Source organism: Aquimarina sp., assembly GCF_977115655.1.
In genome coordinates this window covers 57,672-115,342 of the sequence record NZ_CDSBKO010000003.1, presented here as the reverse complement: position 1 = coordinate 115,342, position 57,671 = coordinate 57,672, and the positions used below count along the sequence as shown (strand labels likewise).

The 57,671-nt window shown below is 33.3% G+C and carries 59 protein-coding genes (2 of these 59 cut by a window edge); 24 read left to right on the top strand and 35 right to left on the bottom strand.

Features of this window, described 5'->3' with window-relative positions; translation table 11 throughout:
- The 5 genes from ACZIYX_RS02565 to ACZIYX_RS02545 all read right to left on the bottom strand — a co-directional run.
- Positions 1-1,135, bottom strand: the 5' portion of a protein-coding gene (locus ACZIYX_RS02565) for a SusC/RagA family TonB-linked outer membrane protein (protein ID WP_462680631.1). 2,450 nt of this gene lie to the left of the window's left edge; 1,135 of the gene's 3,585 nt are visible here — the first part of the coding sequence; its start codon is at positions 1,133-1,135; the stop codon falls past the left edge of the window.
- A gap of 153 nt (positions 1,136-1,288) precedes the next feature.
- Positions 1,289-2,419 carry a FecR family protein gene (locus ACZIYX_RS02560; RefSeq protein ID WP_462680630.1) on the bottom strand — a complete coding sequence of 377 codons (1,131 nt, stop codon included), beginning with the start codon at positions 2,417-2,419 and terminating at the stop codon, positions 1,289-1,291.
- Between the two features lie 130 nt (positions 2,420-2,549).
- Positions 2,550-3,113 (bottom strand): RNA polymerase sigma factor, encoded by a 564-nt coding sequence (locus ACZIYX_RS02555; protein WP_462680629.1) that lies wholly within the window; start codon positions 3,111-3,113, stop codon positions 2,550-2,552.
- 380 nt (positions 3,114-3,493) lie between these two features.
- Positions 3,494-3,928 carry a DUF6438 domain-containing protein gene (locus ACZIYX_RS02550; protein ID WP_462680628.1) on the bottom strand — a complete coding sequence of 145 codons (435 nt, stop codon included), beginning with the start codon at positions 3,926-3,928 and terminating at the stop codon, positions 3,494-3,496.
- 66 nt (positions 3,929-3,994) lie between these two features.
- Entirely contained in the window at positions 3,995-4,969 is a 975-nt protein-coding gene (locus tag ACZIYX_RS02545) for a hypothetical protein (protein WP_462680627.1), read from the bottom strand.
- Between the two features lie 260 nt (positions 4,970-5,229).
- Here ACZIYX_RS02545 and ACZIYX_RS02540 point away from each other — a divergent pair, with 260 nt between their 5' ends.
- From ACZIYX_RS02540 to ACZIYX_RS02525, 4 genes are all read left to right on the top strand, one after another.
- Positions 5,230-5,751 (top strand): RNA polymerase sigma factor, encoded by a 522-nt coding sequence (locus ACZIYX_RS02540; protein WP_462680626.1) that lies wholly within the window; start codon positions 5,230-5,232, stop codon positions 5,749-5,751.
- A gap of 16 nt (positions 5,752-5,767) precedes the next feature.
- Positions 5,768-6,679 (top strand): FecR family protein, encoded by a 912-nt coding sequence (locus ACZIYX_RS02535; protein ID WP_462680625.1) that lies wholly within the window; start codon positions 5,768-5,770, stop codon positions 6,677-6,679.
- Complete coding sequence (locus ACZIYX_RS02530) at positions 6,680-9,235, top strand: TonB-dependent receptor (protein WP_462680624.1); 2,556 nt, start codon at positions 6,680-6,682, stop codon at positions 9,233-9,235.
- 195 nt (positions 9,236-9,430) lie between these two features.
- The gene (locus ACZIYX_RS02525) at positions 9,431-9,934 is read left to right on the top strand and encodes a ferritin-like domain-containing protein (protein ID WP_462680623.1); all 504 of its coding nucleotides are present in this window, start codon (positions 9,431-9,433) and stop codon (positions 9,932-9,934) included.
- Positions 9,935-10,287: 353 nt separating this feature from the next.
- Here the strand turns inward: ACZIYX_RS02525 and ACZIYX_RS02520 are convergent, their stop codons facing one another.
- The 8 genes from ACZIYX_RS02520 to ACZIYX_RS02485 all read right to left on the bottom strand — a co-directional run bounded on the left by ACZIYX_RS02520 (position 10,288) and on the right by ACZIYX_RS02485 (position 21,955).
- On the bottom strand, positions 10,288-11,262 hold the full coding sequence (locus ACZIYX_RS02520; protein ID WP_462680622.1) for a hypothetical protein: 975 nt from the start codon (positions 11,260-11,262) through the stop codon (positions 10,288-10,290).
- Entirely contained in the window at positions 11,256-11,894 is a 639-nt protein-coding gene (locus tag ACZIYX_RS02515; RefSeq protein ID WP_462680621.1) for a hypothetical protein, read from the bottom strand. Before ACZIYX_RS02515 ends, ACZIYX_RS02520 begins: the two co-directional genes overlap by 7 nt.
- A gap of 4 nt (positions 11,895-11,898) precedes the next feature.
- Complete coding sequence (locus tag ACZIYX_RS02510) at positions 11,899-12,765, bottom strand: arylamine N-acetyltransferase (protein ID WP_462680620.1); 867 nt, start codon at positions 12,763-12,765, stop codon at positions 11,899-11,901.
- A gap of 14 nt (positions 12,766-12,779) precedes the next feature.
- Positions 12,780-16,829 carry a TOMM system kinase/cyclase fusion protein gene (locus ACZIYX_RS02505; protein ID WP_462680619.1) on the bottom strand — a complete coding sequence of 1,350 codons (4,050 nt, stop codon included), beginning with the start codon at positions 16,827-16,829 and terminating at the stop codon, positions 12,780-12,782.
- A 44-nt stretch (positions 16,830-16,873) separates the two neighbouring features.
- Complete coding sequence (locus tag ACZIYX_RS02500) at positions 16,874-17,842, bottom strand: FHA domain-containing protein (RefSeq protein ID WP_462680618.1); 969 nt, start codon at positions 17,840-17,842, stop codon at positions 16,874-16,876.
- A 1,222-nt stretch (positions 17,843-19,064) separates the two neighbouring features.
- Entirely contained in the window at positions 19,065-19,733 is a 669-nt protein-coding gene (locus tag ACZIYX_RS02495; RefSeq protein WP_462680617.1) for a response regulator, read from the bottom strand.
- Positions 19,734-19,748: 15 nt separating this feature from the next.
- Positions 19,749-21,707 (bottom strand): tetratricopeptide repeat-containing sensor histidine kinase, encoded by a 1,959-nt coding sequence (locus tag ACZIYX_RS02490; protein WP_462680616.1) that lies wholly within the window; start codon positions 21,705-21,707, stop codon positions 19,749-19,751.
- A gap of 89 nt (positions 21,708-21,796) precedes the next feature.
- The gene (locus ACZIYX_RS02485; RefSeq protein WP_462680615.1) at positions 21,797-21,955 is read right to left on the bottom strand and encodes a hypothetical protein; all 159 of its coding nucleotides are present in this window, start codon (positions 21,953-21,955) and stop codon (positions 21,797-21,799) included.
- A 338-nt stretch (positions 21,956-22,293) separates the two neighbouring features.
- Here ACZIYX_RS02485 and ACZIYX_RS02480 point away from each other — a divergent pair, with 338 nt between their 5' ends.
- The 17 genes from ACZIYX_RS02480 (at position 22,294) to ACZIYX_RS02400 (ending at position 37,335) form a co-directional block, all read left to right on the top strand.
- On the top strand, positions 22,294-22,836 hold the full coding sequence (locus ACZIYX_RS02480) for a hypothetical protein (RefSeq protein ID WP_462680614.1): 543 nt from the start codon (positions 22,294-22,296) through the stop codon (positions 22,834-22,836).
- 294 nt (positions 22,837-23,130) lie between these two features.
- Positions 23,131-24,306 (top strand): molybdopterin molybdotransferase MoeA, encoded by a 1,176-nt coding sequence (locus ACZIYX_RS02475; RefSeq protein WP_462680613.1) that lies wholly within the window; start codon positions 23,131-23,133, stop codon positions 24,304-24,306.
- Positions 24,307-24,422: 116 nt separating this feature from the next.
- Positions 24,423-24,758, top strand: coding sequence for a winged helix-turn-helix domain-containing protein (locus tag ACZIYX_RS02470; RefSeq protein WP_462680612.1), 336 nt, complete (start codon positions 24,423-24,425; stop codon positions 24,756-24,758).
- 32 nt (positions 24,759-24,790) lie between these two features.
- Positions 24,791-25,372, top strand: coding sequence for a molybdenum cofactor guanylyltransferase (mobA, locus tag ACZIYX_RS02465; RefSeq protein ID WP_462680611.1), 582 nt, complete (start codon positions 24,791-24,793; stop codon positions 25,370-25,372).
- Complete coding sequence (locus ACZIYX_RS02460) at positions 25,356-25,592, top strand: MoaD/ThiS family protein (RefSeq protein WP_462680610.1); 237 nt, start codon at positions 25,356-25,358, stop codon at positions 25,590-25,592. Before mobA ends, ACZIYX_RS02460 begins: the two co-directional genes overlap by 17 nt.
- A 20-nt stretch (positions 25,593-25,612) precedes the next feature.
- Entirely contained in the window at positions 25,613-26,719 is a 1,107-nt protein-coding gene (moeB, locus tag ACZIYX_RS02455; protein WP_462680609.1) for a molybdopterin-synthase adenylyltransferase MoeB, read from the top strand.
- 36 nt (positions 26,720-26,755) lie between these two features.
- Positions 26,756-27,199, top strand: coding sequence for a molybdenum cofactor biosynthesis protein MoaE (locus tag ACZIYX_RS02450; RefSeq protein ID WP_462680608.1), 444 nt, complete (start codon positions 26,756-26,758; stop codon positions 27,197-27,199).
- A gap of 133 nt (positions 27,200-27,332) precedes the next feature.
- A complete protein-coding gene (gene moaCB / locus ACZIYX_RS02445) occupies positions 27,333-28,244 on the top strand; it encodes a bifunctional molybdenum cofactor biosynthesis protein MoaC/MoaB (protein WP_462680607.1) in 912 nt (303 codons plus the stop codon).
- A 34-nt stretch (positions 28,245-28,278) separates the two neighbouring features.
- On the top strand, positions 28,279-29,286 hold the full coding sequence (gene moaA / locus ACZIYX_RS02440) for a GTP 3',8-cyclase MoaA (RefSeq protein ID WP_462680650.1): 1,008 nt from the start codon (positions 28,279-28,281) through the stop codon (positions 29,284-29,286).
- 142 nt (positions 29,287-29,428) lie between these two features.
- Positions 29,429-30,265, top strand: a complete 837-nt coding sequence (locus tag ACZIYX_RS02435; RefSeq protein ID WP_462680606.1) for a universal stress protein — start codon at positions 29,429-29,431, stop codon at positions 30,263-30,265.
- Between the two features lie 25 nt (positions 30,266-30,290).
- The gene (gene cls, locus ACZIYX_RS02430; protein ID WP_462680605.1) at positions 30,291-31,712 is read left to right on the top strand and encodes a cardiolipin synthase; all 1,422 of its coding nucleotides are present in this window, start codon (positions 30,291-30,293) and stop codon (positions 31,710-31,712) included.
- Positions 31,713-31,725: 13 nt separating this feature from the next.
- On the top strand, positions 31,726-32,523 hold the full coding sequence (locus ACZIYX_RS02425; protein WP_462680604.1) for a patatin-like phospholipase family protein: 798 nt from the start codon (positions 31,726-31,728) through the stop codon (positions 32,521-32,523).
- Positions 32,501-33,133: a Crp/Fnr family transcriptional regulator gene (locus ACZIYX_RS02420; protein ID WP_462680603.1), complete on the top strand. Its 633-nt coding sequence runs from the start codon at positions 32,501-32,503 to the stop codon at positions 33,131-33,133. The genes ACZIYX_RS02425 and ACZIYX_RS02420 overlap by 23 nt, the downstream gene beginning before the upstream one ends.
- Before the next feature lie 66 nt (positions 33,134-33,199).
- Complete coding sequence (locus tag ACZIYX_RS02415) at positions 33,200-33,997, top strand: sulfite exporter TauE/SafE family protein (RefSeq protein WP_462680602.1); 798 nt, start codon at positions 33,200-33,202, stop codon at positions 33,995-33,997.
- 172 nt (positions 33,998-34,169) lie between these two features.
- The gene (locus ACZIYX_RS02410; RefSeq protein WP_462680601.1) at positions 34,170-35,582 is read left to right on the top strand and encodes an MBL fold metallo-hydrolase; all 1,413 of its coding nucleotides are present in this window, start codon (positions 34,170-34,172) and stop codon (positions 35,580-35,582) included.
- Between the two features lie 777 nt (positions 35,583-36,359).
- A complete protein-coding gene (locus tag ACZIYX_RS02405) occupies positions 36,360-36,917 on the top strand; it encodes a YeeE/YedE family protein (RefSeq protein ID WP_462680600.1) in 558 nt (185 codons plus the stop codon).
- A 4-nt stretch (positions 36,918-36,921) separates the two neighbouring features.
- Positions 36,922-37,335, top strand: a complete 414-nt coding sequence (locus ACZIYX_RS02400) for a DUF6691 family protein (protein WP_462680599.1) — start codon at positions 36,922-36,924, stop codon at positions 37,333-37,335.
- Here the strand turns inward: ACZIYX_RS02400 and ACZIYX_RS02395 are convergent.
- From ACZIYX_RS02395 to ccoS, 13 genes are all read right to left on the bottom strand, one after another.
- Positions 37,324-38,328: a 2-hydroxyacid dehydrogenase gene (locus tag ACZIYX_RS02395; protein ID WP_462680598.1), complete on the bottom strand. Its 1,005-nt coding sequence runs from the start codon at positions 38,326-38,328 to the stop codon at positions 37,324-37,326. The two genes, ACZIYX_RS02400 and ACZIYX_RS02395, sit on opposite strands and share 12 nt — an antisense overlap.
- Complete coding sequence (locus ACZIYX_RS02390) at positions 38,309-38,974, bottom strand: hypothetical protein (RefSeq protein ID WP_462680597.1); 666 nt, start codon at positions 38,972-38,974, stop codon at positions 38,309-38,311. Before ACZIYX_RS02390 ends, ACZIYX_RS02395 begins: the two co-directional genes overlap by 20 nt.
- A gap of 79 nt (positions 38,975-39,053) precedes the next feature.
- Entirely contained in the window at positions 39,054-39,554 is a 501-nt protein-coding gene (locus tag ACZIYX_RS02385; RefSeq protein WP_462680596.1) for a hypothetical protein, read from the bottom strand.
- A 32-nt stretch (positions 39,555-39,586) separates the two neighbouring features.
- On the bottom strand, positions 39,587-40,030 hold the full coding sequence (locus ACZIYX_RS02380) for a hypothetical protein (RefSeq protein ID WP_462680595.1): 444 nt from the start codon (positions 40,028-40,030) through the stop codon (positions 39,587-39,589).
- A gap of 71 nt (positions 40,031-40,101) precedes the next feature.
- A complete protein-coding gene (locus tag ACZIYX_RS02375) occupies positions 40,102-40,545 on the bottom strand; it encodes an Hsp20/alpha crystallin family protein (RefSeq protein WP_462680594.1) in 444 nt (147 codons plus the stop codon).
- A 95-nt stretch (positions 40,546-40,640) separates the two neighbouring features.
- Positions 40,641-41,057 (bottom strand): hypothetical protein, encoded by a 417-nt coding sequence (locus ACZIYX_RS02370; RefSeq protein WP_462680593.1) that lies wholly within the window; start codon positions 41,055-41,057, stop codon positions 40,641-40,643.
- 650 nt (positions 41,058-41,707) lie between these two features.
- Positions 41,708-42,409, bottom strand: coding sequence for a sulfite exporter TauE/SafE family protein (locus ACZIYX_RS02365; protein WP_462680592.1), 702 nt, complete (start codon positions 42,407-42,409; stop codon positions 41,708-41,710).
- Complete coding sequence (locus tag ACZIYX_RS02360; RefSeq protein WP_462680591.1) at positions 42,410-42,856, bottom strand: FixH family protein; 447 nt, start codon at positions 42,854-42,856, stop codon at positions 42,410-42,412.
- A 77-nt stretch (positions 42,857-42,933) separates the two neighbouring features.
- Entirely contained in the window at positions 42,934-44,355 is a 1,422-nt protein-coding gene (gene ccoG / locus ACZIYX_RS02355; RefSeq protein WP_462680590.1) for a cytochrome c oxidase accessory protein CcoG, read from the bottom strand.
- Positions 44,356-44,518: 163 nt separating this feature from the next.
- Complete coding sequence (locus ACZIYX_RS02350; protein WP_462680589.1) at positions 44,519-45,475, bottom strand: cbb3-type cytochrome c oxidase N-terminal domain-containing protein; 957 nt, start codon at positions 45,473-45,475, stop codon at positions 44,519-44,521.
- On the bottom strand, positions 45,472-45,657 hold the full coding sequence (locus ACZIYX_RS02345; RefSeq protein ID WP_462680588.1) for a CcoQ/FixQ family Cbb3-type cytochrome c oxidase assembly chaperone: 186 nt from the start codon (positions 45,655-45,657) through the stop codon (positions 45,472-45,474). Before ACZIYX_RS02345 ends, ACZIYX_RS02350 begins: the two co-directional genes overlap by 4 nt.
- A 5-nt stretch (positions 45,658-45,662) precedes the next feature.
- Positions 45,663-47,864, bottom strand: coding sequence for a cytochrome-c oxidase, cbb3-type subunit I (gene ccoN, locus ACZIYX_RS02340; protein WP_462680587.1), 2,202 nt, complete (start codon positions 47,862-47,864; stop codon positions 45,663-45,665).
- A gap of 1 nt (position 47,865) precedes the next feature.
- Positions 47,866-48,060: a cbb3-type cytochrome oxidase assembly protein CcoS gene (gene ccoS / locus ACZIYX_RS02335; protein WP_462680586.1), complete on the bottom strand. Its 195-nt coding sequence runs from the start codon at positions 48,058-48,060 to the stop codon at positions 47,866-47,868.
- Between the two features lie 189 nt (positions 48,061-48,249).
- Here ccoS and ACZIYX_RS02330 point away from each other — a divergent pair, with 189 nt between their 5' ends.
- Positions 48,250-48,378, top strand: coding sequence for a hypothetical protein (locus tag ACZIYX_RS02330; protein ID WP_462680585.1), 129 nt, complete (start codon positions 48,250-48,252; stop codon positions 48,376-48,378).
- A 194-nt stretch (positions 48,379-48,572) separates the two neighbouring features.
- Positions 48,573-48,707 (top strand): hypothetical protein, encoded by a 135-nt coding sequence (locus ACZIYX_RS02325; RefSeq protein WP_462680584.1) that lies wholly within the window; start codon positions 48,573-48,575, stop codon positions 48,705-48,707.
- Positions 48,708-48,757: 50 nt separating this feature from the next.
- On the opposite strand, the gene dsrP is transcribed toward ACZIYX_RS02325, so the two are convergent.
- The 7 genes from dsrP to ACZIYX_RS02290 all read right to left on the bottom strand — a co-directional run bounded on the left by dsrP (position 48,758) and on the right by ACZIYX_RS02290 (position 56,594).
- Entirely contained in the window at positions 48,758-50,086 is a 1,329-nt protein-coding gene (dsrP, locus tag ACZIYX_RS02320; protein ID WP_462680583.1) for a sulfate reduction electron transfer complex DsrMKJOP subunit DsrP, read from the bottom strand.
- Positions 50,087-50,093: 7 nt separating this feature from the next.
- On the bottom strand, positions 50,094-51,212 hold the full coding sequence (locus tag ACZIYX_RS02315) for a 4Fe-4S dicluster domain-containing protein (RefSeq protein ID WP_462680582.1): 1,119 nt from the start codon (positions 51,210-51,212) through the stop codon (positions 50,094-50,096).
- Positions 51,213-51,223: 11 nt separating this feature from the next.
- On the bottom strand, positions 51,224-51,874 hold the full coding sequence (locus ACZIYX_RS02310) for a cytochrome c3 family protein (protein ID WP_462680581.1): 651 nt from the start codon (positions 51,872-51,874) through the stop codon (positions 51,224-51,226).
- 5 nt (positions 51,875-51,879) lie between these two features.
- Complete coding sequence (locus tag ACZIYX_RS02305) at positions 51,880-52,563, bottom strand: nitrate reductase cytochrome c-type subunit (RefSeq protein ID WP_462680580.1); 684 nt, start codon at positions 52,561-52,563, stop codon at positions 51,880-51,882.
- 187 nt (positions 52,564-52,750) lie between these two features.
- On the bottom strand, positions 52,751-55,075 hold the full coding sequence (locus tag ACZIYX_RS02300) for a molybdopterin-dependent oxidoreductase (RefSeq protein ID WP_462680579.1): 2,325 nt from the start codon (positions 55,073-55,075) through the stop codon (positions 52,751-52,753).
- Positions 55,076-55,079: 4 nt separating this feature from the next.
- Positions 55,080-55,319 (bottom strand): hypothetical protein, encoded by a 240-nt coding sequence (locus tag ACZIYX_RS02295; protein ID WP_462680578.1) that lies wholly within the window; start codon positions 55,317-55,319, stop codon positions 55,080-55,082.
- Between the two features lie 12 nt (positions 55,320-55,331).
- Complete coding sequence (locus ACZIYX_RS02290; RefSeq protein WP_462680577.1) at positions 55,332-56,594, bottom strand: alginate export family protein; 1,263 nt, start codon at positions 56,592-56,594, stop codon at positions 55,332-55,334.
- Positions 56,595-56,739: 145 nt separating this feature from the next.
- Here ACZIYX_RS02290 and ACZIYX_RS02285 point away from each other — a divergent pair, with 145 nt between their 5' ends.
- Positions 56,740-56,946: a YgaP family membrane protein gene (locus ACZIYX_RS02285; protein WP_462680576.1), complete on the top strand. Its 207-nt coding sequence runs from the start codon at positions 56,740-56,742 to the stop codon at positions 56,944-56,946.
- 16 nt (positions 56,947-56,962) lie between these two features.
- Here the strand turns inward: ACZIYX_RS02285 and pdxH are convergent, their stop codons facing one another.
- Together pdxH and ACZIYX_RS02275 are read right to left on the bottom strand one after the other, a co-directional pair.
- Positions 56,963-57,571, bottom strand: coding sequence for a pyridoxamine 5'-phosphate oxidase (gene pdxH, locus ACZIYX_RS02280; RefSeq protein WP_462680575.1), 609 nt, complete (start codon positions 57,569-57,571; stop codon positions 56,963-56,965).
- Positions 57,572-57,575: 4 nt separating this feature from the next.
- Positions 57,576-57,671 carry the end of a heavy metal translocating P-type ATPase gene (locus ACZIYX_RS02275; RefSeq protein WP_462680574.1) on the bottom strand. It continues 2,295 nt past the right edge of the window, so 96 of the gene's 2,391 nt are visible here — the last part of the coding sequence; its start codon lies beyond the right edge, outside the window; it ends in the stop codon at positions 57,576-57,578.

Below are 57,671 nucleotides of genomic sequence, written 5' to 3'. Positions count from 1 at the left end.
TAATCCAGCCTTTTTCATAAACCTCTCGGTTTATAGACATCTGATCTCTTGAGTTTAAGATATTATAATCATTGTAAGTAGGCCTGGGCTTTATAGTCATTATATTAGAATAATTAACATTTAACCTTCCTTTTCTACCTTTTTTAGTTGTGATAACTATAACCCCGTTTGTTGCTCTTGCTCCATATAATGCTGTTGCTGATGCATCTTTTAAAATCTGAAAACTTTCAACGTCTTCCATATTTAATCCAGCAACCCCAGAGCTTATAATAGAGTTAATATTTCCTGAGTTAATATCTGAGTTAGATACGTTAACAGCATCTTCCAAAATAACACCATCTATTACCCAAAGTGGATTTTGATTTCCGTAAATTGACGAAGAACCACGAACTCTAATTGTGGGAGCTGTACCAAATGTACTAGATACATTTTGCACACTTACTCCTGCAACTCTTCCTTCTAGTGATTTAGAAATATCGGCTTCGCTTGATAGCTTGATCTCATCCATTTTCAGTTTTGAAGCTGCACCGGTAAATAGTTTTTTATCTATTTTGCGATACCCCGTTCGTATTACTATCTCTTCCAGAGTTTCTGTAGATTCTTTTAATGTAACATTAATAGTAGTAGTACTGTCATCTACTACTATTTCTTTAGATTCAAAACCTAATGATTTAAAAACTAAAATATCTCCATTAGATGCCTTTATTGTATATTTTCCATCAAAATCTGTAATAACACCATTGGTTGTTCCTTTAATGATTACTGCTGCTCCTACTACTGGACCGCCATTACTATCTGTTACGATACCAGTAATACTATTTTGAACTAATTTCCTTTTTAATAAGATAGAGCCTTCTTCACCAAAAGAGTAATGGATATTACCAGACAGTAAACTTTTATCTAAAATATCTCTTATAGTGATTATTCCTTTTTTCAACTCTACTTTTGGTAGTTTTTCAAAAAGATGGTTTTCATATACAAAAGTATAATCTGTCTGTTTTTTGATTAATTCAAACACTTTTTCTACAGATATTACTTTATCTGAATCTATTGTTATTTTTGTGTTTTGAGACAACCCATTATTTGGAACGAAAGCAAATGAAATTGCACAAAAAAGATAGATAAACGTTCTCATAATATTAATTAGCAGTCTTTTTCTTAATAGAAAAAGAATCCCGGTAAATTTAATTTCCATAAATTTGTTAAATGTTAAATTAATTAATTAGCATATTCTTAAAGGAATGTGGGTTTTTATTTTGTGAGAGATTGACAAAACCTCATTCCTTTTTTATTTCTTAAATTTTATATTCCGATTGTTTATTTCATAAGTTACATTGCTTGTGTTAGTAATTGCTTTTAAGACAAAATGAATGTCTTGTTTTTTACGTAAAACACCATTGAATTTTACATCTCCTATTTGTTTGTTTTCTATAGTTATATCTACATCGTACCATCTTTCAAGTACTCTTGCTATTTGTTCTAAAGAAGTATTATTAAAATTAAAATATCCTCTAATCCAAGCTATTTCTTCGTTTGCATTAACTTCTTTTACTTCGGCTTCTAGATTTATTTTATTTAATAGTAATTGTTGATTTGGTTTTAAATAAATTTTGCTATCCTTACTTTCAACCATTACTTTACCTTCAACCAGAGTGGTTAGCACTTCATCCTCCTCTGGGTATGCTTTTACGTTGAAATGGGTTCCTAAAACATTTATTTTTTGAAAGGAGTTTATTACTTTAAAACTATCCCCCGAATGATTTTTACTTGGCGAGACTTCAAAATATGCTTCGCCATAAACAAGTTCAACTTCTCTGGGTTTTCCTTTTATAAAATTTACAGGATATTTTAGTTTGGTTTTTGAATTTAACCAAACTTTTGTCCCGTCTTCTAAAATCAATGAAAACTCTCCTCCTCTTTGAACCGTAAGATAATTGTATTCTATTTTTATTTCTTCTGTTTCACTGCCATTTTCTTCTACAGATTTGTATGCCAAACTTTTTCCCTGACTTTTTATATTAGAGTTTTCGAATGATTGATTCTCCTCCAAAACCACTTCGCCCCCATCACTTAAGGTTAGGATTGTTTTATTGTTTTCTACCTTATTTGCAGAGATTGTGACAGGCACTTGTTTTTTATTTGTTACAGGATTAAAAAAATAAGCTGCCGAGAACAAAAGTGCTATTGAAGCAGCTGCATAATATTTCCAAATATTTGCTCTGCTATTTCTTATTTTCTTTTCAATGGAACTCCAATTTTTTTCCTCATTAAAAAGGTATTCATAGGAATCTTTATTGTTTTTTACCTTGAGGTAAAAATCCCGATGTCTCTTTGACTCTGAGTACCAACGGTAAAACTCTATTTTTTCCTGATCAGAAAGAGTATTGTTGATTTTTTTTAATATTAATATAAACTCCATTTTTGGGTTTTAATTTGCTTATAATTATGATAAAGTTTTCATAATAAAGACAACTGAAATATAAAAATGGGTGACAAAAAAAATATTTTTTTTTAAAAAAACATTAAATTAATTCAGTAATTAAACAAGATTAATAACAATTAAGCAATAGAATAAGGGGTAAAATTAATGATTCGTTAATTTTGATTTTGGCTCTTTTAAGTTGTGTTTTAACTGTATTTATAGAAATCCCCAGTTCTTCTGCTATCTCGCTATATTTATAATTTTCTACAAACTTAAGTCTGGAAATTTCCTGCATTTTAGAAGGCATATTATTAATAATATCCAAAATCTTTAAATACATTTTATTTTCACTTTTTATAGAAGAAAGGGGTTTTTCAATATCAATAATCATAGAGTTACTAAACTCTAAAAAATTTTCTCTATCACTAATTTTAATAGATTTCAAATGATTTAAACTCCTGTTTTTGACCATTGTATACAAATAAGACTTAAGAGACACTTCTATTTCAATACTATCAGAATGCTGCCACAGGTATACAAAAACTTCTTGAACTATATCTTCGCCAACAGAGTAATCGTACAAATATTTATTTGCGTAGATCACTAAATCTTTAAAAAAAAACTCATAGCAGTTTTTAAAACCAGTTTTATCTTTATTTTTTATTTGCTTAATTAAATAATCGTTGTTCATAGAAAATTAAAATATTGTTATAATTAAATATGCTATGATTTTAACTGTCTAAAAAAGAGTTTAAGGGAAAATAAACTTACAATATATATTTTAAAATAAGATAACGTTTTAAAAATTATGTCCTAAAAATTTCAAAAAGCCCTTTTTTGCCTTGAATACTTAAAAAATAAATTTAATTTCTATGTGCACGATTTCAAAAATAAAATTGGTGTAAGCTTTAGATTTAAAAAACCCGAGGAACATAAGTTCCTCAGGTCTTATCAACAGATATAAAGGGGGAAAAAACTATTATAAAAATCAAAATCACTTACTTATTCCCTTACTTATCTGTTCAAAAACTAGTCAGCCTACCAAAAACTAGTTCTCTTTACTTTTCCTAATTATTTAGATTTTGCACTTATTTTATATACAATGTTCTCTAACATCATATTTAATTCTTTTGCCATGCCATCAACTTTGGACGAATGATACTTATGCTCTTTGCCATTATAACGCAATGTGGTAATTGGCAGGTCTCTTACTTTTTTAAAAGACATATTTTCGTGTATCCCTTTATTTAGCATTGTTTTTAACTCTCTAAATTCTTTTTCTTCTAATTTTGTTTTGATATTTCTTTTTGCAGAAACATGTCTTATTCCCAAATAAGAAACCGACCCATCTTGATATATCCATACATCATACACAGGGCATTTTCCTAAGCAGGATCCTTTTGAATAGTGCACCAAGATTTTGTCTGTTAAAACATTTACAGAAGTGTTCTTGCCTGATTTACAAGAAAAAACTGCTGTTATCAATATTATCACTATATATTTCATACACTGTCGCAAAAACATGGATAAAGTGGTTTGTATAATCAAAACTATCTATATAATTTTATTATTTTAATGTTTATTATAACCACAATGTGTTTTGTTTTTATTACCAAACGTATTTGCATTTTTCCATGATCCAGGGGCAGGCAAGAAGTTTTTACTGCTTTTTGCTATATTTCCTCTAATATGATTTCGCAGCTTTATCATTTCTGCATCATTGTACATGATCCCTATCTTTTTCTCTGCTCTGTTGTTTTCATTTACTCCTCCGGCTCTGGTAACAAATGTGGCAAAAACCTCGGCTATATCTTCTCCCGGATTAGTAGAAGCGTATTGCGTAACATACCTGTCTTTATATTTGTCATAAAATTTCTGCTTATCACTTTCACTATTGGCCTTCAAAAATTCATCCCAGATATCTGCCCAATGATTTTGGTATAATTTATTTATATTAGAATTATCTCTTGAACAGCCTTCTCCTGTAAAGAAATTTTTGCAATTAGCTTCAGCTATAGAAGAGTCTACTTGCGACTTCTCTAAAGTAATAATATGTCCAAATTCGTGTATGATAGTATATGCCAGTTGTCCATCTGCATTAAATCCTCCGGTATATGCAAAATCTATTGCAATACCCATCTGCCATTTTGAAAGATCCTGCGTTCTTTCTATTACATATCCAGCGGTATCATCTTTTTCGCCGGCAAAAATTACAAATTCACTCATTTTTGATCTATAGCCTTCGGGGACAATTTTTTTTACCAGATTCCATATTTCCTCGTGTTTTTTAGTATCTTTTTGAAACTCCAGTAATTTTCCTGTTACCTTATAATCTTTTTCTTTTACTATTTTATCACCTTCAACTTTATAAAGAGTTATGTTTCCCTCATCATCTGTATTTCCAGTATTACCACTTGTACTGACCTGATTATCTGAATCCTGTACCGGATCTGCCACATCATCATCTTTTTTACAGGATTGAACAGAAATTGCTACTATACTCAGAAAGATGATCAGAATATGATTCCATTTTTTTAGATCTTTCATAATACAACTTAGTTTTAAAAAAATTAAATGTCCTTTTTCACACAACAGTAAACTTTCAAAACACCCTATTTTTATTTGCTTTTTTTTGATTTTTAAATATCGATTCTGAAAAATAGGGTAAAAGGATAATATATTGTTGTTATGTAGATAAGGTTATCATATCATTAGAAGTTGAGACAGAAACATCCATAAAAAAATGACATTTTCGGCTTTTTTTATTTAAAAACTGTAGTTTTGAAAAAAAAAAGCCACATATTTTTATGATGTCAGAAAAACAAAAGTCTGTTTGTGATGAAAAAACTTTTAAAATGATTTTTGATAATCATTCTGAAGTAATCCTGAATTTTATTTATTATAAATGTGGGGATATGGAACAAGCAGAAGATATAACGCAGGATGCTTTTGTAAAACTTTGGAAAAATTGCAAAAAAGTTCTTTTTGATAAAGCAAAATCATTTTTAATGAAAGTAGCTCAAAATGCTTTTTTTAATGAATTGAATCACAAAAAAGTAATCTTAAAATACAACCAGCAAAGCTTCTCTTCTATTCAATATGAATATAGCCCGGAGTTTTTGATGGAAGAAAAAGAGTTTATGATAAAATTGCAACGTAGTATTTCTGAGCTTCCGGCCAAACAACGAGAGGTATTTTTATTAAGCAGAAAAGATAAAAAAACTTATAAAGAGATTGCTGAAATTATTGGGCTAACGCAAAAAGCAGTAGAACGAAGAATGCATTTGGCATTATTAGAATTAAAAGAAAAATTAGGGCAAGCTATCTAACCGAAAATTAAAAAAAATGAAAAAACCAGATAACACAGATGATTTTTTGGCCAGATGGATCAGTGGTGAATTATCCGAAGAGGAAATTAATACTTTCAAAAAATCTAAGGATTATATTTTGTATGAAACAATTCTGGAAGGAACAAAATTACTGGATGTACCTACGGTAGACAGAGAAAAAATTTTTGATCGCATTCAGAATAGTATTTCTAAAGAGAAAAAAGTAATCCCTATGATCCCTGGTTGGGTATATGCTGTTGCAGCTAGTATTGTATTAGTCCTGGGGTATACCTTGTTTTTTAATCAAACCATTACATATCAATCTGAATTTGGAGAGCAATTAGCAATAACTCTTCCCGATGGCTCTGAAGCTATTTTAAATGCTAAATCCAAATTATATTATAAAAAAGGAAGCTGGAAAAATACCGAACGAACTTTGTTTTTAGATGGAGAAGCTTTTTTTAAGGTAAAAAAAGGAAACATATTTACTGTAAAATCCAATACTAATTCTGTTTCGGTACTAGGTACACAGTTTAATATCAATACTTCCTCCGATTTCTTTGAAGTTACTTGTTATGAAGGAAAAGTAAAAGTTGAAAATAGTAACTCTTCAAAAATTATTTCCAAAGGGCAAGCTGTAAGAAGTATCAACTCATCGTCTTTTGAAAAATGGGGACTAAATGATGTTTTTCCATCATGGACTACAGGAGAGAGCAGCTTTACCGATACCCCTTTGCAACAGGTAATATCTGCTTTAGAAAAACAGTACAAGATTACTATCAAAAGTAAAAAAATTAGTATAGACCAACGGTATAGTGGAGGGTTTACACACAATAATTTGCAAAATGCTTTACATACTATTTTTGATGCAATGGATATTAAGTTTATTTTTACAGACGAAAATACTATCGAATTGTCTGAAAAATAAATGAAATATTACTTTTTATTGCTTATTTTTCTTTTTTCTATAACTACGAATGCTCAGGAAAAAAAGAAAAATATACATTATGCCGACCTTTCATTAAACGGTTTTCTAACCGAAATGGAAGGGCTTTTTGGTGTAAAATTTTCATACAATACTTCTTCATTTACAGACATAATTATCACAGTAAATCAAGACTCTGTTACTCTTGAAGAAGTCATCTCTATACTATCCAGCCAGTATCCTATACATTTTACACAAATCGACGAGCGGTACTTTGTTGTCAAGTTTAACAAAACACTCCCTTTTTGTGGATATATTACAGACAAAACCCATACTCCTATTGAGGGGGTTACTATATTTAATAAGATAAAAAAAACAGGGGTCTCATCTGACGAGAAAGGCTTTTTTTCTATAAAAAGTAGTGTTTCAGATACTTTAATGATCTCTTATCTAGGGTATGAAACTATTTCTATACCCGTTAAAAGTGCTATCAATAAAAAATGTAAAGCCTATATTTTATCTCCCGAGGATTTTGTTTTGAACGAAGTGATTATAAAAGAGTATCTTACCTCTGGAATTGTAAAAACCAGAGATGGTTCGGTTAAAATTCGACCAAATAATTTGAATATAATTTCAGGGTTATCTGAACCTGATATTCTGCAAAATATTCAACTTTTGCCCGGGATAGAAAGTCCTTTTGAAACCGCATCGGGTATATATATAAGAGGTGGTACTCCTGACCAAAACTTAATATTATGGGATGGTATTAAAATGTATAATTCTGATCATTTTTTTGGGCTTATTTCTGCTTTCAATCCATATATTACCAAAGATATCACCATATATAAAAGCGGAACCCAACCTATTTATGGAGACAGGGTTTCGGGAGTTATTGATATCAAAACCGATCAAACTGTCCCCAAAAACACTCAAGGAGGATTAGGTATTAATATGACTCATGCCGATGGGTATTTGAAACTTCCGGTATCCAAAAAAGTTGGTGTTTTTCTTTCTGCCAGAAGATCAATTACTGATATTATAGAAACTCCTACAACTAAAAATTATTCGAATCGAGCCTTCCAAAATACGAGTATTACAGCCAACAGATCTATTTTTGATTCTAACGTTTCAGAGATTAAAGAGTTATTTTATTTTACCGATGCTACTTTAAAAATAATTGCTAACCTGTCCGAAAAACATGACATTTCTGTTTCTAATTTGATTACTCAAAACAAACTGGATTATTCTTTTATGGATACTAATTTTATAGATTTTTCAGAAGATCAACTTGTTATCAACAATTTTGGAACAAATATTTCCTGGAAAAGCAAATGGAATGACCGATTCTCTACAGAAGCTCAATTATCATATTCTGAATATGAACTCAAATATCAAGGAAGATATCTTTTTATTGGTCAGGATTTAACTATCAAAAAAGAAAACACTATAAAAGAATATGGTTTTTCGCTTCATTCTAAATGGAATATTAATCCTAATTTTACCTTCTCTAACGGGTATCAATTATATTCTAATTTGTTGTCTTCTTATCTAGAAGATAATGATTTTGAATTTGACAAGTCTCAGAAAATTCCCTCTCATAGTTTTTATTCTAATTTACTATATAGTTCTCCTGAAACCTGGCTTGTTAACCTTGGGGTAAGAGCAAATTATTACTCTGCATTAAAATCTGCTTTTATAGAACCCAGGCTTTATGCTGAACGAAAAATAGGGGATCATTTCAGGGTTAAAGGATCTGCAGAGGTAAAAAATCAGTCTGTTAGCCAGATTATCGAATTTACTACTTTTAATTTCGGACTCGAAAATCAGCTATGGATGGGAGCCCAAAAAGAAGAATTTCCTTTGTTGAGAAGCAAACAATATACTCTGGGTGCCCTTTTTCATAAAAGAAACTGGAATATTGAAGCGGATACTTATTACAAAAAAATAAAAGGACTTACTTCCCTTACCAAAGGATTCGAATCTTCTTTTGACGAATTATCTGAGGGGGAGAGTATTTCTGTAGGAATAGATATATTAATCAAAAAAAAGGTTGGCAAATACTCTACCTGGCTAGGATATTCATTTTCTGATACAGAGTTTATATTCGAAACGCTTAATCAAGGTAAAGCGTTTAAAGGAAATAATAATATAGCCCATTCGCTTTCATGGTCGCATGCTTTTTTATGGAAAAAGCTTCAGTTTTCGTTAGGATGGAAATATCATACTGGTATCCCATATACTCCTGCTCTGAAATTAGTAGATGAAAATGATAGTCCTCTTGTTCAATATGCTCCTGTAAATTCTAAATCTTTACCTGATTACCACAGACTGGATTTTTCTGTAGTATATGATTTTAAATGGTCTGCAAAAAATGACAGATTTAAAAGCCGCCTCGGTTTTTCCTTATTAAATTTATATGGGAAAAAAAATATCCTGGACATAAATTTTCCTCTCTATGGATCAGAAGATACTAATGGCAAGATTTCTTACGAATTAAGAGAAACTAACAAATCATCTTTGGGTATAACTCCTAATGTTACTCTTAGATTACGTTTTTAAACCATTATATACATTTGGTTCTGTTAATTTTTTGAATACAAAAAACATATAATATATTGTTAAACAGATAGTTACTATATATTTCACTTTGCATGAAATATGGTGAAATATTTTTTGGTGATTAAAATCCCTAATCTTGTACCAACAAAATCATCGAAGAAGAATTAAAATATTAAGGTTCAAAAAGGGTAATTTATGAAAATTGATATTAAACTGGAAAAGGCTATCTATAATTTAATCCACTTAGAGTGGGTTACATCTCAAAGTTTAATGAACAAAGCTCTATATCTTGAAACCACATCTTTTAAAGGCTATGCGAAATGGATAAAAAAACGTGGAGACAAGGAGCAAACCCATGCTATACATCTTTTTGAATACTTAAAAAAACGGGGAGCAAAAGTAGAATTAAGTAGTTTAAAAAATATAGAGAGCTCTTATATATCCCCATTTCAAGTTTTTCAATCGGCATTAAAAGATAAACATGAAATCATTTCATTAACGATAGATTTATATGCCTTGGCAGTAGAATTAAAAGATAGTGAAAGTGAACAAGTATTACATGCTTTTATTAATGAACATATAATCGAAGAAAAACATATTTTTAATATTCATCAAAAAATAAAAATCAATAATAATGCTAAAGATCTTAAGCCTTATTTAAAGATTGAAAAAAGAAATATAAGTGAAATAAGACAATAAAGAATGAAAATACATTTGACTCTATTATCAAAAAATAAAATACTAAAAACCAAATAATTAGCAAAAAAAATACAAAATAGCTATTATTAAGAATTGGTGAGTCAACAAATATTTGAAGATCGTAATTTCTAATATTCGTTTTAAAAATTAGAGGTTGCAAAATGATGCTGTATTGCGCATTAACTACGTTCAGGAAAAGAAAGTTAAACGCTTTCTAAAAAGGAGTAAAGGGCCTTTGGGGGTAAAGGCTCTTCTCCTATTTCCTTTTTAATTCTTTTATGATTCAAAAAAAAAGAATAGAATCTTTTTTTAAATGCATATCTTAGTTCTATGCACTAAAAACCAGAAAGGCTTTAAAACCCCATGATCCCCAAATAATTTGGTATAAGTTGTATATATACTTTTGGTTCTGCTTTTTCTTCTCTACCTAATGTTATCTTAAAATGGCTAAGACTTCTTTTGTATGTATAATTTCCTGATTTAATTTTTTCAGAACAAAGAATATCCTTAATAGCTGTGGCTCTATCTTGAGAACAAAATCCTGAGGTTTTTAGTTTATACAAAAAAGCATCATTGTATTCTATCCCTTTTTTTAAATGAAACTCCAGACCTATGGTTGGCAACAAAACATCATTAAATTCTATTACTACACTAATATAAGATACCATATAGATTCCTTCAAATTGTTTTTGTAGTAACTCTCTATTCCCTGTCCAACCTATCCTATCTAAAAAAACCAATAAGCTGTCCCTGTCAAAACCTCTTATATACATCCTCGTTGTTTTGGTATTTCCCCGAGAGTGCATTATACCAAAATGCTCTATATATTGATTATCTTCAAAGGCATCTATACACTGTTTTAAGATGTCTTTATTTTTTTTATCAAGCGATTGTAAATTTAACACTTCAAAGAAATGAGTCATTTCTGTAAATGGAATGTTTTTCTGTTTTGGGCTTATAAAAAGACTAGGGATTTGATGTTGTTCTTTACCGTCCAAATCTGCTTCTATCCAAAAACTTTTAATCGTTTGGGGGGAGTCGAGCAATGCAATACAGTTGTTAAACCATGTCCCTATTTTTTTATAATTGTGGCTGTTATAATAATTTTTGAAAAACTGTAAGTCTTCCTTTTCTATTATTGCCATTGCCAGATCTACTTGTTCTTTACCATCTTCGACCCTAAACTCAAACACATAAGATACATGAAGCCTTGGGTAAAAGTCAAGCAATTGTTTTTCTAAGCGATTTGCTGCCAAAAAAGAAACCATACACCTTTCTCCCACAGGAAAGATGTATGGCACTATGCTATTATATGTTGTATCTACCAAGTTTTTGGTTCTACCAAATTGTCAAACAATGTTTCTAACTCTGCCTCAGAATTTGGGTAGCTTGATTTTTCAATCAATGTATCTACTAACCTTTGGCTCATTTTTTGCTCTAATTGGTTTTGAACATTTGCAATGCTTTCTACAAATTGCGAATAGTATTTTTTACTATTTTCCATAGAAGATCGCATTAATGTTGCCAGTTTTGTAAATTGGTTTTTTGGATCATTACTTATGATATTAATAAAATCAATAAAAGCGCCCTGATCTTCTGAAGACCATGAATATCCCCAAATCAAATCGGTAGTTGATCTACCTATAACTTTATTTACTGCCCACCAGTTTGGATCCAGATTTCGGATATCTGAAAAAATTGCAGAAGTCATAGTTTTTGCAGCTTCATCTAATTTCATTCGATCATAGATCAGTTTTGTGATTTTATCCTGATATTTTAACACGTCTTTTTCTCTCCCATTCTTTACAGCATCTGCCATTTTCAATTCATAACCTTTCATGATGGTTTTTGTATTGTCCTCATTATTGGACAATATTTGCATGAATCTAATTAAATCTCGGTTAATTTCTTCAGCTGTTGGCGCAACATTTGGCGCGGGTTTATACGTTTCGGTTTTCATAGTATTAATATTTAGTAAGATTAATTAATATGGATTCTTGTGGTATGTCAAATAAATTGGTTTTAGAAATATGTGCAACTATCTCTGTAGAAAGCCCCATAATATCTACAAGCACTTCTTTTCTTTCCTTCTCGCTTAACTCTCTTTTTTCTAAGGTATCTCCTGTTTTTGTATAGTATGTAACTCCAACAATACTATGTACTATTCCTTCGTTATTTTTACGAATATACACGCAATCATTAAACAAGCTGTTTTGTATGCTTGTTACATAAAATTCTGTTATTTGTTCTCTAGAAATGATATTTTTATTAATTGCACATGGCATAGATTCTCTTTTAGTGGAGTGCTCAAAAACAATTTTTGTGGTTTCAGAATCATGGATTAATTGAATAGGGTGAACCGGGTTTTCTATACCTTCTCCATCTATTTTTATTGGTTGTTCATTTAATATGGAAGTATCTATAATATATTCTTTTCCATTACTAAAAGAAACCAATAAGCTGCCATGATTGGTAATTCCCATATCTCCCATAGAACCTGTAATAATACGAGCATCAAACCCAAGATACTTTAATAATTCACACATTGCATTTGCTGTTGTCCAGCAAGTACCTCCCAACCCGTGCTTCAACCATATTTCAAAAAACTGATTTGCATTGATTTGATCCTGATTAGAGAACTCTTTATCATAAAACTTAAGTCTTTTCCAAAAATTATCAAAAGGAATATTTCTGCACCATTCATGGTACAATTTGGTCAATCCTTCTTCGTTAGGTATTAATGGTAAGTTTATTGCTAAACGCTCTAAGGTTTTTTCTGCAATCTCGGGGGTTAATACAGAGTTTAATACTACAGTTTTTGGGTCATTCATTATTTTTATTATTTTTAAGAGATTACCAAATTTTGTTTTTTAATTAAAGTAAGCGAGTGATTGGTAAGGATACATACATCTTCTACATCATTGTATTGGCTAATATCGGTATTTTCTTTTAAAAGAAAACTTTTAAATGCATCTGACACGAATAGTTCTATCCATTTTGCTTTTTGTTTTTTACATACTGTCATTGCCTCTTTAAAAGCCTCTAAAGCTTCTTCTTTTTTGTGTAATCCATCCAAGGCTTTTGCTTTAAAGCAATACGCATATCCTACTGCAAACATTACATTATGTTTCTTTGCAAATTCTATAGATTGATTCGATATTTTAAGTGCTTCGTCAAATTTGTTTTCATTTAAACAGGTAACAACTTCTACCAGATCATAATAGGTTTTTGCCGAGGTTTTTGGCGCCCATTTTTTTCGAGCTTCCTGATATTGATCCAGAAACATCTGCTTTCCTGACAAGGCTTTTGCTGAAATTTTATTCAAATTAATTGCACTTTCCCAGTATGGAAAAATGCCTTTTTCCTGACGTAGAATTGTGCTTGGGTTTATTTTTTCTAATTGCTCTTTTTCATATTCACAATTTGGCAAAAAAGAGCATATATACAAGTAAAGCCTGGATGTTTGTGCAAAAATCCCCATGGTTAAATTTGGCCAGTTATAGGATTCTGCTTCTTCCAATGTTTGTTCCATTATGGCAATTGCACGATCTGCCTCGCCCATAAACAATCTTGCTAAAGATTCAAAACTCTTACATACGATATAGGGATCCAAACCATCTGTTACTAATTTTCGCTTTCCTTGTTCTTGATTATAGATTTTATAGCATTTTTGACAAGATTGAATACAGTTTTTAAAGTCTCCTTCAAAAAACAGAGTTTGACTTAGACAATCATACGTCTGTGCCAGATAATTAGTATTATTTAATGCTTTGGATGCGTTCATCATTTTTTTGGTAAGTATATGCATCCTGGCTATGTTTCCTTCGGTGCATTCAAAAATCCACATGCCTTTAGCCAAGGCAAACTCTAGTTTATTATTGGCAGATACAGATCCTTTTAATAAAGATTCTGCCAAACGATAATTTTCTATTATTTCGGGATGGTTCCACCCTAATTTATTGGTTAAAACTGCTGCTTTATGAATTCGTAAATTTGCTTCCTGAACTTTATCGTAATCTGATAAAGTTTTTTTCTTTATGAGTTCTATTACCGATAAGGCCTTATTAGTTAGGTTTAAAGACTCCATGTGCCCTAATTTCTTAAGCATTTCTAAATCTGCTGCTATTTTATAAAATTTTATAGCTTCCTTATATTCTTCGGCTTGATAAAAATGATATGCCAGATTTTGAACGTGTTTTTTAGGGGATTTTTTAAAATAGTATTTAAGATTAAAGGCTATTCTTCGGTGGGCTTCTTTTCTGGGGTTAGATGTCATACTTTTGAATGCGGCATCCCTTATTAATGCGTGCCTAAACATATAGCTTCCATCTTTTACTTTACGGCGTTGGTAAATAATATTTGCTTTTATAAACAAATCTAAATCTGCTTGCACCATCGCTTCATCTTTTAATGAGGATCTTACCAAAAGATCGTATGTAAATTCGCGACCAATTGTTGCTGCTAATTGTGCTGTTTCCATAGCTACTCCAACGCTTTCTAGCCTTGCTTGCATAAGTCCTATTAGGGTAGATGGTACTTCTATATCTTCTGTTTCATGTTTTAATTCGTATTTTTCATTTACTAATTGCAAAAGTTTTTTCTCATGCAGCATATAGGTTAGTTCTTCGGCATAAAGTGCTATCCCATCTGTCCTTTCTGATATAAACTGCAATACTTGTTCGCTAACCTGAGCTCCATTTAATATCTCTTCAATTATAGGTTTTATCAATTTGTTTTCCAGAGGAGGAAGTTCAATTTCTTCTATTAGATCATTTATCCAACCGGATGTAAATTCTGGTCGTGCTGATAAGACTATCAGGCATTTGCCTTCTTTATTTTCTTGTAATAGTTGTTTAAGAAAAAATTCACTGGTAGGATCTATCCAATGTAGATCTTCTACAATAAATAAAAATTTATTTTGATGTCCTATATTAAATATTAGTTGCCGCAGTATCTCTAAAATAAATTCTTTTTGTTCTTGTTGTGAAGTTTGATATTGCTCCTGTTTTTTAATTGGTATCGAAAACCATGAGCAAAGTACAGGCAAAGATAATTTTACATCACAGTGTGCTGCCAAAAGGGCTTTTTCCAACTTAGATATCACATCATTATTTTTAGATGTTTCTCTAATATCCAGATGTTTTTTTAGTAATTCAAAAATTGGATATAAGGCATTGTTTTGATGTTCTGGCAAACACCTGCAATGGTGTACAACCCCTCTTTTTATTATGATTTGTTGTTTAATTTCATAGATAAGTTTAGATTTCCCAATTCCGGCCTGACCTTTAATCATAACCCCTTTACCGTCTATTTTATCCTTTTGCCAACGATCTAAAACAATTTTTATCTCTTTATCTCTTCCTATAATTGTTCTTCCGGCGCTTCTAGGGTTTAAAAACAACAGGGACTCTGTTTGTCGCTCGCCTAATAATAAAAAACCGTTTTCTGAAGGTTCAAACTCCAAAAACGGATCTAATAGTTTTTTTGTATGCTTGCTTACCAATACTTGCCCGGGTTGGGACCGGTAAAGTAAATTAAATGCTATATTTGGAACCATCCCTTCTGGGGTATCATCTCTTTTGGATAGTACCATTCCTGAGTTGATCCCCATTCTAATATCCAGATTAACCCCGTGTTCTTTATACAGCAGTGCGTTTCTGTTTTTCACTTCGTTCATTAGTTCCAAAGCTGTTCTGCCTGCCATTCGTGCGTCGTTATCACCAGATTGAGGGTATCCAAAATATACTACCACATTATCTGCCAATGTACCTGCAATATATCCTCCATAGCCAACAGCCACATCGAGGCATAGATTTAACTGGTCTTTTTGGATAGTGTCAAAAGTTTCTAAATCCAGCTTTGTTTCTTTTTTTAAGTGCAAACTTAATTTTATACAAAGCACTGTTATTTGTCGCTTTTCGCTTTTATTATGATGCCATCCAAGAGTGTTTACAAGGGTTAATTGATTTTCTGCCCGATTAAAAACTTCTTGATGAGTTAATTTATTAAAAACATCACTTACATCTATTTTTGAATATTCTTCATAAACAGCACTAGCGTTTCCTGCTCTTCGAGCCGGGTTTTTCATTAGTATCCTGTTTAAAATATCTGCCAGAGGATGCCCTATCAAAAGTTGTGGTAATGGTACATTTTCGGCACTTAATTGTTTTTGTAAAATTTCAGACAAGCTTTCGCCATTCATCACTTTTTTTCCTGTGATGCACTCTATCAAAATTAGTCCCCAAGCATATAAATCTGATTTAACCGTTGGTGGTTCTCCTCTTAATTGTTCTGGTGCGCAATACGCAGGAGTCCCCAGCATTTTTTGTGTATTGTCTATACTTTTGTGATCGTATTTTTGGTTATTTTGGGTAAATAGCCCTATTCCAAAATCCAAAACTTTTGCATAAGACCTGGATCCTGTTTTTATTACCATTATATTTTGTGGTTTTAGATCCCGATGCACTATACCTTTTGCATGTGCATAAGCGATAGCGTCTAATACCTGCCCCATGAGTTTACTTATTTCTACACCCGAAAATCCTTTTTTTCTGGCAATAAACTCATTTAATGTTTGTCCTGACAAGTATTCAAATACGGCGTATGGCTCTTTTTTATTGGTATATCCTTTATCTAAAAGTTTTATGATATTAGGATGGTTCATTTCTGCGCACAAACGTGTTTCCCGCTCAAAACGCGCAATTTGATAATCTCTTTTTTGAGTATTAGAGATCCCTTTAAGCTTCATCATTTTTATTGCAACAATCTGCCCGGTACTCTCTTGGGTTGCCCTGCATATAACACCATAAGCACCTTCGCCTATGACTTCGTGAAGAATGTAATTATCGAGTTTCTTAATGTAATTTTCTTCAAAAGAATTCAGATTGTGCTTCATTTATTTCAATATGGCTCATAAAGCTCGCAAAAATAGGTTTTCGATTACAATTGACTAGAAACAACCAGGATTTCTCCTTCACTTTTTTCTTCTTTTAAAATCTGAAAAAAACGATGTGCAAAACGAATTTCTCCTTTTCTTCGTTCAATAACATCCATAAATAAAGAACCGTAAGGTTGTATTCCTAATAACTGTTTTCGAAAACGGTGAATCTGAAGATTTAAATAATAGGCGTCAATTTCTTTATATAATTCTTTTGACATTTGATCTACCAGATCTTCTATAGGTATCCACCCGTGATCGTTAAAGATATCTTCATTGTTCATATCATAAAGTCTCTTTCTTGCCAGCATTAAAAGTAAATAATGATGTACTCGTTCCCCCAAATCCAACTCTATTGCATCTACTACAATTTTTAAACCCACATGCTCTTCATCTTCACTTAAAGAAAATAAAAAATGTGCGCTATCTACTACATTACCGTTATCTATAGTATCCTCCAGAGGCTCGTTATCTATAAATTGCCATTCTTCTTCATTAAGGCGGTAAGATTTTCCATGCTCAAATTCTATAGTTGAAGAGGCTGTTTCTGCTTTCCACTTTTTATTTTTTGAAAAATAAATAAGTATCTCTGCATCTTTACCATTAGGTAATATATGACAGGTATTAAGCTCTAATATCGTTTCTGGATTTGTTAAAGACCTTAAATAACTAGATGGTTCCTTAATATCTATTAATTGCCATTGCGCTAATTTGCCTTTGCCAAATTGAATAGTGGTACCTTCTATTAGTTTTCGTGTAGAGTGGTGTACATATTCCCCATTTACTAATGTACCATTACGGCTATAGTCTTGTATATACCAATCTTCATTTTGCCAAAATATAACAGCATGCGATTGTGAGACGTCCATTTCTGGTATATGGGTAATAGAGTTTTGTTGATTTCTCCCAAATGTGTTTTGGGTATTTAGTATAATAACTTGCCCGGATAATTTATTTTTAATAGTTGCCATGTCTCTCTAAGGGTATTTGTGTAGTATAGTTTAAGAGTTACTATTTAGTTTTGTAAAACTAAATAATTATTCTATCAATTTACACAATTTACTTTAATCAACAAACAAATAAATCTAGTTTCCTGAACTTATATTGCCTTAAAAACATCTGTAATACCATTTTAACTTTGAAATCGTGTGTATAGAAATTGAATTTATTTTTTAAGTATTCAAGACAAAAAGCTTATACCAGACTTAATCCGGCCATCAAGCATAGCATTTGTGCAGAGCTAAGCCAAAGTATGGTTATGGTTATATTTTTAACAAAGAATAGATAAAAAAGGAATAATTTATTAGTGCTGTTTCAAAGTTAGCTGGTATTACTATATAAATGAAATAATAGCCAACAAGCCTGAAACAAGCTTATAAAAATATATTTAGTTTTTGAGGCAAACCTTAAACAAGGGGCTGAAATAGTAGCCTTTTTCTTACTTTATTTTTAAAATCAGGTTATCACAAGTATTTATCTATATTATTACAACACTAGCACATTATGATTATTTCCTCTCAACAAGTATCCTTGTTAAAAAATTGATTATCAAGTTTTTATTGTAAATTTGAGTTACTGCAAATAAAAAAGAGAGAGAGAGCAATTAAAAAAACAGTAAATATTTTACGGGAAACCGTAAATATTTAAAAGCTTCTTACTATATTGGCATGTAGGAAAATACTAGGTTAAAATTAACATATCCTTATAATGGTTGGTTTATAAAATCAATCGTTATTCAGACCCTGCTTTTGTTGGCTCGCCAAAGTTTTACAATTGCGGGGTTGTTTTTTTATAATTAAAAAACTCTTGTTTAGTTTTTACGATCGATCAAAAAACCTAATAATCACATTTTATAATAGCCAAATCATTTAACTATTTTATAGGTACTATTTCAAAGTTAAAGCTAATAAATGACAAATCCTTACGGGTTTCCATAATAAAATTGTTACAACTACTTTAATCTACTTTAAAGAGCATCCAAATCATAAATTATCAGACATTTACTTCTTTGGCTTTTTTTTAAGTTTCTGAGTGGCGGTGGTTAATAGTATACTTTTTTATTGCAGGGAGAATGCATTTGAAACCAAATATTGCTCACTCAACCCATCCTTGTATAGTTTTTTTATGTAGAGACAAAGAGTTCCATAAGGGTCCTGACTTCTCTTCTAATCCCAAACATCTGTTTTCTTTTACTTATAACAACCCCAAATCTTTGGTCATTGCTACCAGATGTATAGCGTTTTTGGCTTTAAAATTAAATTTTAATTTATTAAGGCGTTTTTCTATAGAGCTTATGCTATTAGGAGATATATGATTTTTCTTAAAATAATCTCCAATTTCCTCTTGGGTAAGACCATCTGATAAATATTTTAACAGCAAAAGATCGTAGTCTTTTAGTTCGAATACGTTGTTTTTGCTCATTGCGCTTTCTAATTGGGGAGAAATATAGATTTTATCTTCGTATATTTCTGTTACTGACTGTACCAATTCATTTAATCCATAACGTCCTTTGCAGATATACCCATTGATGGCCAAATCGTTAAAAAAAGATTTTACTTTTCCTGGTCTGTCCTCCATAGAGTATATAATAACCTTTATATCTGGTTGTATTGCTCGTATAGCTTCTATAAGTTGGATGCCCGAAACTAGTTTTCGTTCTCGATGGCTTTCTTTAAAAGAAAGATCGGTAATAAGCAGATCAAATGGGGAATTATCGCTGCTGGCTCTTCTAAATTTCAGGTAGGCATCATCACAGTATTGAGCTTGTTGTATCTCATCAATCCCAGTTCTTTCATGAAGAATCCGGGCGATCCCATGATTAATACTACCAAAATCTTCTGCTACTAAAATTTTTTTAAACATAATACTATATTATAATTAACTCGGGAAATGTATTTTGGCTTTAAAGCCTTTTCCTTTTTCTGAATCAAATATAAACGATCCTCCAATCGTTTTTATACGGTTTTCCGTATTCCGCAGTCCATTGCTGTACATTATCTCTTCGGCAGACACTCCTACACCGTTATCTGCATAGGTTATGGTTATAGTTTTGGCTATTTTTTTGAAGGTAATTGCCACCAATTCTGCCTGGCTATGTTTTTTCATATTAGTCATTAATTCCTGTAGAGATCGATGTACAATGATTTTTTTTTCCGGATTAATTGATTGCCAATTAATTTCGTTAATATCTTTTATAATAATCTTAGTATCATTAGAGCTATAACTACTTAACATATTATTAAGTTCTGCACCATACTCTTTCCCTGTTTTAAAACTATTATGCTCTCTGGATATATCGCGGGTACTTTTGTAAATGATTTCTAGTTTATCTAACATCTCCTGGCTATCGGTATTATTATTTTGCATTTGGATCATAACCTGATATACATCATTGGCTAGCTCATCATGCAATTTTTTAGAGATACGGGTTTCTGCATTATACACTTCTCGTATTTTTTCTCGGGTATATCTCTGCTTAAAAAAATAGAAAACCACTACCCCGCTTAAAGTTAAAAATAAAGTACTAAAAAGGTAAATTATTTTTTGTCGCTCTTTTCTTGCTGTTTCTGCTTTTAAGGTAAGATTTTCGTTAGTAAGTTTATCATTTTCATAACGGGTCACTGCATAGATCTCCCGGTTATTTTGGTTAGCTTCTTCCAATTCTTTGTGTATACGATCATATTCTATAGCCTCTTCATTTGTGTTTTTCCGAAGCCTGAAAATAAACCCTAAAGATTCTATAATAGAAGTCAAACTATTTTTTCTTTTTGCATTATAATATGCTACTTCTGCATATTGTAATGCTTTGGCTTTATCTCTATCAAAATAATATCTTGTTAAATACATATTGCTTGTAATCAACCCTCCAATATCATTAATTTCTTTTCGTATGCTCAGTGCTTCGAGTAAAATAGATTCTGAATCTTTATTTTCTTTATTTTGAAGCCATTGTACATACCCCAGATTACCAAGTATTCTTGCATATTCTGTATTATCTTCTTTTACTGTTGGTTCTGTTACCAATATTTTCAATAAAGATATTGCTTTCCTATAGTCTCCCTGATCTGCTAATATTAAAGCCTTTGTGTTTTTAAACATTAAGATATCCCCTACTCCTATTATTTTTATAGAGGCGCTATCTTTTCCCAGATTCAAGGCTTTTTCATTATATCTTATAGCTTCATTAAAATTTTTTTGAACCCTATTAGCTACCGAAATAATATGATATAAACCAGCAAGACTTCTTAAATCTTTTGTTTGTTCTAAATATGTTACCCCATCAATAGCTGTAGTTTTACTACCAGAATAATCCCCTAAAGAAGTTTGTATATTAGCCATATTCAATAAACTTCTCCCCGCTCTTATAGTATCTTTAATCCTCCTTGCTATTTTAAAGCTTTCATTCTGGTATTGGAAAGCTTCTGCTAATTGATTGTTATTTTTATGGTACATCCCTAATTTAATTAAAGCTTTTGTTATATAAATAGTATCTTGGCTTTTTTGTGCTAAATCATATAGCTGACGAGAATATACAATAGCACTATCATATTGTTTAGCCTTATTTAACAACTTTGTTTTACGCATTAAGCCTATATAAACCAAAGAATCTTGCCTAGATAGCCAAGCTCCTTTTAAAAAAGAAGAAATATATTCTAAACGTTTTGATATAGGTAAAGTATCTATATCACTTTGTAGGTAATAATTGATAACAGTATCCAAATTTTGAGAATACATACGGTTTTCTACTTTTGTCTGCCCAAAAACAGAGATAGAACTATATAACAATATAGCCCCCGTAATAATATTAAAAAGGAAATCGACGCGCCAAAGTTTCATTCCTCTAAAATACTAAATTAAATTGGGTGTATATTGTAATTTTACAGCATATACACCCAATTTATTATATTTTGAACTACTAGTATTTTTTATCCTTCATCTGAATCCGGATCAACTTGGCCATCTTGGCCTTCTGTAGCAACTTGTTCTGCAGAGATATCTTCGCTATCATTAATTGCATCTGCTGTACAAGATGTAAAACTTGCTGTAATAAATAGAGCTATAAGAATATAAAAAACATTTTTCATAATTTTTGATTTTTTAAAGATTAAACATGGGGATTGCAGCCTGGCATTTTACCAGGTATTTGGGGATGCAATCCTATACATTAAGGGGGTACCCTTTTATTTTTCGGAAAGTTGAAATCTTTAGTTATAGTGTATAGCCACTTTCCTGGGGAGCTTTTACCGTAACTTTATGGATTTCCGTAAGAACCGAGTCAAAACATTTACTATGTTAGCAAAGTGAAACTGGAACTATTGATACTGCGAATTTATAAAGACCCCAAGTCTATGTTTGCATACAATTCCAAGGATTCCTAAGATTCCTTAGAAATCCTAAAAATTCCAATAACTTTAGATTATTTATGAGAACAAAAACAAGTGAGACCTACAAAAGAGAGATTCTTGAATTGTACAACAGAGAAAAAGGCGGAGAAATGAGTAATTACCTTTTTAAACCTACTCGAAAGCAAATTAAAGAAGCTTGCCTATGGCTATTACAAAGACGAAATGAAAAATACGATGAAGGTATTTTAAACCGTTTCTTTCAATTTAAAGAAGGAGAAAACAAAGCTTATGCAATCGAGCGCGTTCACGGAGATAAGTTTAAACCAATCATTAATTTTTTAACAGGTGAAACAAAATCTACAACACCTGCAAATCTGGAGCTAATTAGTTGGCTTATTGATTTTAAAACAAGACCTCTGTCAAATTATTTAAAAACAAACCCTAAACCTGAAGACGAGCATGAAACAACCTTACTCAATATCAATCAAATAACCGCAAAAAACGAAATAGAAAAAATAGATATTCCAGAAACCCGAGTGATTGAAAGAACCGATAAGAGTATTACGATTATCTCTCAAATAAATCCTTCCCTTAGGATTACTACTATTGTATCTTTATAACATATATAGTTGAGAGCTAAATTATTACAAAACAGACCCTATAGAACTAAGGTCCTATAGGGTCTGTAATTTTTTTAAACAATAATAAATGCTACAAAAACACCGTATAAAACAAGTAATATCAAAAACAACAATACCCATAAAGTAGCTCCTCCTCAATACAACACTCCCAAACTCAAAAGCCCGAAAAATGCTTTTAAACTTTTCTTTTTTATATTTAAAATTAACAAAACGAACATATTAGTACTGTCTCAAAATTTGGTTGTATTTTTACATGCACAACAAATCTAAATTATGGTAACTGTAGAACAAGCACTTGCATTAACTGCCAGTACTATCCAAAAAACAGAAGTAATTTATACTCTATCTATATCAAAAGCACAAGGATATGTGCTTGCAAAAGATATTTTATCTCCTATCGATATGCCCCCGTTTCGGCAATCTGCAATGGATGGGTATGCTTTGGGATCTACCACAGACAAAACCTTTGCTATTATTGGTGAAGTCAAAGCAGGTGATAATACGAACCCGGAACTTAAAGCGGGTGAGGCTATACGTATTTTTACCGGTGCTCCTGTGCCCTCTGGAGCCAAAGCGGTAATCATGCAAGAAAAGGTCGAGATCCAAAACAATGTAGTAGTATTACAAGAACCTGTTGTGCCAAATGCCAACATTCGTCCAATTGGGGAGCAAATACAAAAGCAAGAAATTGCCATGCAACAAGGATCTGTTATAACTGCTGCAGGTGTTGGGTATCTGGCATCTTTGGGGATTACTCATATCGATGTTTATAAAAAACCGTCTATTGCAGTTATCGCTACAGGAAATGAATTGGTACCACCGGGGCAAACCTTAAAATATGGCGAAATCTATGAGAGCAATTCGATTATGTTCTCGGTAGCTCTTACCAAAAGTGGTTTTACCAATGTATCTTATTTTAAAGTAGAAGACAGCTATGATATTACTCTTTCACTTTTAGAAAATACTATAGAAAATTATGATGTGGTTCTGATTTCTGGCGGAATATCGGTTGGGGATTATGACTTTGTAGGCAAAGCCCTAAGCGCACTGCAGGTAGAAGAAATTTTTTATAAAGTGAAACAAAAACCAGGAAAACCTTTATACTTTGCCAAAAAATCAGGAACTACTATTTTTGCTTTACCTGGTAATCCGGCATCTTCATTAAGCTGCTTTTATATATATGTACTTCCGGCTTTACTCAAACTATCAGGGCAAACAAATTGTGATCTACAGCGCAGTACTGTTACTGCTACTACGGCATATACTAAAAATGGAGAGAGAGCAGAGTTTTTAAAAGCACTGGTACAAAAAGACTCTGTAACTATACTAGACGGGCAGGCGTCCTCTATGCTACGGTCTTTTGCTCTGGCAAACGCTATGGTATATCTTCCCGAAGAAATAGCCCAAGTAACGATTGGAGATGATATACAGGTTATCCATCTGCCATAAAACTTAAACAAAATAGATTTTATACCCTATATATCCAGTTAAAATTTGTAGTAAAGAAATAAACTCCTAAAAAAACGTTGTATCTTTGAAGGTATAACGCTTTACTTATAGATTTTATGGATTATAAAATAAGGAGCCGGATTTGGATAGAGTCTGAAAATGGTATTTTTTTGGGTGAAGGAAGGGTACGATTATTAAAAGCTATTGCAGATACTGGTTCTTTAAGTAAAGCTGCCAACTCTTTGGATATGTCTTATAAAAAAGCATGGAAACTATTGGACAGCATGAATAATGCCACCAAAAAACCTTTGGTTATTACCATAACTGGTGGTAAAGGTGGTGGTGGTGCCAACCTAACTACTCACGGCAAAAAGGTTATCAAAACATTTGATACCATTAATCAAAAATGTTGGGAATTTTTGGATAACGAGTTAAAAAATATTTCTTTATAAGTATTTATCCCCTTATAATAACATACCCCTAAATGAATAAAAAAAACAATACAGGAATTATTTTAGCAGGAGGCAAAAGTTCACGAATGACTCGTGAAAAAGGTTTAGTATTACTTAACGGCAAACCATTTGTTCAGTATTGCATCGAGGCTCTTCGACCTTTGGTTAGCGAAATTATTATTGTAAGTAAAAATCCTGATTACGATATTTTTGGAATAAAAAGAGTAGAAGATATTGTATCTAATGCAGGCCCGATAGCTGGATTGCATGCAGGACTGGTATATTCTAAAACTGAAAATAACCTGGTATTAAGTTGTGATGTGCCAATGGTTACTACCTCACTTCTAAAAAAATTAATATCCCATAACGATGACCATTTTGATGTTGTTCAATTTAAAACCGAAGGAACAACAATACCTTTAATTGCACTATACAAAAAAAGATGTACCAATACCTGTGAAAAACTACTTCTTAATGGAGAGCGCCGTTTGCGTAAACTCGTTTCTTCTTTAAATACAAAAACAGTTAGCGTACTAAAAAAAGAACAGGTTTTGGTAACCAACATAAATACAATAGATGAATTAAAAATAATAGCAAATGCAATTAACAATTAAATATTTTGGGATGTTGGCAGAAGCCACAGCTATTACAGAGGAACTATTAGAAACAAAAACCTGTTCTCTTTTTGAATTGGTAAAAACCCTAAAAAACCAATATCCAAAACTAGCCGACGCCAATTTTAAAATTGCAGTAGATCAACAATTAACAGAGCTTGATTATATAATTAACACCAATGCAGAAATAGCTTTATTACCCCCTTTTGCAGGAGGTTAATATAACAAAAAACGCAGATAATGAATTTGTTACCCTCAAGATATCACAGGCAAATTATCCTTCCAGAAATAGGTTCCTCTGGTCAGGAAAAACTTAGCGCATCTAAAGTATTAGTTATAGGGGCCGGCGGACTGGGATGCCCTGTGTTACAATATCTTGCTGCTGCAGGAACAGGTACTATAGGTATTGTAGATTTTGATGTAGTAGACACTTCCAATTTGCACCGCCAGATACTATATGGCACCAGTTCTTTGGGAAAAAACAAAGCCCTGGCCGCAAAAGAACGTCTTACAGATCTAAATCCAGAGATAACCATTACTACATATACCGAAAAGCTAACTGCAAAAAATGCCGTGTCCACTTTTTCTGAATATGATATCATCGTAGATGGAACCGATAATTTCTCTACCCGGTATTTGATTAATGATGCCTGCATTATCACAAACAAACCACTGGTATATGGTGCCATCTATAAGTTTGAAGGACAAGTATCTGTATTTAATTATCAAAATGGTCCCACATACAGATGTCTTTTTCCAGAACCCCCAAAAGCAGGAAGTGTTCCTTCCTGTTCAGAAATAGGGGTTCTGGGAGTTTTGCCAGGTATTATAGGCAGTATGCAAGCTAATGAAGTTCTTAAAATTGTTTTAGATTTGGGCAATGTTCTGTCTGGAAAACTATTTACCTATGATTGCTTAACCAATCGTTCTTCTAGCTTTGGTATTCATCGAGTAGAAACTGAAGTGTCCAAAGTACTGGATACCGCAAATCATTTTGAAACTATAGATTATGATCTTTTTTGCGGAATACAAAAAGTAAACGAAATAACAGCCAAAGAAGCTTTTTTTATAAAAAATGCCTGGTTTATAGATGTTCGTGAACCCCATGAGCAACCTAAAATTGAAAGCTTGCATCCTATATATATCCCTTTAGGAGAATTAAAAGAAAAAGCAAATACTATTACCAAAGAAAAAGAAATAATCCTTTTTTGTCAATCTGGTATCAGAAGTAAAAAAGCAGTAGAAATCCTTTTTCAAGAAGGGTTTAAAAATGTATCCCACATAAAAGGAGGAGCTGTTGCTTTATATAACAATATACCAAATCTTACAGGTTTAAAAAACCTCTAAAGTTTATAAAAATATGATTAAAAGAAATAAATAAGTATGGAAACAAAGAAACCAAAAAATGTATTTATACAAGGTGCTATTTCATCTGACTTTATAGGAGCCTCTATTGCCAAACACCAATCCAAAACCAGTATAGGAGCACACAACATTTTTTTAGGCCAGGTTCGTGCCGATATTATTGATAACAAAACAGTTATCGCTATTGACTATACTGCTTATAAAGAAATGGCTAATCAAAAATTTGACGATATACGCGAAGCTACTTTTGCAAAATTTGACCTTACTTGTATGCATATATACCATAGTATTGGAACCGTAAAAGCCGGAGAAATTTGCTTGTTTGTTTTTGTTTCTTCACCAAGAAGAAAAATAGTGTTTAAGGCTCTGGAATATGTTGTAGAAGCAATTAAAGCAGATGTACCTGTTTTTGGAAAAGAGATTTTTGAGGATCAAACCCATCAATGGAAAGAAAATAGCTAGTATGGTTTTATAAATCATAAGAACCCGAAATAAATGAGGAGAAATAAAATAACTTATGGTTTGTCATCCCAACACAGGCTGAAATCCAAAATAGAAACTAAGTTTAAATCTAAAAGCTATTATTTATAAAAGCATGGTAGACATTACACATAAAATATCCACATTAAGAGTTGCTACAGCACAAGCCATTGTAAAGGTTAGTAAGCCCGAAACTATAGAAGCGATACAAAAAGATACAGTACCCAAAGGAAATGTATTTGCTATGAGTAAGGCAGCTGGTTTGCTTGGTGTAAAAAAAACTCCGGATTTGCTGCCAGATTGCCATCCCTTACCTATAGAGTATACGGGGATTGAATACACTATTAATGGTCTGGAAATTACCGTTCTGGTAACTATAAAAACCATTTACAAAACTGGCGTAGAAGTAGAAGCCATGCATGGAGCAAGTATTGTAGCCCTAAATATGTACGATATGCTGAAACCTATTGACAAAGGCATAGAAATTCATCATATAAAGCTATTGGATAAAAAAGGAGGGAAATCTGATTATAAAGACAAGTTTAGAAGAGATCTTAAAGCTGTTGTTATTGTATGTTCAGATACTATTTCTGAAGGAAAAAAAGAAGATAAAGCAGGCAAAGCCATTATTAATAAATTAGAAGCTTGTGAAGTGGATATCCTGGATTACACGATCATACCTGATGAAAAGGACATCATACAAGAAAAAGCAATTTACTATCAAAAACAAGGAGCAGATCTTATTATTTACACAGGAGGTACCGGTTTATCGATAAGAGATGTAACCCCAGAAGCTCTAAAACCACTATTAGATCGAAATATACCTGGTATCGAAGAAGCCATACGTAAATATGGACAAGACCGTATGCCTTATGCTATGCTATCCAGAAGTGTTGCCGGCACCATAAAGAATACCCTTGTATTAGCTTTACCAGGTTCTACCAACGGAGCAAGAGAATCTATGGATGCTATTTTTCCCGAAGTATTACATCTGTTTAGAATTTTAAAAGGCGCAAGACATGACTAAACCAAACGCTAAACCTCACAAGTTTTCAAAACCTGTGAGGTCTACAGAAGGTATGCTTACCGACACCTTTGGCAGAAACCATAACTATCTAAGGATTTCGCTAACAGAACGATGCAACCTTAGATGTACCTATTGTATGCCAGCAGACGGGATTCAACTATCTCCTAAAGAGCATATCATGACGTATGAAGAGATTTATACTATTGCCAAAGAATTTGTAAGCATGGGAGTTACAAAAATCAGACTTACCGGCGGTGAACCTTTGGTTCGTAAAGATGCATCCCTTATTCTGGAAAAACTAGCTTCACTGCCCGTACAACTTACATTAACCACTAATGGAGTTATCGTAGATAAATTTATTGAGCAGTTTAAAAAATGTGGAATTAAAACGCTCAATGTTAGCTTAGACTCCTTGGATTCTAAAAAAAATAAAGAGATTACCCGAAGGTCTTATTTTGAAAAAGTGTACCAAAATATTCTTTTACTTATTAAAGAAGGCTTTATCGTAAAAGTAAATTGTGTTTTAATAAAAGGGTTTAATGATAATGAGATTATAAATTTCATTAATTTGAGCAAAGACCTGCCAGTACATGTTCGGTTTATCGAGTTTATGCCTTTTGATGGTAACCAATGGAATATGGATAAATTGGTTTCTTTACAAGAGATTCTATCTCAAGTACATTCTAATTATAACGAAAACCAAATTATAAAGTTAGAAGACGCTCCTAATGACACTACCAAAAGCTATAGAATTAAAGGTTATCAAGGGTCTTTTGCAATCATAAGCTCGGTTACTAATCCTTTTTGTGATGGTTGCAACAGAATACGCCTGACTGCTAACGGACAAATAAAAAATTGTTTGTTCTCTACAAAAGAATCTGATCTGTTAACCCCTCTTAGAGCAGGTAAATCCATAACTTCAATTATCCAAAAAACAATACAATCCAAACTAAAAACACGTAACGGAATGGATACTCTGGATAAATTTAGCAAGCCCAAATTCCACTCTGAAAACCGTAGTATGATTAAGATAGGAGGTTAACAAAAACTGCATCCTAGAGGAACCAACAACTCAGGGGTTATTAAATCGCCATTGAGATATTAAGGCTTTTCATGCATGACCGATATCATAGTTAGTCTGTGCAATAGAATCTATTTTTGATAGTATATAAAATAAATTCTACATGAAAAATATTTTGCTTCCTACCGATTTTTCCAATAATGCCAGAAATGCAATAGAGTATGCTTTACAATTTTTCAAAAATGAACTCTGTACTTTTCATGTTCTTAATGTTCAAAAAGTTTCTAAATATACCACAGATGATTTAATGGCTGCCCCTGCAAACACCTCTATCCATCAATCTGTAATTAGTGAGTCCAAAAAAAAATTAGAAGATTTGGTTGAAGAGCTAAAGAAAGCATACGTTAATGAAAGCTATACCTTTAATGCTGTTAATGATTACGATATTTTTATTGATGCAATAAGACAAACTGTAAAGTCCAAAAATATTGATATAATTGTTATGGGTACAAACGGTGCTACAGGAGCAACCGAAGTTGTCTTTGGTAGTAATACCCTTAATGTTATTCGTAAAATAGACTGCCCTACCATTGCTATACCACAAGGGTATGCTTTTAAAAATCCAAAAAACATTTTATACGCCATAGATTATTGGGATCATTTTAATGCAGAAAACATCGATCCATTAATGAGCACCCTTACAAAATACACCTCTACTTTGCGCATCCTTAAGATCAAAGAAGATGACACCATTACTGTAGCCGACTTTGATGATAAAAAGCACATGAATGAGTTTTTTAAAGAAATAAAACCTACCTTTCACTCCATATCCAATGTTCCTACTGCTTTGGCAATTAATAGCTTTGTACAAATTATGGATATTGATATGACCGCTATGTTTATAAAAAGAGAAACTTTTTTAGATCGTTTTTTTAAAGGATCCGAAACCTCCAAAATAAGTTATGGAACCAAAGTACCTTTATTGATTATGCATAGTTGAAGTAACTATAAAATATAAACCATAAATGTTATTATATGTTGCTATAGCACTTTATATTTTAACCGGAGGATTTATAGTTATGCGTTTACTCTTAAATGGCATACGCCCAACCAAAACCCTTGCCTGGTTGCTTGCTATTTTTACTATACCGGTAGGAGGAATTTTTTTATACCTAATGTTGGGCAGAAACCGAAGAAAAAACAAATTATTTAAACTTAAACATACTCCAAAGGCAACCTACTATATTGTAAAAGCCATAGAGCAGTATTCACACATTACAAAAAAAGAGTTTGAAGAGCATCATAAAATCATTTCTTTAATTACCAAAAACTCGTACTTTGCCCCTTGTACAGGAAATGATGTAAAATTATTAAAAAACGGAGAAGCAACTTTTCAAGCCATATTTGATGCACTAAAAAATGCAGAGCATTTTATATATCTGGAATATTATATTTTTGAAGAAGGAAAGTTAACTACAGATCTTTTTAATCTTTTTCAGAAAAAAACAAAAGAAGGGGTTACCATAAAGATTCTTTACGATGGTATAGGGAGTATTTCATTAAGTAAAAAATACATTCGGCAGCTTCAAAATATTGGTGTGGAAATCCATAAGTTTTTGCCTATAAAATTTGGTAAATTTTTATCCTCTATAAACTACAGAAATCATCGTAAGATTATTGTTATAGACGGCAGGATTGCTTTTACCGGAGGTATTAATGTATCTGATAAGTATATAAAAGGAGATGACTACTTAGGAGCTTGGCATGATATCCACTTGCAACTCAAAGGTCCTGTTGTTCAAAGTCTGCAAGTTATTTTTGCAATGGATTGGTATATGGTTAGCGAAGAAGATTCTATTTTGGACACTTCCTGTTTCTATACCCATAAAAAAGCAAATGGAGCTACCGTTCAGATCGTGCATAGTGGACCAGATTCTGATTTTTCTGCTACACAGCAGATGTATTTTTCTATGATCAATGAGGCCAAAGAATATATCTATATTACCAACCCTTATATAATACCGGGAGAATCTATTCTGGATGCATTAAAAGTCGCATCTATGAGCGGGATAGATGTACGAATATTACTTTCAGAAAAGTCGGACAACGTTATCGTAAAATGGTGTGTTCGTTCTTATTTTGAAGAATTGCTACAAGCGGGCGTAAAAATATATTTGTTTCCAGAAGGATTTATACATAGTAAGACTATCGTGGCAGACACCACAATTTCCTCTATAGGTACAACAAATCTGGACATCAGAAGTTTTGAACAAAACTACGAAGTAAATGCAGTAATCTATGATGATACATTTGCACTAGCATTAAAAGAGGACTTTTTAAACGATATTAAAAGCAGTAAACAATTAGATTTTATTACATTTATACAACGACCCTGGAGTCAAAAATTAAAAGAAGGGTTTGCCAAAATCTTTAGCCCTGTTTTGTAAATTTATTACCAAAATGAAAACTACAAAAAATATAGGATTAGTTCTTTCTGGAGGAGGTTTTAGAGGAGTCGCGCATATAGGTGCTATGCAGGCACTAGAAGAAGCGGGAATTATTGCAGGCTTTGTTTCGGGAACAAGTGCCGGAGCCATAGTAGGCTCCTTGTATGCAGGAGGATATTCTCCAAAAACAATAAAAGATTTCTTCAAAAATACCCCTTTGTTCACCTTTAACAGGTTTACTCGCAAAAAACCGGGATTTTTAGATACCGAAAAATTTTATACCGATCTGTTAGCCTACTTTCCTGAAAACTCTTTTGAATCGTTGCAAAAAAAACTTTTTGTTACCGCTACAGATTTAATAGAAGGAAAAACAAAAGTTTTTAATACCGGAGAATTAATTAAACCTTTACTGGCTTCTGCAGCTTTTCCCGGTGTTTTTACCCCGGTAATGATTAATAACGAATTATATGCAGACGGGGGGATTTTAGATAATTTTCCTGTAACTCCTCTTAAAAAACATTGCAACCTTATTATCGGGGTAGATGTATCTCCTATTAAAAAACCAAAAATAAGTGATTTCAAACATTCCTATAATGTTATGCAACGCGCATATTATCTTAGAGCAATGCCCAACGGAGAAGCAAAATTTAAGCAATGTGATATTGTAATACAACCCAAAGAACTTATCAACCATAGCGTATTTAATACCAGTAGCCTGGATAAAATATATGAATATGGATATCAGGAAGCAAAACTACAACTACAATCTTTTTTTAAAAAACAAGAAAATGATACAGGAAATAAAAACTAATTATGGAAACTTTTTTGAAGAAGAACTATTAGAAGAGATTAATCAAATAGGCACCTTTAAAGAAATACCTGAAGGTTTTGAACTTATAAAACCCGGTAGCTACATTAAATTTATGCCTTTGATTATTAATGGCGCGATAAAAGTTCTGAGAACAGATAATGAAGGGGATGAATTATTATTGTATTTTCTGGAAAAAGGAGATACCTGTGCCATGACATTATCATGCTGTTTGGGACACCACAAAAGCGAAATCAAAGCCATTGCAGAAACAGATACCAAACTAGTAATGATCCCCGTATCTAAAATGGAAGAATGGACCACCAAATACAAATCCTGGAGAAACTTTGTTTTTGATAGTTATCACAAAAGATTAATTGAAGCAATAGAAACTATCGATAGTATAGCTTTTCTTAACATGGATGATCGTTTATTAAAATACCTTAGGGACAAAATCAAAATCAACAATACCAGTGTTATTCATAGCACCCATCAACAAATTGCTTACGACCTTCACACATCCAGGGTAGTAATTTCAAGGTTGCTTAAAAAATTAGAGAAAGATGACGTTCTTAAACTAAACAGAAATAATATAGAAATACTTCAAATCTAACCCCTCTGTAACAAATGTTACTGTAAAAACTCTGCGTCGAAATTATTTTTGACAAAAAATAATTTGATGGAGATCACAGAAATTTTAGGATATACAGGAGCATTAATAATTGGAGTAGTTTTAGGATTAATAGGCGGAGGAGGCTCTATACTAACCGTACCCGTATTTGTATATCTTATGTATCTCAATCCCGTTACAGCCACAGCATATTCGCTCTTTGTTGTAGGCGTTTCTGCGTTGGTAGGTGCTATTAATAACCTTACAAAAGGTTTGGTAAGCATTCGCACCGCAATTGTATTTGCTTTACCTGCATTTATAGCTGTATATACGACCAGAAAGTATATAGTTCCTGCCATACCAGATCAACTTTTTTTTATTAGTGAATTTATGGTCACCAAAAATATTGGAATCATGATATTCTTTGCTGTTATTATGCTTCTGGCATCTGTATCCATGATAAAAAGCAAGAAAAATACAACCGTAGCAGAGGAACCGGTAAAATATAATTATCCATTGATTCTGGCCGAAGGATTTGTTGTAGGAGTATTAACAGGATTAGTAGGCGCAGGTGGTGGTTTTTTAATAATTCCTGCTTTAGTACTACTAGCAAAATTACCCATGAAAAAAGCGGTTGCTACCTCTTTATTAATAATCGCTATAAAATCCCTTATTGGTTTTATAGGAGACGTGGAAAATCTGGAAATAGAATGGAATTTTTTGTTGCTATTCACCACAATTTCTGTAGCAGGAATTTTTATAGGCATGTACATGTCTAACTTTATAGATGGTAAAAAACTAGAAAAAGGATTTGGCTGGTTTGTTTTGGCAATGGGTATTTATATACTCTTTAAAGAATTAACCTAAACAACAGGCTTTGTAACAATTGTTACCTTAAAGGAATAATAATTGGCGTATTTTTGAATAATAAATAATATAATACACAAAAATATAATTAATCTTTATAATTAGTATTGATGTCTAATCAAAATTAAAGGCACAAAACCCCTGGATAATTATACTTAAAAATACAAAACAAATGAAAATAGAACAAATATATACAGGATGTCTGGCTCAGGGAGCTTATTATATTGAAAGTAATGGCGAAGTAGCAATAATAGACCCTCTAAGAGAAATAAAACCTTACTTAGAAAAAGCAAAAGAAGATAATGCAAAAATTAAGTATATTTTTGAAACCCATTTTCATGCAGATTTTGTAAGTGGTCATGTAACTTTAGCCAAAGAGACCGAGGCAAACATTATATATGGTCCAAATGCAAATCCATCTTTTGAAGCTATAATTGCCAAGGATAATCAGGAGTTTTCTCTGGGAGACATCACTATTATAGCTTTACATACCCCGGGGCATACTATGGAGAGTACTACCTACCTTCTTAAAGATGCCAATGGTAAAGATCACGCCATTTTTAGTGGCGACACCCTGTTTCTTGGAGATGTAGGTCGCCCGGATCTGGCTCAAAAAGCGGCTCATTTAACACAAGAACAACTAGCAGAAACACTTTATGATAGTTTACGCACCAAAATCATGCCTCTTGCAGATGATGTAATTGTATATCCTGCTCATGGTGCAGGTTCTGCATGTGGTAAAAACATGATGAAAGAAACGGTAGATACACTGGGCAATCAAAAAAAAATGAATTATGCCCTTAGAGCAGATATGACCAAAGAGGAGTTTGTAAAAGAAGTAACCGAAGGATTACTACCTCCTCCACTATATTTCCCTTTAAATGTAAAAATGAATAAAGAAGGATATGAAGATCTCGATAAAATAATAAAGCAAGGAACCACACCTTTGTCTCCAGATGATTTTGAAGCGTTGGCCAATAATACCGGTGCCGTTGTTTTGGATGTAAGACATCAAGATGAATATGTAAAAGGGCATATCCCAAGATCTATATTTATTGGTATTGATGGTGGGTTTGCTCCTTGGGTTGGTGCTTTGATAGCAGATGTTAAACAGCCTATATTATTAGTAGCTCCAGAAGGACGAGTAGAAGAAACCATTACCAGATTATCCAGAGTAGGATTTGATAATACCCTTGGGTATCTTGATGGTAGTTTTGATGCATGGAAAAAAGCTAGTAAGGATTATGACACCATAACATCTATCTCTGCTACAGAGTTTAAGGACATTATCACTCATGAAAAAGTTCCTGTTTTTGATGTACGTAAAGAAAGTGAATTTGTAGCTGAACATGTTGAAGAAGCAAATAATTCTCCACTGGATTTTATTAACGATTATCTTACCGAGTTTCCAGAAGACAAAAAATTTTATGTGCATTGTGCAGGAGGTTATCGCTCTGTGATTGCAGCTTCTATTTTAAAAAGTCGTGGTATTCATAATCTTATTGATATTGCTGGCGGTTATAAGGATATTAAAGAGGCAGGAATTAAAACCACAAATTATGTATGTCCTTCTACTTTAAAATAACTGTGGATATAGTTTAATCAACAACCCTATAACAGGATCCAAGGTACATATTTGTTTTCGAAGGCTAGCCCTCGGGAATAAGCCCCTATAGAATTAAAAAGAGACTAAATGAATGGCTTTTGGCAGAAAAAAAACATTGGGAAACTATATATCGTACTAAAGACTTAAAAGAGGTTAGTTGGTATCAAAAAAACTGTAACCTCTATAGAATTTATTACTTCTCTTAACCTTCCTAAAACTGCAAAAATAATAGATATTGGTGGCGGAGATAGTTTGTTGGTCGATCATTTACTAGACTTAGGATATAGTAACATTACAGTCCTTGATATTTCTGAAACGGCAACACATAAGGCAAAAGAAAGATTAGGAAATCTTGCAGATACTATTATCTGGATAGTAACAGATAAGGCTAAATCAACATAAAATAACATTAATCTTTCTAGTAAAAAATCGAAGTTCAAGGCAAAAAGCTTGTACCAGACTTGATCTGGCATCAAGCATAGCTGTAGTTACGGCTATATTTTTTAACGAAGAATAGATGAAAAAGAAATAATTTATTAGTGCTATTTCAAAGTTAAAATGGTATTACTCCATATTCTGAAAAATTCATGAGTGATCTGGTTAAAAAATTAAAATGTTCTTACTTAAATCATCAAACCCCTTTTAATACCTCTCAAAGTTTTATTTTTTGTAGTTTTAAAAAGAAATAATAATTGTGTAACAAATGTTACATACAACACTTTTTGATTTTAATTACTTTGCAGCAAAATAATACAGATGAATTGGATTTATAACCCATGGCCATGGTATGTATCTGGCCCTTTAATTGCATTAGTGCTTTTTATATTGCTAATGATTGGCAAAAGATTTGGGATGTCGTCTAACCTAAAAACTATGTGTACCATTTGTGGGGCAGGAAAAGCTTCTGGCTTTTTCAGGTTTGACTGGAAAGCACAACGATGGAATTTAATTGTAGCGTTTGGGGTGATTATAGGCGGGTTTATTGCCAATACATTTTTATCTACAGATACCGCAGTACAATTAAATCCTGAAGTGGTCGCAGATCTTCAATCCAAAGGTTTTGAAACCGCAGGAAAAACTTATATGCCAGACAACTTATTTTCTAACGATGTTTTTACAGATCCCAAAGTATTATTTTTATTGATAATAGGAGGATTTTTAGTTGGTTTTGGTGCCAGATATGCAGGTGGTTGTACTTCGGGGCATGCCATATCCGGGCTTAGTGACTTACAATTGCCCTCGTTGATTGCTGTAGTTGGCTTTTTTATAGGTGGATTACTTATGGTACACCTTTTATTTCCTTTAATTTTTTAAACGTATGCGCTCTATTATATATTTGGTTATTGGTGTTTTTTTCGGGATTGTTTTGTTTAAATCTGAGGCCGCTTCCTGGTTTAGGATTTATGAAATGTTTCAATTCAAATCTTTTCACATGTATGGGATTATTGGATCTGCCGTAGGATTGGGTGTTATAATTACTCAAGTTATCAAAAGATTTAAAGTAAAATCTTTTTATGGGGAACCTATAGATATAGCTCCCAAGGATAAGGGTTTTGTCCCGTATATACTTGGCGGTATATTGTTTGGACTGGGGTGGGCTCTTGCCGGCGCTTGCCCGGGACCAATGTTTGTGCTTTTGGGTGCAGGTTACCTGCCAATTTTGATAGTGCTTATTTCTGCTATTCTTGGTACTTTGGTATATGGTATAGTAAAAAACAAACTACCCCACTAACTCCAACGTTAGTTCATTTTTACCAGGTATATTTTGCTGCCAACAGTCTACATTATAAAATGTTGTTTCTGCTATGGTCATAAGTGCCTCTTTTGTAGCAAATGCCTGGTGAGGTGTAAGCAGGGCGTTAGGCTGTTCGATAAGGCGTTTTAACAACTCATCTTCTGGTTTGTTTTTGGAATGGTCATAAAAAAATATCCCGCTTTCATTTTCATATACATCTGTGCCATATCCTGAAATTTTATTGGATTCTAATGCATGCAGTACATCCCTGGTGTTTACTACTGCTCCTCTGGCAATATTAATAAGGATCACCTCTTTTTTCATGTGCTGAATATAATTTGTATCTATAAGGTGGTGTGTGTTGCTGTTAAGGGGCATGCTCAAAAATATAACATCAGACTCTTTGCACAAGTACTCCAAATCTGTATATGATATTTGATATTTTTTTTCTGTTTCTTCATCTTTATAAAGATCATTTGCCAAAATACCACAACCAAATCCATGCATTATTTTTGCTATTGTCTTTCCTATTCTGCCAACCCCAACAATACCAATTGTTTTTTTATGAAGATCAAACCCCACCAGGTTACTTAATGAAAAATTATACTTATGCACTTGTTCGTTAGCACGTATCAGTTTACGATTTAATGCCAATAAAAGAGATACTGCATGTTCTGCAATTGCATTTGGAGAGTATCCTGCGGCATTTGCCACTTTAATCCCTAATTTTTTTGCTGTAGCAAGATTTACATTATCGTGCCCTGTAGAACGCAAAGCTATATAATTAATTCCAAATCCTTTTAATCTTTCTAATACCTGAGAGGATGCAATATCTGCAGAAAAAATAGATATGGCATCAAAACCCATTGCTAACATCGCCGTTTTACTGGTAAGACGTTCTGGAATATATTTAACCTGATGTACTTCGTTATTTGCTTTTTCGAGAAAAGGAATTTCAAAATCCTTTGCACTATATATTAGTATTTTCATGGATTTGTTCTTCTATAATTAATAACTCTTGCCCTTTTAACGCCCAAACTAATACTTTGACATAATCTCCAACGGCTTTTTTAATATTTTCGGGTTCTGTAACATCTATAGCCCCCTTCCAGATTAGTTCTCTTTCTTTGTCCGGGCAAATGCAATAAAGGGAGGATTCTGCATGAAAAACCTTGTACTCTTCATAATAATCTTCATCATAATAGATTTCCTGGTTATTATAATAATCCTCTCTAAAACTCTTAAATGTTCTATCCAGATTTCTGTATGCCTTTACCACTGTTACTTTATCCTCTACCCCCAATACTTTAGAGAGCAGTATTGCATCAAAACCATTTTTGATAAGATCAGATTCCAGAGCCAGCATTTCTTTTTCTGTTTTGGGGGAAGATGTAAAAGAGTTCTCAAAATAATCGATACTTTTTACTGCATCAACCCCATTTTTTTTTAGTTCTGCTACTAATTTTTTTTCGAATACTTGCCTTGTATTTTTCTCTGGGGTAATACCAATGACCAAAACTTTTTGTGCTTCAAAAGTTTTGATGTCAGGATTTTTCCAGTTTTCAACCAACTCGCTAGAGGTACAACTATAAAATAATACAACAACGATTAATATATATGTATGTAATTTGTTCATTCTTTACTATTTATTGTATTAAAAATAATGTTTGGTTTTTTTTCAGGAATAACATTCAAAAAAGCTTTAACAGGTATTTTTACTTTATTATTTTATTTAATCGTTCTACCAAAATCCCTGTATAATATGATCTTTTTTCAATAATCGACTCTCCTGATATTACGTCTATATCTTTTAATGCTATATTACTACTGCCCACGGTAGAAAGGATGATGAGTTTATCTAATTGATCCGGGTGGTTTTTGATAAACCTTTTTACATTGCCTGGCGGGCTGCCATACTCCCAGGAGTTAATAATAACCAATGCATCCCACTTATCTATATCTACAGTAAACATGGTATATACATCTATTACTTTAAAATGTATAGCATCCTTTTGGTAATGTCTAAGGATTCCCTGAACTAAAGAATCTTTAAACCTACTACCTTGTGATGCTATTAAAACTTTGGTTTCCAGACTTGGATCCTTAACTTCAAAAGGAATTACGGTATCCATAGAATAGGTATACTCATACCATATCCAGAACCCTGAAAACCCTATCAAAATAAGCCCTATTATAACTCTGATAATTCGTTTCATTTTTAATTTTTATTATCAGAAGATTGTCAAAATTAATGTAACAACCGCTTTTGTTTACTTTGCTTTATTATGGTTTTAATTAAATCAAAAATGTTTCTCTTTACTTCTCTGTACTCTTTAAGAAAATCATTTACTGTAACCATTAATTTGCGGTGTTCTTCTTTATATTTTTTTTCTTCTACTGGCTGATCTATGCCATCCAGTAATATAGTAAGCTCATTATGATGATTGATGATTTTTTTTAATAATGGCTCTATATTTTTTTTGCTTAAGGATAATGTCTCTACAATTGGTTTACTTTTATCGAATATTGTTTTTGACAGGAGTTGCAGGGTATGGTTTTCTATAAGTTCTTCTAAAAAATGTTGTTCATCTTTTATGAATTTAAGTTCTGAAATCCAGTACAAAGAGGTTTCATGCAACTCTTCGGGGCTTCTCCACTCTATATATTTTGGATTTGGTTGTTTTGTTTTCATGGGATTTATATTTTAAAAAAAGACAGAGAATACTACTCCAAAAATTTATTCTCTGCCTTTTTAGTATTGAGTTAATTTATCTCAATAATTTTTTTAGGTTGTTCTTGTGCTTCTTTACTTTTTGTTAGATTAAGTATGAGCACTCCATTTTTATAGGTAGCTTTAACTTTTTCATTTTGATTTACACTGGCGGGTAATTGCAATTTTCTATCTAATTCATTATAGCTAAATTCTCTACGAGTGTATCCTTCTTCTGCTACCTCATCTTGTTTACTTTTTTTTGCACAAATGTGCAATACATCATCTTCCATAGTTATTTCAATATCATTTTTTGAAAAACCGGGAACTGCAAGTTCAATTTCAAAATCTTCCTTGTTTTCTTTAACATTCATTGCAGGGATTTTTTTATTTCTAACAAAAAAATCATCTGCAAAAAAATCGTCGGTATCCAACCAATTAGAAACTCGGTCATTGATCCAAGGAAATCTGTTTTTGTTAAATTTAATTAATGACATAATGTTAAGGTTTATTTAGAGTTGTTATTTACTTTAAAAATAGGATAACCTATTGTTTATTAAAATGATAATTATCAGATTACTTCATTTTGCTATTACTTTTTACTGCTTTTCAAAACTCCTCCGGCGTAGGTAAATATTTTTGATTTTAACTCTCTGAATTTTTTATAAAAATCATTAAACTGGTTCTTTAATCTATTATGCTCTTTATAATATGCCGTATCACAAGAAACAGTATCACATTCTAACATTCCGCCCAGCTCGCTTTCATGTTTTCTTATCTCCAGATGTATAGTTTGTATTTTGGTTTCTACATCTTCAATCTGGCTTTTAAATTCTTGCAATCTTTCAAAAAGATTAGGTGTATTGGGTTCAAACACATAAGAGTTTAACAGTTGTTTTATGAATTGTATTTCGGTTTCGATAAATTGAATACTTGATTTCCAGTCTAAAGTATCCAGATGAAAATCTTTTAGTTCTTTTTCTGAAGCACTATTGATTTGTGTTCCCATTTCTTTTTGGTTTTATAGTATGTTGAAAAGTTACATACTATTTAAAAAAATAGAAATGATAATTATCAGGTTTTAAGTGTTTTAGTATATTTTTTTTGCTTTTTTATTTACTTCTCACATTTACGTTACTCATCCTTCGAGTAACCTCAGGGTTCGTGGTAGTTACATAGTGGACAGAAACTCATAAGGGGGGCTGAGGTGACTCGAAGCCCGGCACTACATTTATCACTCCCGTAACTTATTTTACATTCCCGGATATACAAAACCTTTTCCCGACGATTAAAAAATGCTTCCCGTAGATATGGATACCCTTCCCGTAAGTGGAGAAACTCATCCCGTCACTATAAAAACCTTTCCTGACAGGGTAGTACTACTTCCCGGCAATCAAAAGTGTCGTCCCGGCTGCTGGGATCAAGTATATTGCAGGCAGAAACAGATACCGTGGACTGAGACTCTTGAAGTCCACCCTTCGAGCACCTCTGGGCTTGGGAGATATCTAAGGTTTTGTTTTTTGTTGTTTTAGGCTTTTGGGCTTTATTTTTGCCCGGGTTATGTAATAAAAATAGTTTTTATAGAGAGCATATCGAAACAAAAATGCAATTAGGCGGGGCTTGGTAAAACTATCTGAAACCTGTTATCTTTGAAAATATTTAATGGCATTCAAAATCTGCAGAAACTGTTTCTACAGCAGGTTTTGGAGAAAGATATGGGATACCTAATCCAAGCCCCCGTAAAATAAAAAGCAAACCAATTAGTATTACAAATACCGGAATTGCTTTTTGAATATGTTGCCTAGCTTTTTGGGACAGAAAATTCCCTGCATAAACGGCTACGGTCATTAACGGGATGGTTCCTAGCCCAAAAAGAAGCATATACAAACTACCTTGTAAAATACTACTGGAAGCAATAGATCCAAAAACGGCCATATATACCAATCCGCAAGGCAAAAAACCATTAAGAAAACCTATGGAAAGAAAAGTATCCGGGGTTTTCTTTTTGAGAGCTGCGCCCAAACTATTTTTAACTTTGGCAATGATTTTATAAACAGGCTTAGAGAAATTATATTTTATAAAGATTTGATATGGAGTTATTACTAGTATAATCATCATGACTCCAACAGCAATAGATAATTTTTGTTGTAATCCAAAAATAGAAAAGCTTTTTCCTAAAATACCAAAAAATACACCAATAATACTGTATGCTAACAATCGCCCAAAATGATATAGAAAGACCTGAAAAAATTTTTGAATAGTATTGGACCGGTTTACCGGTAACATAAAAGCAATAGGCCCACACATTCCTACACAGTGAAAACTACCTAACAGACCTAATATAAATGCCGATAAGACCATTTAATACGTAAATGATTTTTTATACAGATAAGCGGTGTTGTCATGTCTCCAATCTATCGTTATATTCCAACGTCCTTCTATCATGTTTTCATCCTTAATCAAAAACTCTGATCCAGAAAGTGAGATAGGTATTTTGAAATCCAATTTTTCATTAGATGGTCTGTACAAGGATACATTTCCTGAGATTTCTTTATAATTTTTATCTTGTGGAAAAGAAATAATCAAGCCTTTGTCTGTTTTTTTTATAGTAATATTGGTCGCTAAATCTTTTGAATTTTCCTGGGCATCAATCTCTTGCTGAAAAGCAAGCTCTTGTTTGTAATAATCTTTTGTTACCAGATCATGTTCATATTTTTTTTCTGTATTCATTCTTATTACAAAGTACAATATAAAAGACATAAACCCTATAAAAACCAATACGATAGCTGTTCCCCAATTTATTTTCATAATCTTATTTTTTTAGTTTTTGATTCTGTCAGTTTTGGAGTTTTTTGATTTATCAAAAAAAATCCACTATCCACTATTTACTTATAACTTCTGGGACCTAAAAAGGCTGTGGTGGTGGTTTCAATTAATTTATCTTTACTGTATACTCCTATTTTTAATCGATCTTTATCTCCTTTTAGAGCAGCTCTATTGATTTCTATAAAAAGGGTTCCTTCAGACAGTCCTTGTTTTGGAATAGTAAAATTTTTATGGGTGACCAGTTCTATTTTTCCTTTATGAGACAGTAGTTCAAAATGAATGTCTTCAATTTCTGAGGTAGTTTTGTTTACGAGTTTGTAGGTAAATACATTGCTAATAATATTATTGTCTTTATGCTCGTAGAGTTGTCCCGGAAGCCTTAATATATTTGCTTCTACATCATTTCTTAAAAACGACATTCCTAAAAAAACTCCTATAAGAATTACCAATACGGCGCTATATCCTTTTAATCTTGGAGTAAATTTAAACTTTGCTTTTTTGGCAATATTATCTTCGCTGGCATATCGTATAAGCCCTTTGGGCAAGTTTACACTTTCCATTATATGATCACAAGCATCAATACAAGCGGTACAGTTTACACACTCTAATTGTGTACCATTGCGAATATCAATTCCGGTAGGGCATACATGAACGCATTGAAAACAATCGATGCAATCTCCTTTTCCGGCAGATGAGCGATCTTCATTTTTTTTGAATTTTGCACGTCCTGTATCTTTTTCTCCACGCTTATAATCATAAGCAACCACAATAGATTTTGAATCTAGCAACACTCCTTGTAATCTGCCATAAGGACAAGCAATAATACATACTTGTTCTCTAAACCATGCAAATACAAAATAAAAAACGGCAGTAAATATAAGTAATGATATTAGGGTGCTAATATTTTTAAAAGGGCCGTCTGTAATGTATTGTATTAGTTTATCACTACCTATTAGATATGCCAAGAACACATTGGCAATCAAAAAGGAGATAACAAAAAATACAGACCATTTAAGAATTCGTTTTCTTATTTTTTCGGCATTCCAGGGTTGTTTGTCCAAACGTATTTGTTTACCACGATCTCCTTCGATCCAATATTCAATTCTACGAAAAACCATTTCCATAAAAATGGTTTGCGGGCAAATCCATCCACAAAAAATTCTTCCAAAAGCAACGGTAAATAGGGTGATAAATACGACTCCTATAATCATCGAAATAACAAATAGATGAAAATCCTGTGGCCAGAATGGAGCTCCAAAAATATTAAATCGACGTTTTAAAACATTGAACAACAAAAATTGGTTTCCGTTGATCTTAATAAAAGGGGCCGAAAACAGAAACAGCAATAAGCCATAGCTTACCCATTTGCGATAGGTGTAAAACTTACCATTGGGTTTTTTAGGATATACCCAGGCACGTTTTCCTTCTTCATTTATTGTTCCGATAGAATCTCTAAACTTTTCGTTTTCTGGTGTTTCCAATGGGCGTAGTTTTTATTAGTAATTATTACAATTGTTTTAAAACCTTTATGCAATGCCTTTTTAAAAAACTAGTTTTTCAATTTGAGTTTATCGAAGGCTTTTTAATAATAACCTAAATAATCTTCGATAAACTCAGTTAAGCATGTATTAAGGTTTGTAACCTTTATTGATTTACTGCTACAGAGGTGGAGTCGGATACGCTGGCAGGGACTTCCTCTTTTATAGTTTCTGTTTTTGGAGCATCTGGGTCTATCCAGATTTCTCCTTGGGCTTCTTTTGGTTCTGCAGGGGTTGTACCACCAAGTGTAATTACATAACTAGCTACCTGAGCTATTTCGGCAGGTTTCAGGGTTTGTTTCCATGCTACCATTCCTTTTCCATCCCGTCCGCCTTCAGAAATTGTTCTGAATACATTTTTAATACCTCCGCCCAAAATCCAATATTCGTCGGTAAGGTTAGGTCCAATACCACCGCCACCATCTGCCTTATGACAAGCAGCACAATTGGTTGTAAAGACTGCTTTACCAGCATTGATATCGGCAGCATCGGTAAGTAAGGTAACTGTATTTGCATCTACCAGATCTTTTGCAGTTTTTTTATATTCTTCGATAGCAATTTTAGCCTCGGCAACTTCGGTTTCATATTCTTCTTTTTGTGTATAATCGTTGTACAGATGAAAACGTATTAAATAAATAACCCCAAAAATGATAGTTGCATAAAAACCATATACCCACCATGGTGGAAGATTGTTGTCCAGCTCTTTGATACCATCATAATTATGATCCAGAATTATTTCTTCTTCTTTTTCTACAGGTTTACTATCCAGAAGTTTTAAGTAGATATTTTTGATCCATCTATATTGCTTTTCTTTTTTAGCTTTTTCGGCCAAAATATAACGTTCTTGTGCATCAGGGCTTAAAGAACGAAACAATATGCTGCGCAATGCTTCCAGACTAATTTCTATAGCAACAGAAAACAATAGTACCATTCCTAATACCAACCAAGTTAATGGTTGCGCTATAAATGCAGATTGTTCTCCGGATTCGACGGTTATTTCTATCAACAAATAGGTGATCAATAGAAAAACAATAACTCTTATATAGGATGCAGTACTTCTCATAACACAGTTTCGTTTTCGTTATCTAACGGGATTTGACTTACTTCTTTTATATGTTCTTTTTTTGCGGTGAAAACCCACCAGAATAATCCCGCAAAGAATATGAAAAATATAAGCAGAGAAATTATAGGATATATCTCTATACCATCAATACTTTCCATGTGGCCTTTTATAAATTTTAGCATGGTATTTATTCTTTAGTTTGAACTATATTTTCTTCATTTTTTACTTTTATATCGGTTCCTAATCGCTGTATATATGCAATTAGTGCTACGACTTCTCTATCTCGCATTTCAATAAAATCCAATCCGTTTTCTTCAGCATATTTTTTATCTGCCTCGTATGTCTTTGCAAAGTCGGGATCTGTATACAGGTTTTTTTCTATTTGCGTAGCCTGTTCATCCATCCACTCTTGTGCTCTGGCAATTTCTTCTGTGGTATAAGGCACACCAAGAGTTACCATCGCATTCATTTTGGTTTCGGTATCAGATCGATCCAGTTTATTTTTAATTAGCCATTTATAACCAGGCATAATAGATCCTGACGAGGTACTTTGCGGGTCATAAAAATGGTTTAAATGCCAGTTATCCGAATACTTACCACCAATTCTCATTAAATCAGGACCAGTTCGTTTACTTCCCCACAGAAAAGGATGGTCGTATACATATTCTCCGGCTTTAGAGTATTCTCCATATCGTTCTACTTCGCTACGGAAAGGTCGGATCATCTGGGAGTGACAAGAAACACAACTTTCTCTTATATAAATATCCCTGCCTTCTAACTCTAAAGGAGTGTAAGGTTTTACACTGGTAATCGTAGGGATATTAGATTTTACCATTAATGTAGGTACAATTTGTACAATACCTCCTATTAAAATAGCAATGGTAGCAAATATGGTAAGTTTTACAGGTCGTCTTTCTAACCAGGTATGGTATCCTTCTTTAGCAGTTCTGTGCTTGGTTACTTTGGTAAGGGGAGCAGCCTCTGCCAGTTCATCGGTAACGGTACTACCACTTCTAACTGTTTTAACAATATTGTACAACATCACAAAAGCTCCCAGGATGTATAAACTACCTCCTATGGCACGCATCCAGTACATTGGGATGATCTCATTAACAGTTTCTAAGAAGTTACCATAAGTAAGTGTCCCGTCCGGATTAAATTGTTTCCACATAGATGCTTGTACAAATCCTGCAACATACATTGGTAGTGCATACATTATAATACCCAGGGTACCAATCCAGAAATGAAGATTTGCTAATCCTGTAGACCATAATTTTGTTTTGGTTAATCTTGGGATTAACCAGTATATCATTCCAAAGGTTAAAAATCCGTTCCAAGCCAGAGCACCAACATGAACGTGAGCAATAATCCAATCGCTAAAATGGGCAATTGCGTTTACATTTTTAAGAGATAGCATAGGACCTTCAAAAGTTGCCATACCGTATCCGGTAATAGCTACAACCATAAACTTTAAAACAGGGTCTGTACGTACTTTATCCCAAGCACCTCTTAATGTTAGTAACCCGTTAATCATCCCACCCCAGGATGGAGCAATTAACATTACAGAAAAAGCTACACCAAGATTTTGAGCCCAGTCTGGTAACGATGAATATAATAGGTGATGCGGTCCTGCCCAGATATAAATAAAGATCAAAGACCAGAAATGCACAATGGATAATCGGTATGAATAAACAGGTCTGTTTGCAGCCTTTGGAATAAAGTAATACATTAATCCAAGAAATGGTGTGGTAAGAAAAAATGCCACTGCATTATGACCGTACCACCATTGTACCAAAGCATCCTGTACACCTGCATATACCGAATAACTTTTTAAAGCACTTACTGGTAATTCTAAACTATTGAATATATGAAGAACCGCTACGGTAACAAAAGTTGCCAGATAAAACCATATTGCAACATACATGTGGCGTTGTCTTCTTTTTAAGATGGTTCCGATAAGGTTCCACCCAAAAGTTACCCAAATTACAGCAATCGCAATATCAAAAGGCCATTCTAACTCTGCATATTCTTTGGATGTGGTATATCCCAAAGGCAATGTAATTGCAGCACCAACTATAATTAATTGCCATGCCCAAAAATTAATGTTACTAAGGGTATCATTAAACATTCGGGTTTTTAGTAATCGCTGTGTAGAGTAATATACACCGGCAAAAATGGCGTTACCAACAAATGCAAAAATAACTGCGTTAGTATGCAAAGGTCTTAATCGACCAAAACTAAGCCATGAAATACCGTCTGTAAGATTAGGGAATAAAAACATAAACGCCAGTAGTAGCCCTACAGACATACCTACAATACCCCAGAGTATCGTAGCATACAAGAATTTTTTCACGATTTTATTATCGTAATAGAATTGTTCCATTTCCATATTATGATTGTTTAGTTGTATTGGATCCTGAAGATTTTTCTTTATTTTCTTTTATAAGTTCATCATCAAATAGCATACGTACTGACGGGGTATATACATCATCATACTGACCATTTCTAACCGATATAATAAAACTTATAAAAAAGACTATGGCAACGATTATACTAATCGTTAAGAGGATATAAATAACACCCATGTTTTACGTTTATGCCTCAAAAGTATGTGTGAATGTTTTCTTAAAAAATGACATTTATCAGGTTTTACTAATTATGGTTATTTGTAACCATAATCTTTAGGCCTTTGGGGTTGTCTAAAAGAACAAATAATGGATAATTATAAAAAATAGTACTTTTTTATACATAGTACTGTAACAAAAATAAAACCTGTGCGTCTAGTAAGTATAAAACAACTTAAAAAATCAAAAACCATGAGAACTTTAGACAGCAACCAAATCACTAATAAAACAATAGGAACCAAAGGATATGTATGGAACTCCAAAAGACGTTACAGATAAATCTAACTACTCAAAACACTATAACAATTTATTAAGAACAATTAAAACACAAAAATTATGAAAACTACAGAAAACAATCGAATTACCAGAAAATCAAATACTCCTAACGGGTATACGTGGAATTTAAAAAGACGTTACAGATAACAAACATTTATTAACTCCTCTCCCACACAGAGGTTCAAAAACTAGCCATTATGAAAACGATACAAAATATTAGAAAACGATTAAAAACCGTAACTCAAAAACAAAATATGTTTTTGGATTGTACTACAAACCATCACAATAATGAGGACATTCTATTTGCCAGAATTAAGCGATATGCATATTAATCTATATTTTAAAATGCATTAACAAGCCGGATTCCACACAGAGTTCGGCTTTATTTAGCTTTAAAACGCAATTTTCCTATCTCTATCTTGATTGCAGTTTTTGCAAGTATCGTAAAAATAAAAGCTCCTAATGCCCAAATACCTATAGTTACCCCTATTTCTATTCCTGTAGGCATATACTCTACAATTTTTCCATAAGGACCGGGTATAAATCCCGGTACTATCAAACCAAATCCTTTTTCGATCCAAATAGCAATAAAAAGGATAAAGCAACAAAAATATAATACCTTTAAGTTATTTCTTAGTTTACCAAAGGTAAGAAGTATAGTTGCCAATACATTAAGAGGTATTGCGGTCCAAATCCAGGGCAACAAAGCAGTTTTACCATGTAAACCAAAAAACAAATAATAAGCACTTTCACTATGATGTGTAGGGGCATAAAATTCTTTAAACAATTCAGAAACCAACATAATCAGGTTTATTTGTGCCGCTACTGTAACGATCATACTAATTTTTTTGATCGTTTTATCTTCAATCTTAAATTCTGTAAACCCTCTAATAACTGCCAATACCAATATAATCAAAGCAGGCCCTGCCGCAAATGCCGATGCCAAAAACCGAGGGCCTAACAGAGCATTGTTCCAAAAAGGACGAGCTTGTAATCCCTGATATAAAAATGCAGTTACCAAATGTATACCTACTGCCCAAAAAACTGATAATATCGCTCCGGGAACATATATTTTTGGGTTTGGCACTTTTCCTTGATAACGCATAAAAAGTATATAAAAAGGAATACTAATATTAATAAACAAATATCCGTTAAGGACAATTACATCCCAGGTTAACATAGAGTTCGGAAAATTAAAAACCCCTATACCCGGGATCATGTGCCAAAGAACAGATGGTCCTCCCATATCTGCCACAACAAAGGCCAAACACATAATTAATGCAGCTACAGCCAATCCTTCGCCTATTAGCACTGCTTGTTTAAAATCAATATCTTTAAGTACATAAGTTGGCATAACCAACATAACAGCAGCTGCGGCAACCCCAACCAAAAACGTAAAATTAGAAATGTACAATCCCCAGCTTACCCTGTCGCTCATACCGGTAACACTTAATCCATGTTCTATTTGTATAGAATAGCAATACATGCCTATAAGCATTACCAAAGTCAAAAAACCCATCCATACGTGGTATTTTTTGGATCCTTGTGTTATGGTATCCAGACTATCTATTAGTAAACCTTTAAAAACTTTAAATCGTCTCATCATTCTATCTATTTGTATTATGGCGTTTCCCTCATAACTTCGGGTCGGGCTTTGCGCTATATCTTTTTTTGAAATAAAAAAAGGATGCCGCTTCAATCCCTTACGCATTATCATATTAATCCATAAAATACCAGAACTTGGGTTCTGTACCCAGATCCTCTTTTAATCGAAACACTTTTTTATTTTCTAATACCCATCTTATGGTGCTATTTGGATCCAATAAATTTCCAAAAATTCGGGCACCAGTAGGACAAGCGTCTACACAAGCAGGATTTTGACCTTTTCTGGATCGTTGTACACAAAAAGTACATTTTTCCATTACACCTTTTTTGCGCATACGGTTTCCTAAATAGTGCTGATTTTTGTTAATTTCCTTTTCAGGAACTTCCGGGGTACTCCAGTTAAATCGTCGCCCATCATACGGGCAAGCAGCCATGCAATACCGGCAACCTACACACCAGTCATAATCAATAACAACAAGACCATCATCTTCTCGCCAGGTAGCTTGTACCGGGCAAACTTCTACACAAGGTGGATTATCGCAATGAAAACATTGTGTGCCCATATAAAAATGTCCTTCGGCAGGCACTTCATGATAATAATTATCATCAGCATCATCAAACTTAAACCCTTCTCCATCTTTCATTTCATGAATACGAATATATTGCATTTGCGAGTTTCGATCCTGATTGTTTTCTTCAACACAGGCACTCACACAATCCATATACCCCTGGCATTTAGAGATATTAAATGCATATCCAAAAAGCACATCTTCCTCGGCATTTTCAGAAGTCATGCTTATAGTTTTTCCGGTTCGAAGCTGGTAGGAGCGCACCAATCTATCTACGGTCCCTTTTTTTTCATTATCGGTCATCAATTTATAGTTTCCTTTAAATTGCTCTTCCCAATCGATTTGTGCTTTTTCTTTAGAGTCTTCTCCTGTAGTTATGCTGCAAGAAGTGCTTACTGCTCCAGCTCCTATTAATAAGCTGGCTGTTAATTTTCTAAATGCAGTTCGGCGATCCATTTGTACATCAAATACTTGATCAAAACCATCCTTTTTACGTTCTTCACCAATAGCTTCATTTACGGCATTATCAAATTCTTCATCACTAATTTGATCTTTGGCACGGGAACCACATGCCCCAGATGTTTTTCCACACCCACAGGAACCAGAAACTTCCTTTTTTGCATTATTCAGGTTTAATGAAAACCACTTTTTGTTATCGCTCATACCTTATATTATTAATGCTCTAATTCGTCTTTTCTATCTTTTACGGTTTGGGTATTGTACCTTGCCGGCCATCTTTTTTCAAAACCCGGGTTATGGGGGTTATGACAGTTCACACAGGTCATCGATGCTCTTGGGGGAGCCCAACCAGAAATTTTCTTTCCATGTGCCCCTCCCTTCCAATCTTCAAACTGGTTGGTATGGCATTGACTACAGAGCTGGTAACTTTTATCAAAATCTATTTTGTTTCCGGTTAGGCTGGTAAGTGTGTTCATGTCCTTACCATTATGACAGGTAATACAGTTCATAGTATTGCTATTGGCATGCATTACTTTGATATCCCAATGTGCTTTTTTGCCATCTATACTATTTTGCATTTGATCCAAAGGTTTAGAATGGCACTCTATACAGGCAAACGATTTAATTTTACCTTTACGTTCTGGAATTAAAAAAGTGTGTCCCCCCTCTGTAATCTCTATAAGATCCATATCTTCCAAATATTTTTGAGAATGAATGGATGTACCATGATAGTGGTTACTTTTATCCTTGATTTTATCTGTAAGGCTATGGTATTTATCTTCCCTTTGTTTACAGGAAACAAGTAGTATCATAAATAAAAACAGGTAACCTGGTATATGTATATATGTGCTACGATAGTTAGTCATAATTTTTAATTATTGTTTCTTGAAAAAACACTTTTCTCAGAGTATTCAACATCATTTGGCACGTGGCACTGTCTGCAATTAATACGTTCCGGATGCGTAACCCTTATTTCTTTGGGGGCACCTGGTCCTGCATGGCAAGACAAGCAGTTTTCGCGCATTTGTATAGAGTGCGGGATCATTGGAGGGCTACCCGGCAAGGCATTATGTATACCTGTTATGGGTTTTTCAACTTTTGTAAAGCTAGTTTCTGTAAAAAATGTTTCGGTATTTTGAGCTACATGACACTGCCTGCAATTGATCATTTGGGGGTGAGGTGTTACTGGTGCATACGCATTGAATTTTTGTACAAATCCTCCATTTTGATGGCATTGTAAGCAAGTATTTCCTCCCATGCTCATCTCTTGTTTTACAGGATGAGGAATACTAGGGGGAGCCCCATGATATGCTCTATTGTCATAGTATGTTTCTAATGTTCTCTGATGTTTTTCATCGATTGGCATATTTGCATAATCCAATGCATAATCAGATCGCTCAAATACTCCTGCTTCTGAGGGGATTACCCGAGGCAAAATCTCATTTTCTAATGGGATATATGCATCTTTCAATCCTGTTTGATAGCTATAATTCCAAATAGTTATAAATGCTATAAACAACAGTACAAATAGTGATATAATACCTAATCTTTTCATCTAATCCACATTGTGGAGTTTAATTCTCCGAGGTTATTGATTTTAATTTTTGCTCACTAAGTGAGGTTTTAATATTCTAAGGCTTGCTACAAAATCAAAAATATTTTTTCAAAAAAATACTTGTCCAGCTTTATCGAGGTAATCACTAACCACTGGATTAGCAGATCTTAAGTTGCTTTAATTCTCATTACACTTTTTCTACTCTAACCGCACATTTTTTATAATCGGGTTCTTTTGATATAGGACAAAAAGAATCTAATGTAAGATCATTGATAAGCATGTTTTCATCAAAAAAAGGCACAAAAACCTGCATTGGTGTTGGCATACCTCTTTGATTTACAGAGGCTGGCATTATAATCTCGCCACGACGTGTGGTTAGTTTTACCTTATCCCCGGTTTTTATTTGCAGGCGTTCTGCATCTTTTGGGTGCAGTTCTACATAGGCATTTGGCATAGCTTTATGCAGTACAGAAATTCTACGGGTCATAGATCCTGTATGCCAATGCTCTATAACCCGACCTGTATTTAACCAAAACGGATATTCATTATCCGGCTCTTCTGGTGCGGGTTCATAAGGACGTTGCCAGATCACTGCTTTTCCATCTGGTTTTCCATAAAAATGAAAATCCTCGTTATTAGAACATGCGGGGTCGTATTTGGCATTAAATCGCCATTGTGTTGATTTTCCATTTACATAAGGCCAAATAGCTCCTGGCTGTGATTTTAGCACTTCTAATGGTGCCATTCCATGTTCATCTCCTTCATGAAACTGCCTGTACTCATTATAAATTTCTTCTACATGGTTTTCTTTACTATACGGAAACAAATCTCCAAACCCCATTCGTTTTGCCACTTCAATAGTCATCCATGCATCCGGGGTTGTTTCTCCAGGACCTTCCACCATTTTATCCCAATGCTGTGTCCTGCGTTCTGAGTTACCATATAAACCTGATTTTTCGATATGCCAGGAAGCCGGTAATATTACATCTGCAACATCTGATGTTGGCGTAGGAAACACATCAGATACGACTACAAAGCAAGAATCTTTTTTCATTCCCGGTCGGTATCTACTTGTTTTAGGCAAAGAAACTAAGGGGTTTGTTACCTGGGTCCATATAAATTTTATTTCTCCACGATCCACGGCTCTAAACATTTCTGTAGCGTGGTATGTTGGCTTTGATGGGATACGTTCGTAGGGGACTTTCCAGATTTTGGCAGCCAAACGCCTGTGTTTTTCATTGGTTACTACTCCTTTTGGCAATTTGTGAGTAAAAGTTCCTACCTCTCGTGCAGTACCACATGCCGAAGGTTGTCCTGTTAAAGAAAACGGACCGTTACCGGGTTGCGATATTTTACCGGTTAATAAATGGATGTTGTATACCAAATTATTCATCCATGTACCACGGGTATGTTGATTAACCCCCATACACCAATAGGATACTACTTTTTTATTTGGATCTCCAAAATAAGCAGCCATATATTTTATATCCTTAACAGATACTCCCGATATCTTTTCTACTTTTTCTGGAGTATAATCTTTTAAGAATTTTTTATAATCGTCAAAGGATATTGCTTCTGGTTCATCTGTAAACTTATAATTATCTTCTAATCCGTACCCCATATTGGTAAGTCCTTTGCTAAAACTACAGTGTTTTTCTACAAAGGCAGTATTAACCCAACCATTTTTTATAATTTCATAACAGATGGCATTTGCTACTGCCAAATCACTTTGTGGTTTAAAAAGTATGGACTTGTCTGCAGCCATACTGGTACGGGTTGTTCTTGTTGCAAAGTCGATAATTTTTGCTCCTCTTCTATTTTTTTGTTCCAGCATTCTGGAAAACAATACGGGATGCATTTCTGCCATATTATTTCCCCAAAGAACAAAAACATCTGCATGGTCTATATCTTCATAGCAACCCATAGGCTCGTCTGCCCCAAAAGTTGTTAAAAACCCTGTTACTGCACTTGCCATGCATAATCGCGCATTACAGTCCAGATTATTGGTTCCTATAGCTCCTTTCATCAATTTGGAAGCTACATATCCTTCGGGGATCGTAGATTGCCCAGAGGTGTACATTGCCACAGCATCTTTACCATGTTTTTTAATGGTCTCCTTCATTTTGCTTGCTACCAGATCCAAGGCCTCCTTTATGGGTGTTTGCACATAAGTGCCATTTTTTTTGACCAGGGCATGTGTTAATCTGTCTTTGGCTTGTAAGCACATGATTTGGTGATATCCTTTTACACAAAGTAATCCTTTGTTAACCTCGGATTTAGGATCGCCTTTTACCGCTACAGCTTTTCCGTTTTCTGTTCCAACCAAAACACCACATCCCACACCACAAAATCTACAAGGCGCTTTTGTCCATTTTATATCTCCGGAAGGCAATCCTTGTTCTTGTTCATCTGCAAACAATATCCCTGGAAACATAGTTGCGGCTGCGGTCATTGCAGACAGTACAGCCATTTTTTTTATGAATTTTCTTCTATTGGTTAGAGAGGTGTACATAATTCTAGTTTTTTTGTGGCGTATTAAATCCAGAAACCATAGCAAGCAGTTTAAGGCTTTCCAGGGCTTCTAATTTTTCTTTTAGAATTTCTTCTTCTGTATTACTTTCTGTTTCTGTAATCAAAATAAGCAGGTCTTTATTTTGAGCAGGCACAACTTCGCATTGATCTATCCCGGATAGTGCCCGGATAAGCTCATTTTTTTTGCCATCGTGCGGATGGGCCAAATAACTTTTGATCGGCATATAACTTATGTTTTACTTATTGGTTGTAAATAGTGTTGGCTTAATAGTTACCATAATCCATCCCCAGTTGTTGGTGTTGCCATCAAAATTGTTTTTTAATATTTCCATTCCATCGGAAGCAAACAGATGAGAGTACCCTGCCTTTATGTTTATATTTTCTTGATAATCATACGAGTACACAAGATCTATTTCTGTCCCTAATTGTTTGGAGGTATCTCCCGGCAAATCTGCTGCTGTCATAAAATTATGAGCTGCAATATTAAGGGAAGACTTCGGGTTAAATTTTACATTGGTTTTTGCATAAACATCTATAAGTCCTGCATTGCCTATATGATTTCCTACATAAAAATAATCCATCAACCCGTTAAACTTGTGATTAGTACCATAAAAAGGTGTAAAAGCATCGTTATTACCATTTGCAGGTGCACCGTTATCATTACCGCTTTGTAGTTCCCCGCCCAATGTTGCTTTCCATTGTTCAGATATTTTATAATTTGCTTCTAAACCCAATAAGTATGCGCTTAGATCATTGTTATTAACATCGCTTCCAAATTGATAATAAAGATTGGATATAAGATCTATTTTTTCTTTTTTATATTTTAAATGTGTTCCTGCAGTTTGACTATATCGGGTTTCATCGTTATCAGGATTAGTGGTATCTGTGTACTGCAATCCGTTGTTAAGAAACAGAAAACTTCCTGAAAAATTTTCCCAATCTTTGTGCAACCATGCATATTGGATACTTTTATAGGTATTGGGTGTTGTTAATGTGGTTCCTGTTATAGCTTCATCATCTTGATTAAATGCAAAACCAAGGTCAAATTTAAAACTTTCTTTAGTGTATTTAATAAGTGCTGCATCATGGCTTCTGGCTTGTTGCGCCCAACCTACATTTCCAAAAATACGATGGTCGTCATATATTATCTCTTGGCGACCTAATTTTAAAGAGATATTAGGGTTAAAAAGAATTTCACCCCAGGCTTGATGAACACTAAACCCATTTTTGTCTGCGGTATTAAGTTGTGGCACATCCCCCCACACTCTTACATCTTGCATACTTAAATAAAAATTTAATTTATCCATTGTATATCCTGCATTTAACCGTGTACGCTGGGATACAAATGCGGCAGGATCTTCATTGTCCGGAAAAAGTGTTTTAAATCCATGGCGATACTCAAATCGAGGGCGTACTTCTGCATCTATTTTTAATTGAGAATGAATATTTGTATAGAATAGTATAAAAAATAGTAAAGAGAATATATTAAGAGATTTCATATAATAATGGGATAAGAATTTTTACAAATTTTATCTTAATAATCTGGATGTACTATGACATTTATCAGTTTTTGTTTTACATTTCTTTAAGAAATTTACGGGAATGGTTTATTAAAATCATTGTAACTCTCTAAATGGTATTGTTGTGCAAAAAAACTTAGGAAAGATAGATGCCATACTTCGAATTCTTATAGGGATCGTACTGGCGTATTTATTTTATAACAATTACATTACAGATACTTTGGGTATTGTTTTATTGTCAATTTCTGGGGTATTGGTGCTTACGGGTTTTGTGGGGTGGTGCCCTTTATATAAAGTGTTGGGAATACGCACTTGCCGAACAAAAAAATAGTGGTATAAAAACATCCTTAACCCTTGGTATATTGTATGTTTTTGGACCAATTATAATCTGGCAAAAGCTTGTATGTTGTAGTACATTTAAGTTCTGTTGAAGAGATATATTCTATAAACTCAATTGTATCGGGTTTTATTAGATATCCTCCCCAATGTTTAGGTTTTGGGATGTTTTGGTTTTTAAATTTGGCTTCATAATGCTCTAATTTATCATCGAGTATTTTTCGCGAAGAGACTACTTTGCTTTGATTGGATGCCCAAGCACTTAGTTTGCTGCCTTCTGGCCGGGATTCAAAATATCCTTCAGATAAATTTTCTGCAATCTTTTCTGCTTTTCCAGAGATTAAAACTTCCCGTTTTGCTACTGCCCAGTTAAACAGGATAGAAACCTTATTGTTTTTTGCAATTGCTTTTCCTTTTTCGCTATTATAATTGGTAAAAAAAATAAAACCTTCCCATGTAAAACGTTTTAACAGCACTATTCTGTTTTTAGGAAACCCATCTACTCCAATAGTAGAAAACAACATTGCGTTGACTTCGATTTCAGGGTGCGTTTTGTCTACCTCATAAAACCATTGTTGAAAATGTTGCATTGGGTTATGTTCCAAGTATGAGTCCTTCATTTTTTTATATTATTTTTTTACCAGCCCAATTGGTGAGTATAGTAACATACGCAGCAATAGTGATAGAGCTTAATGGCATTAATATAGCAGCTATAACAGG

Excerpts from the sequence above, each read along its gene's own strand:
- ACZIYX_RS02555 (WP_462680629.1), bottom strand. The coding sequence starts at position 3,113 with ATGAACAACGATTATTTAATTAAGCAAATAAAAAATAAAGATAAAACT.
- mobA (WP_462680611.1), top strand. The coding sequence starts at position 24,791 with ATGAATAAAAAAAACAATACAGGAATTATTTTAGCAGGAGGCAAAAGT.
- ACZIYX_RS02480 (WP_462680614.1), top strand. The coding sequence starts at position 22,294 with ATGAGAACAAAAACAAGTGAGACCTACAAAAGAGAGATTCTTGAATTG.
- ccoS (WP_462680586.1), bottom strand. The coding sequence starts at position 48,060 with ATGGGTGTTATTTATATCCTCTTAACGATTAGTATAATCGTTGCCATA.
- ACZIYX_RS02305 (WP_462680580.1), bottom strand. The coding sequence starts at position 52,563 with ATGAAAAGATTAGGTATTATATCACTATTTGTACTGTTGTTTATAGCA.
- ACZIYX_RS02370 (WP_462680593.1), bottom strand. The coding sequence starts at position 41,057 with ATGGGAACACAAATCAATAGTGCTTCAGAAAAAGAACTAAAAGATTTT.
- ACZIYX_RS02560 (WP_462680630.1), bottom strand. The coding sequence starts at position 2,419 with ATGGAGTTTATATTAATATTAAAAAAAATCAACAATACTCTTTCTGAT.
- ACZIYX_RS02525 (WP_462680623.1), top strand. The coding sequence starts at position 9,431 with ATGAAAATTGATATTAAACTGGAAAAGGCTATCTATAATTTAATCCAC.
- ACZIYX_RS02545 (WP_462680627.1), bottom strand. The coding sequence starts at position 4,969 with ATGAAAGATCTAAAAAAATGGAATCATATTCTGATCATCTTTCTGAGT.
- ACZIYX_RS02380 (WP_462680595.1), bottom strand. The coding sequence starts at position 40,030 with ATGAAAACAAAACAACCAAATCCAAAATATATAGAGTGGAGAAGCCCC.
- ACZIYX_RS02410 (WP_462680601.1), top strand. The coding sequence starts at position 34,170 with ATGAAAATAGAACAAATATATACAGGATGTCTGGCTCAGGGAGCTTAT.
- ACZIYX_RS02530 (WP_462680624.1), top strand. The coding sequence starts at position 6,680 with ATGAAATATTACTTTTTATTGCTTATTTTTCTTTTTTCTATAACTACG.
- pdxH (WP_462680575.1), bottom strand. The coding sequence starts at position 57,571 with ATGAAGGACTCATACTTGGAACATAACCCAATGCAACATTTTCAACAA.
- ACZIYX_RS02395 (WP_462680598.1), bottom strand. The coding sequence starts at position 38,328 with ATGAAAATACTAATATATAGTGCAAAGGATTTTGAAATTCCTTTTCTC.
- ACZIYX_RS02535 (WP_462680625.1), top strand. The coding sequence starts at position 5,768 with ATGAAAAAACCAGATAACACAGATGATTTTTTGGCCAGATGGATCAGT.
- ACZIYX_RS02350 (WP_462680589.1), bottom strand. The coding sequence starts at position 45,475 with ATGAGAAGTACTGCATCCTATATAAGAGTTATTGTTTTTCTATTGATC.
- ACZIYX_RS02515 (WP_462680621.1), bottom strand. The coding sequence starts at position 11,894 with ATGAAAACCGAAACGTATAAACCCGCGCCAAATGTTGCGCCAACAGCT.
- ACZIYX_RS02290 (WP_462680577.1), bottom strand. The coding sequence starts at position 56,594 with ATGAAATCTCTTAATATATTCTCTTTACTATTTTTTATACTATTCTAT.
- ACZIYX_RS02325 (WP_462680584.1), top strand. The coding sequence starts at position 48,573 with ATGAAAACGATACAAAATATTAGAAAACGATTAAAAACCGTAACTCAA.
- ACZIYX_RS02415 (WP_462680602.1), top strand. The coding sequence starts at position 33,200 with ATGGAGATCACAGAAATTTTAGGATATACAGGAGCATTAATAATTGGA.
- ACZIYX_RS02460 (WP_462680610.1), top strand. The coding sequence starts at position 25,356 with ATGCAATTAACAATTAAATATTTTGGGATGTTGGCAGAAGCCACAGCT.
- ACZIYX_RS02360 (WP_462680591.1), bottom strand. The coding sequence starts at position 42,856 with ATGAAAATAAATTGGGGAACAGCTATCGTATTGGTTTTTATAGGGTTT.
- ACZIYX_RS02505 (WP_462680619.1), bottom strand. The coding sequence starts at position 16,829 with ATGAAGCACAATCTGAATTCTTTTGAAGAAAATTACATTAAGAAACTC.
- ACZIYX_RS02315 (WP_462680582.1), bottom strand. The coding sequence starts at position 51,212 with ATGAGCGATAACAAAAAGTGGTTTTCATTAAACCTGAATAATGCAAAA.
- ccoN (WP_462680587.1), bottom strand. The coding sequence starts at position 47,864 with ATGGAAATGGAACAATTCTATTACGATAATAAAATCGTGAAAAAATTC.
- dsrP (WP_462680583.1), bottom strand. The coding sequence starts at position 50,086 with ATGCGTAAGGGATTGAAGCGGCATCCTTTTTTTATTTCAAAAAAAGAT.
- ACZIYX_RS02490 (WP_462680616.1), bottom strand. The coding sequence starts at position 21,707 with ATGAAACTTTGGCGCGTCGATTTCCTTTTTAATATTATTACGGGGGCT.
- ACZIYX_RS02385 (WP_462680596.1), bottom strand. The coding sequence starts at position 39,554 with ATGAAACGAATTATCAGAGTTATAATAGGGCTTATTTTGATAGGGTTT.
- ACZIYX_RS02375 (WP_462680594.1), bottom strand. The coding sequence starts at position 40,545 with ATGTCATTAATTAAATTTAACAAAAACAGATTTCCTTGGATCAATGAC.
- ACZIYX_RS02450 (WP_462680608.1), top strand. The coding sequence starts at position 26,756 with ATGGAAACAAAGAAACCAAAAAATGTATTTATACAAGGTGCTATTTCA.
- ACZIYX_RS02495 (WP_462680617.1), bottom strand. The coding sequence starts at position 19,733 with ATGTTTAAAAAAATTTTAGTAGCAGAAGATTTTGGTAGTATTAATCAT.
- ACZIYX_RS02510 (WP_462680620.1), bottom strand. The coding sequence starts at position 12,765 with ATGAATGACCCAAAAACTGTAGTATTAAACTCTGTATTAACCCCCGAG.
- moeB (WP_462680609.1), top strand. The coding sequence starts at position 25,613 with ATGAATTTGTTACCCTCAAGATATCACAGGCAAATTATCCTTCCAGAA.
- ACZIYX_RS02400 (WP_462680599.1), top strand. The coding sequence starts at position 36,922 with ATGCGCTCTATTATATATTTGGTTATTGGTGTTTTTTTCGGGATTGTT.
- cls (WP_462680605.1), top strand. The coding sequence starts at position 30,291 with ATGTTATTATATGTTGCTATAGCACTTTATATTTTAACCGGAGGATTT.
- ACZIYX_RS02310 (WP_462680581.1), bottom strand. The coding sequence starts at position 51,874 with ATGACTAACTATCGTAGCACATATATACATATACCAGGTTACCTGTTT.
- ACZIYX_RS02425 (WP_462680604.1), top strand. The coding sequence starts at position 31,726 with ATGAAAACTACAAAAAATATAGGATTAGTTCTTTCTGGAGGAGGTTTT.
- ACZIYX_RS02365 (WP_462680592.1), bottom strand. The coding sequence starts at position 42,409 with ATGGTCTTATCGGCATTTATATTAGGTCTGTTAGGTAGTTTTCACTGT.
- ACZIYX_RS02475 (WP_462680613.1), top strand. The coding sequence starts at position 23,131 with ATGGTAACTGTAGAACAAGCACTTGCATTAACTGCCAGTACTATCCAA.
- moaCB (WP_462680607.1), top strand. The coding sequence starts at position 27,333 with ATGGTAGACATTACACATAAAATATCCACATTAAGAGTTGCTACAGCA.
- ACZIYX_RS02405 (WP_462680600.1), top strand. The coding sequence starts at position 36,360 with ATGAATTGGATTTATAACCCATGGCCATGGTATGTATCTGGCCCTTTA.
- ACZIYX_RS02470 (WP_462680612.1), top strand. The coding sequence starts at position 24,423 with ATGGATTATAAAATAAGGAGCCGGATTTGGATAGAGTCTGAAAATGGT.
- ACZIYX_RS02500 (WP_462680618.1), bottom strand. The coding sequence starts at position 17,842 with ATGGCAACTATTAAAAATAAATTATCCGGGCAAGTTATTATACTAAAT.
- ACZIYX_RS02435 (WP_462680606.1), top strand. The coding sequence starts at position 29,429 with ATGAAAAATATTTTGCTTCCTACCGATTTTTCCAATAATGCCAGAAAT.
- ACZIYX_RS02295 (WP_462680578.1), bottom strand. The coding sequence starts at position 55,319 with ATGCCGATCAAAAGTTATTTGGCCCATCCGCACGATGGCAAAAAAAAT.
- ACZIYX_RS02345 (WP_462680588.1), bottom strand. The coding sequence starts at position 45,657 with ATGCTAAAATTTATAAAAGGCCACATGGAAAGTATTGATGGTATAGAG.
- ACZIYX_RS02550 (WP_462680628.1), bottom strand. The coding sequence starts at position 3,928 with ATGAAATATATAGTGATAATATTGATAACAGCAGTTTTTTCTTGTAAA.
- ACZIYX_RS02300 (WP_462680579.1), bottom strand. The coding sequence starts at position 55,075 with ATGTACACCTCTCTAACCAATAGAAGAAAATTCATAAAAAAAATGGCT.
- ACZIYX_RS02390 (WP_462680597.1), bottom strand. The coding sequence starts at position 38,974 with ATGAACAAATTACATACATATATATTAATCGTTGTTGTATTATTTTAT.
- ACZIYX_RS02485 (WP_462680615.1), bottom strand. The coding sequence starts at position 21,955 with ATGAAAAATGTTTTTTATATTCTTATAGCTCTATTTATTACAGCAAGT.
- ACZIYX_RS02420 (WP_462680603.1), top strand. The coding sequence starts at position 32,501 with ATGATACAGGAAATAAAAACTAATTATGGAAACTTTTTTGAAGAAGAA.
- ACZIYX_RS02540 (WP_462680626.1), top strand. The coding sequence starts at position 5,230 with ATGATGTCAGAAAAACAAAAGTCTGTTTGTGATGAAAAAACTTTTAAA.